The sequence below is a fragment of the Limosilactobacillus reuteri genome (assembly GCF_020785355.1).
GTDB lineage: Bacteria > Bacillota > Bacilli > Lactobacillales > Lactobacillaceae > Limosilactobacillus > Limosilactobacillus reuteri_I.
Window position 1 is genome coordinate 57,672 of the sequence record NZ_JAJGVH010000073.1, and the last position, 54,314, is coordinate 111,985.

The window sequence follows — 54,314 nt, forward strand, 5'->3', positions numbered from 1 at the left end:
CAAATCAACTAACTATAAGGCGTTTGCTTTTCTATATGTGTTATCACATACAGGACTAAGAAAAGGCGAGTTATTGGCTTTAACGTGGCAAAACATTAACTTTAATGATGGTATGCTGCATATTAAGCAAGCTGTTACCCGTAACAAAGATAATCAGCTTGTAATAGGCAAAACTAAAAATATCTATTCTAATCGTCATGTACCGATTGGTAATGAAACTATCAAGATATTAAAAAAGTGGCGTTTAATACAACGCCACGAACTCCAGTATTTTAATGTTGTTTCACTGAAACCTAATCAATTAGTATTTACTAGTCAAAACGGTGGTATTCTTTCACCATCAAAGCCGGGTAAATGGCTAAGAAAAATTGAAGAAAACTATGGTCTGCCATTATACGTAACCCCACACGGTCTAAGACACACTTACACCAGTTTATTAATTGAGAATGGGAGACCCGTTAATGAAGTTGCTACGGTATTAGGTCATAAAGACGCTACAATAACAATTCAAGTCTACAATGATCTTCACCCAATAACAGACAACGAAATTGGCAATGTTATCGAAAATTTATAGGATGTTGCCAAAATGTTGCCAAACGCTGTCGAAGGACGGCCCAAACAGTAATAAATCGTTGATATATCAATGATTTATAGATAAGGGGTTCAAATCCCCTTGTCTCCTTTATCTAAAGTTTTGCTGATAATCAATAGTTGTTAAAACATTGATATATCAGCTTTTTTATTACACAAAAAAGGACACCTATTAAGTGCCCCAATCTTTCTTGAACTAATCTTAGGTTATTTAGTTTTATTGATTAGCAATATCGTATGTGGTTTTGCCGTCTTTGGCAGTATACAACGCCTTACTAGAATCACTTGGATTCATAATGCTAATTGAATATCCTTCACCTAATGCTTTTTCTACTTGCCCTGAATTACTTTTAATCGACTTAGTTAAGTTAGGCCAGCCCATTTGTTCAGCCTGACTTGGATCTTGTGCTAAAGCTTTCAATGCTTCAACCGTATTATCATCAGTTGGCGTGATCTGGAATGTCTTACTATCTTCGTTATAGTCAACTGAACCTAATTTTGAATACCCCTTTTGCATTTGACGCAAAACAGCCATTGTCTTACTTTCTTGTTGCGCTTCATTTGCACTTGAATTACCAATTGCTAATCCATTCGAAAATGATGAAAAGCTACTGGACCGCGCAACCTGTGAAGATGATGTACTTTGGCTTGAGCTAGCGGAATTATTATGATGGAAATAAGGCAAATTAATCACACCATAAACAATTGCGATAATACTCAATACAACAATGATTGTCCCACTTTTCCATTCACGGTACTGTTGCCATGAATTAGCAAGATAAAAACCACCCAAAATTAAAAATAGGGCTCCCATTATTACTAAGAAAATCATAAATTAACTGGCTCCTTTTTATCAACGTAATGTTATTGTCCCGCATTCGTTTTATATATACAACTGCAATTTAAAAAGAAAAAAGGCTAGTATCCCCAGCCTCCTCCTAATTAAAATTCCATTAATGCCTTCATATCGTAATCTTTAAGCTTATCACGACCATGAAGATCTTTTAATTCGATTAAGAATGCACAGCCAACAACAATACCACCCATTTGTTCAACCATATCAATTGTTGCAGAGATTGTTCCTCCTGTAGCTAAGAGATCATCCACAACAAGAACCCGTTGTCCTGGTTTAATTGCATCGGCTTCCATTTGCAAGGTAGCTGTTCCGTATTCTAAGTCATAAGATGCACTAATTGCTTTTCTTGGCAACTTACCCTTTTTACGTGCTGGAGCAAATCCAACACCTAATTCGCGAGCAATAGGACACCCAACAATAAAGCCCCGCGCTTCTGGGCCTACTACCATATCTACCTTTTTATCCTTAGCATAATCAACTAATTCGTCAGTAGCTTGCTTAAAGGCAGCTCCATCCGCCATTAATGGCAAAATATCTCGAAAGATAATACCCTTTTCTGGATAATCAGGAACACTAGCTACGTATTTATAAAGGTCTAAAGCCATGAGATAAATAGTCTCCTTATTCTAAATTTAAATATTTCAATAACCAGTTAGCAACCGTTGCCGCATCATTAAAAAGCAACTGTTGCTCAACTCTGTATTGTGCTAATTGTTTTTGATAACGTTTAGTTTGTGTTAAATCAGTCTTATTAGTTGGCTCATTAAACTTTAACACGTCATCTTTTATTGTAACAAATCCTGCTTCAGAAAACACTTGAATCATTAGATTTAATCGATCCATATTAATTTTTAACTGATTGCTAACTGCTTTAGCTTGGATTGGCCATTTTAATTCTTTTTGCTTATAAATAAATCGATAAAGCTGTGCAAAATCATTTCGTGTTGGCAGTCCAGCTAAATAGGCACTTTTTCGCTGATATAGCAATAAGCGAATAGTTGCCGGCTCCCCTTCATCCTCTGCAAAAATCTGTTTTAGCATCTCTTCACTAGATGGACAGTCAACCAACGTAACTCGTTGACCAGAAAAATCAGTCTTAATTGCTTCTTCGATCGATAAAGTATAGCCGGGGGCCACATGAGGAGCAATATTATCTCGTAATCTTGGTTCTCTTACAATGTAATAATCTGAAGAACTAAAAAGCTGAGGAGTTAACTTATTCGTTCGCTCATCAATAATTACTGTTCCATTGATTTGCAGGTCTTCTAGCATCAGTTGGACGCTTTTTTTACCACGCCACTCATTGAGGCTAACTTTAACAGCTAAATTAACTTGTCCGGTCGGCGCGGATAATAGTGTTGCCAAGTTTCCTTGACTAAAAGCAACGACCGTTAGATTTTCTTTACCACTTACAATCGAAAATTTTAAATGCTGGTGTTCTTGCCCCATTGTTTTGACATCGACAACTTTAACGTTATTTAATTCAAAAACTGGTTCCATATTTCCTGGGCCAAATGGAGCAACTCGTTGAATATCGTTATATAACTGTTGGGTAACATCAGCTGGTTCAAGTTGCATTGCAATCGGAAGAGTTTGCTTTACCGTTGGATCAAATTTTTGTTGACTTGCTTCTTCTTCCAAGGCTATTTGCAGGGGTGCAATATTTCCCTGGTCAAAAGAAAGACCACAAGCAGCAGGGTGCCCACCAAATGTTGTAAATAGTTCACGATGAGCCTCCAAGGCATTGAACAAATTAAAACTGTCAACGCTTCTACCAGATCCTTTTATTAAGGTTGGATTATTTTGATCAGTTGATGCGACAATTGTTGGCTTTCCGGTCTCGCTCATAATCCGACTAGCAACAATTCCTAATACGCCTTGATGCCAACCTTTTCCAACAATTAATAAGGTCTTTTTCTGCTGGTTAGCTGAACTATTAGCTTGTTTTTCTGCCTCTTTCATAATCTCAGCAACTAAGTTTTGACGTTCTTTATTCGCCTGATCTACCTCTTTAGCTAATTTTTGTGATTCATTCTCATCTAAACTCGTCAGCAGCTTAACTCCATCATTAGCATCAGCAATTCGCCCCAGTGCATTTAGCCGTGGTGCAATTCCAAATCCAATATCCTGATCAGTTAGATTGTTAGCCTTAATATCAGCTAACTTCATTAAAGCCGCTAATCCCGGACGCATCCCCTGCCGTAATTGCTGAATGCCATAGGAAATTAACGCATGATTTTCGTCCGTAACGTTTACTACATCAGCTATTTCACCAATTGCAACTAAGTCCAGTTCTTCAACAGGAAACTCACCAGTTAAAGCCCAGGCTACCTTAAATGCAACCCCAACGCCTGACAAATCAGGAAAAGGATAATTACTACCAGGATAGCGAGGGTGAACAATCGCAACCGCATTTGGCAGATCAGCTGGCAACTCATGGTGGTCAGTAATTACAACATCTACTCCTGCTGCCATTACCTTATCGATAACATTTTTTCCGCTAACGCCATTATCCACCGTAATAAAAAGCTGGGTACCATTATCAATAAGCCGTTGGTAAGCATCCATGTTAGGCCCATATCCATCTGTAAAACGATTTGGCACATAATAATTAACATTAGCGCCAACGGATAATAACGTTTCATACATTAAGGATGTGCTAGTAATTCCATCTGCATCATAATCACCATAAATAGTAATTTGTTCTTGTTTTTCAACTGCCTGCTCAATCCGCTCAACTGCTTTATCCATATCATGCAATAAGGTTGGATCATGGATCTCTTCCATCGATGGTTCAAAGAATTTTTTTGCTTGTTCGGTTGAATCGATTCCTTGCTGAGCTAATAAGGTTGCTAATATTCTAGAAATGCCTAACTCTTTTTCAAGATTATCAACAGTTGCTGAGGAAGCATTATCGGCAAGTTTCCACTTAAATTTTGCATCAATCATTTAAAATTAACCACCATTTCAACGCCAAAATTAAACAAGAGGCTGGGATAAACTCAGTCTCTTTTATTTTGCCCCTTTCATTTTTTGAAAGAAACTGCTAAATTCTGCAATTTCTCAAAAATAAGGGAGCATATTATAAGTTCTTCTTATCCTGTTGGAAATCAAAAAATTTCTTAATTGCCCAGTCACCTAAACCGGGAATAACTTGGTAAGCCCAGCCAAGATAAGCCACATATCCTGGAACATTAATTTCTCTCGTCTTATACCCAACATTATTCCAAATTCGTCGAGCTAAGTCTTCAGGAGAGATAAACATCCATTTTGGTAAATGGGCCCGATACGTATAATCATTATCTGCTTTATCAAAGAAAGGTGTATCAATTGGGCCAGGATTGACTGTCAAGACTTGGACACCATAATCAGCTACTTCCATTCGTAAAACATTATCAAACTGGATTACTCCGGCTTTCGTTGCTGAATATACAGCGCTATTTGGTGTAGGCAATTTACCAGCTAATGAACCCATATTAATAATGGCACCATACCCTTGATCCATCATTTGTTTAGCTACACACCGACTAATATACATTAAAGCTAAGAGGTTTGTATGTACCATTTTTTCCATTGAGCGGTAAGATTCCTTAACTACGGGAATAAAGTCACCAAGCCCAGCAGAATTAATTAATACATCGATTCCTCCTACTTCATGTTGAACCTTCGAAAGCACATCATCAATCTGATCAGGGTCGGTGACATCTAATTGATAAGCAAATGCTGGCCGACCTGATAAAATCAGACATTTTTTAGCTACCTCTTGCAACTTCTCAAGATTACGAGAAGCAACAACAACAATTGCGCCGCGACGAGCTGCCTCAAAAGCCAACTCCTTGCCGATTCCACTTGAACCACCAGTAATTAATACAACTTCATTTCGCAGAAAACGTAACGTCTTTACTCTTCTCAGCATCTTTTGCCATCTCTTTTCATTTTTTGAACGGAATATCAATTACATCAAAATCATTAACAACTCGAGTATCAGGAATAATATTACGAACTTGATATGCCAATTGATAAGCTGCTTTACCAGTGTATCGTGCTGAAATATGATTTAACAATAATTTTTTAACACCAGCTTTTTTCGCAATTTCAGCTGCTTGTTTACTGGTTGAATGGTAATAATTGTGTGCCATCTTTGTCTCATCTTTAGCAAAAGTACTTTCATGCACTAATACATCTGCATTTTGCGCCAACAGAATTGCATTCTTCGTTTGTCTAGTATCACCTAGAATTGCAACAATACGTCCAGGTTGGGGGGTACCAATAAAGTCATGACCATCTAATACGCGACCATCTGGAAGGGTAACCTTTTTTCCAGCTTTTAATTGGCCGTAAATTGGTCCTGATGGTACTTTTTGTTCTCGTAATTTCTCAACTTGTAATTCTCCTGGATGATCCGCTTCTTCAATCCGGTATCCAAAACAAGCGATTTTATGATCCAACTTTCGTGCAACCACTCTAAAACCATGATCATTAAATAGTTCCCCGTCATCTGTTATTTCAACAAAGTGCAAAGGATAACTGAGGCGTGACTCACTTACTTGCAAAGACGTCTGAACATACCGCTTTATTCCTACTGGTCCATAGATCGTCAATGGTTCGGTTCCTCCTTGAAAAGAGCGGGAACTTAGTAAACCAGGTAAACCAAAGATATGATCACCATGCAAGTGAGTAATAAAGATTTTTTCTATCTTTCGTGGCCTAATTGTCGTATTGAGAATTTGATGTTGAGTAGCTTCTCCCACATCAAATAGCCAAATTGCGTTTCGTTCTTCTAACAACCGCAATGCAACACTTGCTACATTACGTTGCTTACTTGGGGAACCAGCGCCTGTTCCTAAAAATTCAAGTTGCATTTATATTTTTCCTACCTTTGCTACGTATAATTTTATTGAATAAATTCAAAAACAAATTTTTCAATTCTTACAAGATCGCCATCTTGCACACCTTTAGCTCTTAACGCATCATCAATCCCCATATGGCGAAGTTGACGAGCAAAGCGTAATTGACTTTCTTCATGAGTTAAATCAGTCATCTTAAATAACCGAATAAGTTTTTCACCGCCCAATACCCAGGTGCCGTCTTCATCCTTGGTAATGGTAAAGTCCGCTTCATCTTTCTTGTCAGGAGCAGCAGCACGATATTCAGCGACCAATTCTTTATCATGACTCTCACTATCAAATGCGGGCGTCTTATCTAAGAGATCAGCAGTTAATTGCATTAATTGTTGAACACCTTGATGAGTAACCGCTGAAATAGGGAAAATCTCTGGCTGTTTTTCTAAAGTCTTATCTGCCGCCAAATCAGCTTTAAAAGCAGCTAAGTTATCAGCAGAATTTGGCAAATCCATCTTCGTCGCAACTACAATTTGTGGTCGCTTTAATAACTCAGGATCGTAATTAGCAAGCTCCTTATTAATTTGCCGGTAACGTTCAATTGCTTGATGAGGATCTTCACTGCTCATATCAACTAAGTGAAGAAGAACGCGCGTACGTTCAATATGTCGTAAGAACTTCAAACCAAGGCCGACACCCTTAGATGCCCCTTCAATTAAACCAGGCATGTCGGCCATTGCAAAGTCACGACCATCCGGTAACATTACCATTCCAAGATTAGGGGTTAACGTCGTAAATTCATATGCAGCAATTTTAGGCTTAGCACCGGTTACTACTGATAATAAAGTTGACTTTCCAACAGAAGGGAACCCAATTAATCCGACATCAGCAAGCATCTTTAATTCTAATTCTAAGTAATGGTCTTCTCCTGGTTCACCATTTTCAGCAATTTCAGGAGCAGGGTTTTTAGCACTAGCAAAGTGAATGTTGCCGCGACCACCACGGCCACCCTTGGCAACTACTAATTCTTGATTCTTTTCAACGAGATCACCAATAATCTCACCAGTATCAAGATCCCTTACAGTAGTACCTTGGGGAACAGCAATAATTGTATCTTCTGCACTTGGACCAGTCATCTGTTTACTCATCCCATTGCCACCGTTTTTAGCTTTAAAAATTCGGTGATAACGGAAATCCATTAATGTCCGTAATCCTTCATCAACTTTTAAAATGATACTGCCGCCACGGCCACCATCGCCACCAGCTGGGCCACCGTTAGGAACATATTTTTCACGACGAAATGCTACCATTCCATCGCCACCCTTACCTGCATGTACTTCAATTTTTATTTGATCAACAAACATATTCATAATGATTGTCTCCGTTCTTTAGTCTATTGTTTAGTATATTTAAAATTTATAAGCCTGTCAAAACTCAATCATGACTACTACCCTTCGCCACCTCAGCATTTTTCTGCAATGAAACCTTGATTAACTGGGCGGTAGGTCGATTAATCCCTAGTGAATGGATTTCATCAACTGATGCTTGAGCAATTTTGGTAATTGATCCATATTTTTTTAGTAATTTCGTCCGAGTCCGCGGTCCCACTCCCTTAATTTCATCCAAACGCGAACTCAACGAATGCTTGGTATGAACGCGCCGGTGGAAAGTAATCGCAAACCGGTGAACCTCATCTTGAATGCGTTGAACTAAGTAAAAGCCTTGGCTCCGTGGATTTAAATTAATATGATGATCATCATCCCCGAACAATAAGTCAGCGGTTTGGTGTTTGTCATTCTTTACCATCCCTATTACAGGAATATCAAGACCAAGTTCATTCTCTAAAACATCTTTAGCCGCATCCATCTGAATTTCGCCACCATCCATAAAAATCATATCCGGCATTGGCTTGTTTTCTTTTAAGAGACGCGAATACCTCCGCCGAATAACTTCACGGGTACTGGCAGCTTCATCAGCATGATTAATCACCGTTTTCAATTTATACTTCCGGTAAAAATTTTTAGCTGGTTCTCCATTAACAAATACAACCATTGCACTAACGGGGTCAGCCCCCTGAATATGAGAATGATCAAACGCTTCAATCCGGTGACCTTCTGGAAGTCCAAGGGAATCTGTAATCTCTTTCATCGCACCAGTAGTCTTACTTTGGTCCATCTCAAGCAGTCGAAATTTTTCATCTAAAGACAACTGAGCATTTTCGTGTGCCATTGCTAAAAGATCCCGTTTTTCACCACGAACAGGGGTCCGAACCGGTACTCCTAGTATTTCACTTATTTCCTTATTAGGGAGGCCCTTGGGGAGGAGAATTTCACGAGGCAAAATATTATTACGACGATTATAAAACTGGAGAATAAAGCTGGTCATTTCTTCGACTGCCGTATCCACGATTGGAAATAGGCGTTTTTCTCGTTTCATTAATCGTGCTTGTCGGATAAAGAAAATTTGAATAGAAAGCCACCCTTTATCCATATAGAAATTAAATAAATCACGAGGGGTCTTATCATTTGAAATAATCTTTTGTTTTTCAACCGTCACTTCAATATAGTGAAGCTGGTCTCGAATTTCAGCCGCTCGTTCAAACTCCATATTTTCTGCTGCTAGTTGCATCTTTTTGGTTAACTGTCGCTTAACTGTCGCTGTGTTTCCACTCAAAAATGACTTAATTTTCTTAATTTGCTCTTCGTAGTCACTTTTAGGAACTTCTTTAAAACAAGCTCCTAAACATTGTCCCATATGGTAATACAAACATGGACGGCCTTGATACCCATTACAACGGCGCAATGGGTAGACCTTTTGAATGAAATGCATTGTCTCTTCTGCAGCATAGACATTAGGATAGGGACCAAAATAATATCCCCCATCTTTTTTTATTTTACTAACGATCTTAATTTGAGGATCCCGCTCATTTGTTATTTTTATGTAGGGATAACCAGTTCCCTTTTTTAATTTAATATTGAAATAAGGTTGATGTTTTTGAATCAGCGTTATTTCAAGTAAGAACGACTCCTTATTATTCGAAGTCACAATGGTTTCAAAGTCAGCAACTTCCGAAACCATTTTAGCTACTTTACCGGTATGACTACTCTTAAAGTAAGAACGCACCCGATTCTTTAAATTTTTAGCTTTACCAACATAAATTATCTGATCATTAATGTTTTTCATCAGGTAGCAACCTGGCTTGTCAGGTAACAATGCTAGTTTATGTTCTAAATGTTCACTGGCCATCGCAAAATCCCTCCGAAAAATTATCTAACAATATATTATATCTGAAAAATCATCATTAAGGCAAAGAAAGTGTTTAGAAATAATTGTACATTTAGTAAAATTTATGCTAGCATTTTGTCAAATATAAAAAAGGAGCTAAAAAAATGGGATTAGTTACTAGAAGAAGCGAACAGCTTGATAAATTATTTGATCAATTTGCGGTTGACCCTAAAAAACCAAAAGCAACTAAAAAAAACGACGACAAAAAAGAAAAAGATAACAAGGATAAAGAAAAGAAATAATGCAAAAGCGGAGATGTGATCACTCATATCCCCGCTTATTTTTTTAATCTTGTTTTTTAAAACCAGTCGGATAGCGCTGATTTAATTCCTCAATATTTGCTTTGGCGACCTCTTCAAATGGAATATCGGCCCATTCTGCAATTTGAGATAAATACCATAAGACATCACCCATTTCGTGAATTAGTTCCTTACGATCTAATTTTCGACTACGAAAAGTATAGTTTTTTACTAAATCAACGACTTGTCCTGACTCGCCAGCTAATCCTAATGCACAATTTGTTAAAACTTGTTCATTCCCATATAAGGTTCGTTTTGCTGCATTTTGGTATTCATTAAAATCCAACTTAGTTCTTCCCCATTCGCTCTTCAATCCACTGCCAAACATCATCTTTACCCTTTTTCTCTGTAGCTGAAAATAGAATAATCGGTGTTGAACTCTCAACATCAAGGGTCTTTTTGATAAGGCTTAGTTGGCGATTCCATGCACTACGTTTTACCTTATCAATCTTTGTCCCTACGATTAATGTTGGAATATTATAATATTGTAACCAATTATACATATTTACATCATCCGGGGTTGGTTCATGCCGTGCATCAACTAGTTGAATAACTCCGCGCAATTGTTCACGTTGGGTTAAGTATTGTTCGATCATTTTTCCAAATCGTTCTCGCTCTTTTTTCGAGACTTTGGCATACCCATAGCCTGGAACGTCAACGAAATATACCTTATCCTCAACGTCATAGAAATTTAACGTCTGGGTTTTACCTGGCTGACTAGACGTATGAGCAAAATTGCGCCGGTTGATTAAGACATTTGTCAACGATGACTTCCCAACATTTGAACGACCAACTAAAGCAATTTCTGGAATATTTGTTTTAGGATATTGTTCATCACTTACGGCACTGATTGTTAAATCTACATTGTGAACTTCCATTTGCTTACCTCATTTCATTAAGAAGCTTTTTCATCCTTTAAAACGTAACGAGGTTCTGTATGTTGCGTTACACATCGTTTATCAATAATTACCTTTTCTACATCTTTACGACTTGGCAAGTCAAACATTACATCCCGCATTACATCTTCAATAATCGAACGGAGACCACGAGCACCTGTATTCCGTTTGATTGCTAGTTGTGCCATTGCTCGTAATGCACCATCAGTAAAGGTCAACTGACTTCCATCAAGGCGAATTAACTCTTGATATTGCTTAACTAATGCATTCTTTGGCTCAGTAAGGATTCGAACAAGATCATCTTCGTCAAGTTTTTCAAGAGCAGTCATCACAGGCAATCGTCCGATAAATTCTGGAATCAAACCAAACTTAAGAAGGTCTTCTGGGATAACATGTTGCAAAATATTTTTATCCGTAACCTCTTCAGCTTCTCGTGAGTCTGTTCCAAATCCAATTGTCTTATCACCGAGTCGTTCCTTAACAATTGTTTCGATCCCATCAAAGGCTCCCCCCACAATAAAGAGGATATTCTTTGTATCGACTTGGATAAATTCTTGCTGTGGATGCTTACGTCCTCCCTGAGGCGGTACATTAGCAATTGTTCCTTCAAGAATCTTTAAAAGAGCTTGTTGAACCCCTTCTCCAGAAACATCACGTGTAATTGATACATTTTCACTCTTCTTTGCGATTTTATCAATTTCGTCAATGTAAATGATTCCTTTTTCAGCACGTTCTACATCAAAGTCAGCAGCCTGAAGTAGTTTAAGGATAATATTCTCAACATCTTCACCAACGTATCCAGCTTCAGTTAAAGTTGTAGCATCTGCAATCGCAAACGGAACATTTAGAATGCGGGCAAGTGACTGGGCAAGATAGGTTTTCCCAGAACCAGTTGGACCAATTACGGCAATGTTGCTCTTTTGAAGTTCTGTATCATTATTATCACCACTCATCATTGCATTAACCCGCTTATAGTGGTTATAAACAGCAACTGCTAATGTTTTTTTAGCATCACCTTGACCAATTACATAGTCATCCAGTTCGTTAACAATCTCTCCTGGAGTTGGCACACGGAAAGCTTTTTTAGCTTCATCTTCTGCTAATTCCTGATCAATAATTTGTTTGCAAAGGTCAACACATTCGTTACAAATATAGACGCCAGGACCAGCAACAATTTTTTTCACTTCATCTTGGGACTTTCCACAAAATGAACAGTGAACTGAATCCATACCAGTGGTATCTTCAAACATAAATGAACCTCCTCTAAGACTTATTAAAACATAATAACAAAATTACTGTTTAATTTCGACTAAATTACTCAGTAAATTATTTTCTACTTTATCTTACTAATATTTGATTAAAATAGCGAGGCTGGAAGAAAACTACTGTTTTCTTCCAGCCTCATTGATTAGTAATTATTTAACAAATTACTTGTCAGACTTTTCGTCATCCTTAACTTGCTTTGCTGAATCAGCAACTAAGTCAACAGCCTTACGGATCTTAATATCATGCATTAACATGTCCTTAGATAATGCCTTCTTAACAGCATCTTCTTCCATACCGTATTGCTTTGCAAGGTCAGAAATTTCTTTAGCAATTTCTTCATCAGTAGCATCTAAGTTAGCATCGTCAACAATTGCTTCTAAGACAAGGTTAGTCTTTACACGTTGAGCAGCATCATTAGCAAATTGCTTCTTCAAATCTTCTTCCTTTGTACCAGTAATTTGGAAGTACATTTGAGGACTGATACCTTGTTGTTGCATTCCTGCTAAGTATTGTTGCATTTGACGGTTAGTGTCATCATCCAACATTGCTTGTGGAATATCTTGGATTTCTGCATTAGCAACAGCCTTATTGATAGCAGCATCTTCAATAGCAGCCTTAGCTTGGTTATCCTTTTCTTCTTGAAGTTGCTTCTTAGTCTTTTCCTTTAATTCAGCTAAAGTATCAACATCTTCGTCAACATCCTTAGCGAAATCATCATCAAGTTCTGGTAATTGCTTTTCCTTGATTTCGTGAATCTTAACCTTGAAAAGTGCATCCTTGCCAGCAAGATTCTTAGCGTGGTAATCTTCTGGGAAGGTAACATTTACATCAACATCTTCGTCAGCGTTGTGACCGATTAATTGATCTTCAAAACCTGGAATAAATGAGCCTGAGCCTAATTCTAGTGAGTAGTTTTCAGCTGAACCGCCATCAAATTCTTCACCGTCAACGCTACCCTTGTAATCAATAACGACAGTGTCACCCTTTTCGGCTGGCTTATCTTCTTTTAATACAAGTTCAGCTTGTTGTTGACGCTTAGTTTCAAGTGCATCATCAACATCAGCATCAGTAACAGTGGTGTCTTGAGCAGGAACTTCCATACCCTTGTATTCACCTAATTTAACTTCTGGCATAACGTCAACTTCAGCAGTTAATACCCATGGTTGACCCTTTTCCATGCTCTTAATATCAATCTTAGGTTGATCTACAGGTTGAATGTTAGTTTCCTTTACTGCTTCGTTATATGCATCAGGCAATACCTTGTTTAAGGCATCTTGATACAATGATTCTTCACCGTACATTTGGTTAAAGATTTGACGAGGGACACGACCCTTCCGGAAGCCCGGAACAGTGATCTTTTTACGAGTCTCAACGAAAGCTTCGTCAATTCCCTTGTTAATAGTGTCGACATCAATTTCAAATGTCAATGTACCTTTGCTGGCATCGCTATCGCGTTCCCATTTTGCTGACATTTTATTTCCTCCAATAACAAATCAATTTGACTAATTAATATTTATAATTAGTCTTTACATACTATATTAGTTTACCGTAGGAGACCAGTAATTGCAACTTATTGACGGCTGATCCCTAAGTTATTTTCAAATATTTTTGTTAAAGAAAAAGACTTGGGTTTCCCCAAGCCTTTTAGCACATCTGTACTCAAAAATTAGTCTAAGATGTCGGATACAACACCGGCACCAACAGTGTGTCCACCTTCACGAATAGTGAACTTAAGACCCTTTTCAAGAGCAACTGGCTTTTGTAAGTTAACAGTGAATGTAACGTTATCACCAGGCATAACCATTTCTACACCATCTGGTAATTCGATAGTACCAGTAACATCAGTTGTGTGGAAGTAGAATTGTGGACGGTAGTTTGAGAAGAATGGAGTGTGACGTCCCCCTTCTTCCTTAGTCATAACGTAAACTTCACCCTTGAAGTTCTTGTGAGTTTGGATTGAACCTGGTTCAGCCAAAACTTGACCACGTTGGATTTGGTCGTGTGAAATACCACGAAGAAGTACACCAACGTTATCCCCAGCTTCACCAAGATCAAGAGTCTTGTGGAACATTTCCAAACCAGTAACAGTTGACTTAAGAACGTCTTCAGTTAAACCAACGATTTCAACTTCGTCACCGACTTTAACAGTACCACGGTCAATACGACCAGAAGCAACAGTACCACGACCAGTGATAGTAAATACGTCTTCGACAGGCATCATGAATGGCTTGTCAGTAGGACGCTTTGGAGTTGGGATGTAGTCATCAATAACATCCATTAAGTGAAGGATAACTTTTTCTTGTTCTGGGTCACCTTCAAGTGCCTTAAGAGCAGATCCACGAACAACTGGAACATCGTCACCAGGGAAATCGTATTCGCTAAGTAAGTCACGAACTTCCATTTCAACTAAGTCAACTAATTCATCATCGTCAACTAAGTCAGTCTTGTTCAAGAATACAACGATGTATTGAACACCAACTTGACGAGCAAGAAGAATGTGTTCACGAGTTTGTGGCATAGGACCATCAGTAGCAGCAACAACAAGGATAGCACCATCCATTTGTGCAGCACCAGTGATCATGTTCTTAACGTAGTCAGCGTGTCCAGGGGCATCGATGTGTGCGTAGTGACGCTTTTCAGTTTCGTATTCAACGTGGGCAGTGTTGATAGTGATACCACGTTCCTTTTCTTCTGGAGCAGCATCGATATCAGCGTAATCTTCTGCCTTTGCTAAACCTTTGGCTGCCAATACCTTTGTAATAGCAGCAGTTAAAGTAGTCTTCCCGTGGTCAACGTGGCCAATAGTACCAATGTTAACGTGGGGTTTTGTACGTTCATAATGTTCTTTTTCAGCCATTAATGAAAACCTCCTGATAATTTACAAGTATAATGCCAGATCATCTAATTCGATGACTGACATACCCTTATACATATTGTACAACTTCTTTTCGCCAATTGAAAGCTTTAATCTTAGGCTCTGAAGAAGAATTCTTAAATATAATATCAACTATCTGTTCATTTGTAAATGTATTTGACTAATGTTTTTCTATTAATTCGTCAATCTGCTTACCTAGTCGTTCCTGCCACGTACTAGAAACTGTATTTGTTGCGACTTTCTTTCCTTCTATTCTAGCGATTAAAACATCTGTCCATTCATCAATGTCTTTAATAATTTGATTAATTCGCGGATACAGGAACATTACCTGTAATTGAAATTCTTGAATTGCCATCTTTTCTGTCTGCGGGTTTTGATTTCCACATTTTTCTGTAATTAATCTCTTACCTTCACTAACAACTGGCAATAAATTTAAAGGCTGGATATCAGCTGGCACAACTGTATATTCTTTCTTATCTAGCCAATAAACAGTAACCGGATCTGCAACTTGCAATTTACTAAGCAATTCAACCAAGCTAGACTTTACCAGTGGATGCGTATAGGGGTCACGAAGCAGGAATTTAGCACCTGTAATAAATTCATTTAAAGGAAGCTTAAAAGCAGCCTGCAATCTACTTTGCTGCTCTTCAAGGGAGTAATCTCCTAAATGGTAAAAGTCTCGCAAACGTGTTTGTAACGTCTCCTGGTACTCTTGACGAGATTTTTCCTCACCCATTGTAACAATTGTTAGCAAATCTTCCTGCCATTGCGAAAGACTACTAATCACCTGTCTTGCTAGAACAAATAATTCGTTTTGACACAAAATTTTAATGGCAATCTGAGCATCCGACAAGCTGTCAAACATTACTTCTAAATATTCAAACAAGTAAGTACAAGCCCTGGTATATTGTTGAGAATGATATAGAGCAATGATCGTCAATCGACCGATTTCTGAATCATCAACCTCGTTTATAAGATCTTCCAAAATACCACTAGCTTCTTGCCATTTTTCTTCAGCAATTAATTTCTGGGCCTGAAGATATTGATCTTGTTGGGTTTCATTCATTTTTATCACCCTTTTTTATTCATTACTTTATACAATTATTCATAAAAACAAGTTGAGGCTGGGAGAAAAACGAAAGTTTTCTCCCAGCCTCCCTTCACATCACTTATATTAAACAGCTACTTTTTTTCTTTTGCCATTCGTTTTTTACCACGACCACGGTGATGTTCTTTAGTTGAACGTGGTTTTGCAGATTTTTCTTCTTTTTTCTCAACATTGTTTTTAATCTTCTTTTGATGTTGATTAATCTCCATAATAACTGGCAAAATAACTGGATGCCGTTTAGTTTGGTCAAACAAGAACCGGTTTAATTTATCACGAACATCTTGTTTTAAATGACTCCAATCAAATTCTTTTTGATCTAGGTTTTCTTGAACAATCTTTTCAACTAAGTCAGCACTCTGTTGCATTAGTTGACGGTTAGTCTTTACAAACACGAATCCTCGTGACGTAATTTGTGGTCGAGCAACAATCTTTTTCTTTTTCCGATCAATAGTTGCTACCACAACAAAAATCCCATCCTCTGATAGGACACGTCGATCTCGTAAAACAATATTACCGATATCACCGACGCCTGTACCATCAATCATAGTATTGCTTACATCGATATGTTCACCAACATGGAATTTACCATTTTTGTAAGTTAGAACATCTCCCTTATTAACGAGGAAGATATTTTCTTTTGGAACTCCTACTTCTTCTGCTAATTCTGCATGACGATCTAACAGTCGATATTCACCTTGAATTGGAATGAAGAACTTGGGCTTCATGAAATTCAACATTAACTGTTCATCATTTTGGTTAGCATGCCCAGAAGGATTTAAATCATCAGAAATAAACTTAACTTCTGCTCCTGTACGATAAATCATGTCCTTTGTCTTTTGTACTTCAGTTTCCTGAGCATAAGAAGGAGTAGTAGTAACAAAGACAAGATCGGTATCTGTTAATTGTAAATTAGGATTATCACCGTTTGCAATTTGCTGTAATGACTTAATCGGTTCACCCATTTTACCAGTTTCCAAAATAACAACTTGATTTGGTTCGAGTTTTTCTGCTTCCTTGCGACTAATGAATAAGTCATCTGGTAAGTGCAACTTTCCCAAAGACATTGCTGTATCGATGATTTGTTCAATATCTTTACCAGATAAAACAATCTTCCGCCCAACGGCAACAGCAGCATTGATAATCTGCTGTACGCGCATAATATTTGAAGCTACACTAGCAACAATAATCCGACCGTTTTGATATTTAAATGTTTCTTTAATGTAGTCTCCAATATCTTGCTCACGAGCAGACGCACCCGTAATTCCAGCACCAGCAGAATCACTTAAAAGTGCTAATACACCTTGTGATCCAATTTCTGCTAACCGAGCAAGGTCTGTTTGATAACCTTTTTTAGCTGTCTGATCGAATTTAAAATCACCAGTGTAAACAATATTTCCTGCTTTTGTTTCTAAAACAACCCCTAAAGTTTCAGGAATAGTATGGGTCGTTTGGAAGAACGAAACTGTAACATCATTAAAATCAATTGCTGTTGAAGCATCAACAACATGAAAATCATTAAATTTCTTAACTTCCTTATGGTTTTTAACTGCCAGTTTTGCTAAGGCAATCGTCATCTCGCTTCCAAATACCGGAACATTAAAGTCCATCAAGAAATATGGAAGTGCCCCAATTGAATCTGCATGTCCATGTGTTAAGAATACTCCGACTATCTTGTCCTTATGTTCACGAAGATATTCCCAGTCAGGAATGACAACATCGATTCCCATTAATTCATTTTCCGGATACTTTAACCCCGTATCCAAAATGAAAATTTGGTCTTCAATCTCAACGGCGTACATATTTTTACCATTTTCGCGTACACCACCAAAAGGAATAATTTTAATATTATTATCCATTGATTTGGCTCCTTTAATATTTAGTTTTGAACCCCTTATCGATTACAATGTGTAGCGATAAGAATTTTATATCGTTCATTATAGTTATAAATATCTTACCACAATCAGTGAAAATAATGGAGTAAAAACAAAAAACACCTTGCCTCCAAGTAAAAGGCAAAGTGCTTTGATAATAAAATATTACCGACGTAAACCTAACTTTTGGATAAGTTCACGGTAAGCAGGTAAATCAGTCCGACGTAAGTAAGCTAATAAGTTACGACGGTGACCAATCTTCTTCATTAAACCACGTTGTGAATGGTAATCGTGCTTGTGAGTACGAAGGTGATCGTTCAATTCGTTGATGTCAGCAGTTAAAACAGCAACTTGAACTTGAGTAGAACCAGTGTCTCCTTCGTGAGTTGCGAATTCCTTAATAATTTGATCTTTACGTTCTTTTGAAATAGCCATGCTATTTTCCCACCTTTCAATATTAATGCGCCTAAGATCTAAGTATAACGTCGGTGAGGATCGTTAAACTGAGAAGAGGCAATTAATTACTTGTTTGAAGTAACCTATACAAATATACATAAAATTTACTAATGTTGCAACTATTTCTATGAAATTTTGACTTGATCGTCGTTAGCTATTGCATTGCTCGCTAGTCTTTTGTATAATGACAAATGTTGAAAATTCTGGTCAACTGAAAATCGGGTAACGGAGGTGAAACTCATGCCAATTATCAAATCAGCAATTGAACGTGTTCGTACTAGTGAAAAAGCTGAAGCACGTAACGCTTCACAATTAAGCCAAATGCGGACTGCTATTAAGAAGTTCGATAAGGCAAAGCTTGCTGGCGCAGATAACCTTGACGACTTATACAAGGCTGCTATCTCAGCAATTGACCGTGCCCACTCTAAGGGCCTTATCAAGGCTAACAAGGCTGCACGTGACAAGTCACGTCTCTCAGCACGTTACGCTAAGTAATAAAAAAGCAACTATTAAGTTAGTTGCTTTTTTATTTTTAACTTTTCACAAAAAGAGGATAAGAAAACAGATTTTCTTATCCCCTTTTTGTATCTCATGCCCCTTTGCTCTGCTGAGAATACTGTAACATAAATAACTGAAATAAAAGCGATGGATCGCGCTGTGTCGTTTTTAACGATTGTTCAATACGAATTAATCCCAAATAGGCATTTTCTAACGCCTGCATTGAGAAATCACGCGCAGTTTTTAATCCCAATTTAATCCGATAAGGATGGACATTAAGCTGACTCGCTAGACTCCCTTGCGTAAGGCCACGTTTACTTAATACTTTTATTTGAATCAACAGCCGAAACTGTCCTACTAGCACCGCATTAATCCTTAACGGCGGTTGCTGGCCCGCTAATAGCTGTTGATAGAGATCTAAGGCCTTTATTTGATTATGCTTAAGAACCGCAGTGACTAAATCAAATACATTTTCATCTAATGATTGCGGAACTAGAGCGGCTACCATGTTTTGATCAATCTTTTTTTCATGATAAGCCAAAATCTTTAATTTAGTTAAGCTTGCATCCATCATCCCATAATCCGCATTAGTCCGTTGAACCAACTCATCCAAAGCAGCTTCTGATATTTCAAAGCCAGCAGTTGATAATTGAGTTCTCACTCTTTGACGAGCTGCTCGTTCATCAAGTGGACTAGCATCAACTAAAACCGCTGTCTTCTTTAATTGCTTTACAATCCCCTTTCGCCCATCAAGCTTTTCATAAGGGGCCGTAAAAACTAAAATTGTAGACGGTTCAGGGTGTTCAAAATACTTTTTTAAGCTATCCAAATCATGTTCAACTTTCGAATGCCTTTTCTCACCAGTTAAGAAGAACGGTTTATTGATAATAACTAATCGTCGTTCACCAAAAAATGGAGTCGCCATCGCATCATCCAAAGCAACTGCCAATGGTGTGGCTTCCATATCATATCGACCAACATTCATAACCTGTTCATTCTCTGGAATAAGGCTTATAAAGGCATCAATTGCCTGCTGTTGAAGGACCTGTTGTTTCCCTAAAATTAAATATACCATTGCTGGGGTTTTAGTTTTTAATTGTGTAGATAATTGGGCAATGTCCAACTTGTCTCATCTCCCCTCAATGTTGTTTTTATTTTTCCATTTCGACCATGGTATACATATTGTATCATTCCAAATTGCTGCGTTGATAAGTAATTAATATTTAATCTTTGAAAATTTTTTATTGTTATTCCATCAGGATGATGATATCTATTAAATCGTCCAGCTGAAATTATCGCATACTTAGGAGCAACTGTCTGCAAAAATGAATAACTACTAGCAGTTTTACTGCCATGATGACCAGCTTTTAAGATATCTGACTTTAGTTGCGGATACTTTTGAATAACTTTTTCTTCATTTTCCTGATCCAAATCCCCCGTAAAAAGAAATCTTTTCCCGCCAAATGTCCCAGCTAGCACTAAAGAATCTTCATTTCTCCCTTCTCCCGGAACAAAAGGATGTAAAATTTGCAATGGAAATGATGGCAACTTAACATTATCAGTCACCGGAACTATCACTGGCGATGTCTTTTCAGCAGTCCTTACTTTACTAAGAAGTGCTGGTTGTTTTTCCATCCCCGCTGGTACAATCAGCCTTTTCACTGCTATATTATCCAAAATCGTTGTTAGATAGCCGATATGATCTGCATCATGATGAGTTAAACAAATATTATCAATCTGCCTGATACCTTTACTTTTCAAATAATTAATGGTTATTCGTTGGGCATCATCTTGGGAGTGCTTTGAAGTCGCCCAATTCGGCTTTTTAAAATTTAATTTGCCTCCTGTATCAATCATTGTTACCCGTCGATTAAAAGGTTCTCTAATAATTATTGAGTCCCCCTGTCCAATATCAACAAAAGTAACCTCACCATTAAATGGAAAATGAATTATCCCCCCAGTAATTACATACAATAAAGCTAATATTTTCCATGATTTTAAAGATGTCTCTTGAGAAATAACAAATAAAGATGCCACAAATAATAGAAGGGCCAAAATTAACGGTGGCTTCCCAAAATGAATCATTCCTGGAAAATCAGATAACCAATTTAAAATATATTGAAAGCATTTTAAACCAGCATTAATTAGGTACGTGAGTGGTTCAAAAAGCTTAAAACTAAGTGCCCCCACCAAGACCGCTGGAAAAACAACTGTCGAAAATAGCGGAATTATTAAATAACTAACCCCAAAACTTAGAAGATGAACCTCATATACATAACTCAATAACGAAGGCAAACTAATTAAATTCAATAATAAAGACTGCTTAAAACCACGTACTGATTCTGGAAGAACTTGAAGAATAAAAGAAAGCAAATAGCTTAATTGACCGCCTAATGTAAGCAATAGCAACGGATCAATAACCAATCCAATTAATAAGCTCAGCGCCCACCCATCAAGACGGTCCAAATTTAAATATCGATGAAGAAGCCCAAGTTCAGCCATAATGGTTGCTCTTATCAAGCTTGTTGCTCCACCACCAATGAGAAGATAAAACGGCAAAATAATAATTAAAAATAAATCAATCGATTCTTTACGCCACCATAAATGAACCAATAGTCGCCGTAATAAATCCGTGAAAAGTACGATATGCATTCCGGAAATGCAAAAAAGATGGAGCAGGCCAAGCCTTTTGATACTTACCATTAATTCAGCCGAACCCTCATTACTGTTGCCAATTATTAATTGTTGACAATACGCACTAAGAGGAGGCGGTAAAGTTTCAAAGTAGAGGCTGAGTCGCTTTCTTAATATATGACACCAGCCAACTATTCCTCTTTTTTGCCTAACCATTTGCTCTACCCGGTTAATTTGAACTTGATTACAGATACGGCGATGGTGGTTATAAGTTAAGTTATCAAATTGATTTTCATTTGTACGGGGAATAATCGGTTTTAACTGCCCATTAATAAGCCATATCGAGGGTGTTGTAAGCTTATCAATATTTTTTAACATCTGGGGTGACTTAAACGACATCATTATTGCTTCACGTTGTCCAGTTTGAATGTCGATCGCAGTTCCTGTCATAAAATTTCCATTGAATTTTAATTCATCAGGGTAAACTAATATTCTTTGAGTAACTTCCATTTGCTTATCTGCCGTAATAGTTGCCCAATTTTTTTGTAGACTGTAACACAAAATCGCCATCAATAAACATGTCAGCACTCCAATTCCAAGTACTATTGACCTTTTTAATACGGCAATTCGGTAAAATATAGCAATTAAAAGAAAAATTAACCAATATGAACTAAAGAAACTAACTGCTACTAAACTTGCAATTAGCGCGGGAAAAAACCAAAAGTGTTGGATAATCTATTTTTGATCTGGGTTGATATACTGATCCAGATCGACCTCTTCTAAAATATCACTATCTAATTTAATCTGATGAAGCGTAACGTTTTTGAGTTTAAGTAATTTCATTGCGTAATCATCATTGTGATAATTACGAATATAATTTATCTCCTTAATCCCAGTCTGCAGTAAACTTTTGGTACATTGTAAGCAAGGGAAATCCGTTACATAAATGCTTGCTCCATCAGCAGAAATACCAAACTTAGCACACTGCAACAGAGCATTCATTTCTGCATGAATAGTTCGCACACAATGTCCATCACGTAAATAGCAGCCTTCATCAATGCAATGTGCATCGCCAGCGACTGAGCCATTGTACCCACCAGCAATTATCCGCTTATCACGAACTAAAACTGCACCTACTGAAAGGCGGTTGCAGGTACTGCGCGACGCCAATAAAGCTGCTTGAATCATAAAATACTGGTCCCAATCAATTCTCGGTTTCATATTATTTCACTCCTCTATATTTGAAATATAGTATAGCAAATATCTTCATCAAAAAAATAAAAACTAGATAGATAGGTGATCTTTTAGTTTAGCAACAGTTTTTTCGCCAAAGCCATTTATTTCTTTAAGTTCGTCAATACTCTTAAACTGACCGTGTTCTTGTCGGTATTGTAATATCAACTCTGCTTTTTTATCGCCAATTCCCGTAATTTGACATAGTTGTTCTTTGGTTGCCGTATTTAGATTTATCTTTGCAGAATTATCGCTGCCATTTTCATTATTAGCTGCTGATGGTTCTGTACTGCTGGAAGCTACCGGCGTTTCTCCTTGAAGCGGAATATAGATCATTTGCTGGTCTGTTAATTGTTTAGCAAGATTTACTTGGCATAAGTCTGCATTGGGTAGTGGTCCACCTGCCGCTTTCAAGGCTTCGTTCACACGATCATCTGCTTTCAATTCATAAACGCCGGGCATTTTTACGGCACCCTTTATGTCAATGGCAACGGTCCCCTTCATCGCAGTGGTAGAAGTTAAACTGCTTCCTGTTTCGCTACTTGTTAAAACAGCATTAGTATTTGAAATTAAAGCATCGTTATTGTTTTTATTAAGTATCCAATATCCCCCAACCACTGCAGCAATCACTATCATCAGCACTTGTATTCGATATTTTATCCATAATTCTGATAATTGCTGCATGTTTCTCACCTCCCTATAAATATAAATACGTAAAAAAATCAATTTTGCATTAAAAAAAGCAAGAGACCTTCATTTTTTGCCTCTTGCCTTTTAATTTACTTATGCGTTTGTAAATATTTCACCGCTTCGTCAAAGGAAGTGACTGGGACAACCTTCATTCCCGGTGCATATTTTTTAGCTGCTTTTTTAGCCATTTGATAATTAGTCAGGTGACCTTCTTCATACTTAAGAATCTCTTTCGTTGGTTTTATATAAGGGGCAAAGAAAATAGTAGCTCCTGCACGGTGCGCGGCGATTACTTTCTTGTCAATTCCACCAATTTCTCCAACGGTCCCGTCTGAATTTATCGTTCCAGTTCCGGCAATTTTACGTCCCTTCTGCAAATCTTTTCCACTAATTTGTTGATATATTTGTAAACTGAACATTAAGCCACCAGATGGCCCACCGTATTGACCAGCATCAACCTTTACTGGGATCTTAGTCTTAACTTGCATATTGTTAGTAAGGATGATCCCAATTCCTGGCTTATTAGTATTAGCAATTTTAACAAGCGGATGAGTTACTGTTTTAGTTTTCCCATCTCGAGTATAAGTAACCGCTAACGGAGTGCCAACTTTTTTAGCACCAATATATTTTTGAAAGCCTTGAGCGGTATTAAAGTGATGACCATCTACTTTTGTAATTGTATCCCCAACATGAATATCATGTTTAAATTTAGAATTAGGCTGAACTTGCAATACATAAATTCCTAGATAGCGTCGCGTCACTTTTTGGTGAGCAGCATTATAAGCAACTGCAATTGCCTCGTTAATCGAGCTATCCATATAAAATTTTTGGACACGGTCATACGTTGCACTATTTTGACCACCAGTTACATCCTCTGCACTCTCAATTGACATATAGGGCATCATTTTGGCATATAAATATGTTGCAGGATGGGCGCGTTGAATCGCCACCGACGTCAACATAAAACTCCCCTTATATCGATCAGGGTGTCCCTTTATTTTAACAAAAGACTGTAAATCAGCAGCCGTTCCCGGACTTTCGATATAGGAATTTAGGGGCCAGAACAAAAAGCAGCCTAGTAAAAGGACAAGCCCTAAAATAATTCCTATTCGTCGTAATATTACATTATCTTGCTTTTTCATTGTCTTTCTTAACCCGTAACATTTCTCGTTCCATTAAACGCTTTTTTAGTGCTTCATTAATATTAGCGGGAAGATAAGCTGAGATATCTCCCCCAGCCGATGTTACTTCTTTCAGCAAACTACTAGATAAGTGCTGATATTCAGGCTTAGCAAGGAAAAAGACAGTCTCACACTGATCATCTAAAAAGTTATTCATCGCCGCAATATCACGTTCATATTGAAAATCAGTAGTATTACGCAAACCACGCATTAAGTAATCTGCCCCAATGCGGTTCATTAGATCAACAGTTAAGCCCTCTGTTGTAATAACTGAAACATTATCTAGCCCGCTCACCGCCTCTTTAATTTGCGCTACTCGTTCTTCAACAGTAAATAGCGGATTTTTACTTTCATTAGTCATTACCGCTACTGCCAATTGATCAAATAATGCACTTCCTCGTTTAATTAAATCTAAATGTCCAAGTGTTAATGGGTCAAATGATCCAGGAAAAACTGCAACTTTCATTATTTTGATTCTCCTTCATATTGATAAATTGTTAAAACCGTAATTCCATATTCTTGACGGCGAATAAAGTTAAAATCAGCTAAATCTGTTGGCAATTTCGCATTCTGATCTGTTTCTGCCACAATTATTGCATCTTTAGCTAGTAAATTATTTTTAACCATCTGCTCAATATCATTAACAATTTGCTGTTTAGCATAGGGCGGATCTAAAAAGACCAAGTTAAATTTCAGCTTGTCTTTTGCAAACAAATTTAATGCTTTATGAGCGTCCATTTTATAAACTTTAAATTGTTCAACATGTTTTGTAACGTCAATATTCTTCTTAATTGTTTTGATTGCTTGATATTGACGATCAACTAAGACTGCCTGGCTTATTCCGCGTGATACAGCTTCAATACTTAATCCACCGCTTCCGGCAAACAAATCTAGACTAGTTCCGCCATTAAAGTAAGGACCGATTATGTTAAACAACGCTTCTTTAACTTTATCAGTTGTTGGACGAGTTGCCATTCCCGGAACAGCGCTTAGTTTTCGTCCCCCAAAGTCTCCTGCAACAATTCTCATTTTTTATCATCCTCATCATGTAATTGATAGACCCCCGTTAATTCAAGATCAGCTAACGTCGGGTCTAAATCTGGCCGAACTGATAATTCAACCTTTTTCACTGCGCGTAATCGACTTATCTTCTCTTTTATTTTTTCGATATCACTTTGGTCTACATACATTACCACATAATGCATTCGTCGGGAAATATAATCAATCTGACCATAATGACGAAGAGCTCGAATCACACGATTATTGTTAATGTAAATTATCAGGGAACGCCGTGGAATTAATTTAAACATTCTTTACGCCTCCTGTTTCAGGAATAAACGGTTTTCCTATAACTAAGCGATCCCGATTTTGCTGCATGCTAATATTCATTATAATGCCTACCGTTGCAGAAAGAATCAACATACTTGATCCCCCATAACTAATAAATGGGAAGGTAACCCCCGTAATCGGCAAGAGTCCTAGAACTCCACCAATATTAAAGAGTGTTTCAATCGTAAAGAATGTTGCTGAACCATAACAGATGAGCGTTTGATACAAACTATCTGCCCGCACCCCAACTTGAATAATACGACAGATCAAAAAGAGTAACGTAACTAAAATTGCCGTTACCCCAACTAGGCCCAACTCTTCACTAGTAATTGACATAATAAAGTCGGTATTGGGTTCTGGTAAATATCCCATTTTCTGGATACTGTTTCCAAGTCCTACCCCAAATACACCACCATTGCTGATTGCGTAATAGGAATTAACTAATTGGCTTCCTGAACCACTAGCATTTCCAAAAGGATTTAGAAAGGCAACAAAACGCGCAACTTGGTATCCACCGCCTTGGAGCAAGCCACTTTCAACTAGTCGTTCCAATCCAAGATAGCCAAGCGCTGGTAAGACAAGAATTATCCCCAAGCCAACGCCCCATTTATAATCTGCCGCTAAAAGCATGATTGCAATAATCGCTCCGTTAATCGCCATTCCTCCAATATCTGGTTGAATCATAATCAACCCGAGAAAAATTGCAATTATGAGCCAGGGACCTTTAGCATCAGTGGTAAAATGTTGTCCACGTTGCCTAATTTTAGCCATTCGATCAGCTAAATATAAGATAAAATATAGCTTACAAATTTCCACCGGTTGAATATTAAAGAAGCCCAAGGATATCCAACCTTTAGCTCCGTTAACAGCCCGACTAAAGACCAAAACAATGACAAGTAAAGCACCAACTACCAATGTTGAATCTCGTAAAAATCTTGGCGTTCGATAATGCCGCAAAGGATAATTTGCCATAAATGCCATTACTACGACGCCCATTACAACATAGATTGTTTGTTTTACTAAATATCCTAATGGGGTTCCACCATTTTGCATTTCAATGGAAGCACTAGCTGAATAGACCATTACAATTCCTACTAAACATAAAGCAAGATAAGGAACTAAAATATAATAATCAAGGTAGCGGACGTTATTCCATACAGAACGAATCTTACGGAATCTTAATTTCTTTTTCTTCACAAAGTGCACCTACCTAAAAACAAAATACAATCATTATTATACAACAAAAAAAAGCTCGGAAAGCTAGTTAGCCTCCCAAGCTTTTTTAAATATTTACTTCCGTGAAGCAGCACGACGACGCTTAGCTTCCTTTTCACGGGCATTTGTGTTAAGGGTCTTCTTCCGTAAACGGATATTTTCTGGAGTTACTTCACAGTATTCATCTTCATTTAAGAATTCGAGTGATTCTTCAAGGGAGAAGTGAGTAGGGGTCTTAATGTGAGCCATTTCATCAGAACCAGCAGCACGAACGTTCGTTAAGTTCTTACCCTTGGTGATGTTAACAGTAATATCATTTTCACGACTGTTTTCACCAACGATCATACCTTCGTAAACTTCCGTACCTGGATCAATCAATAATTGACCACGACTTTCGATACCCATCATTGCGTAAGTAGTAGCCTTACCAGCATTCATGGACACAAGAGTACCCTTTTGACGACCAGGGTTCCAGTTCTTGATAACTGGTGCGTATTTTTCAAAGGTATGGCTCATGATTCCGTAACCACGGGTCATAGTCATAAATTCAGTTGAGTATCCAATCAAACCACGTGATGGTGCTAAGAAGATAAGACGAGTTTGACCATTTTCGCCTGGTTCCATGTTCTTCATTTCACCCTTACGTTTAGAAAGGCTATCAATAACTGAACCAGTATATTCATCTGGAGTATCAATTTGAACTTCTTCAAATGGTTCACTCATTACACCATCAATTTCACGGTAAATAACTTGTGGACGTGATACAGATAATTCATATCCTTCACGACGTAATGTTTCGATCAAGATAGAAAGGTGCAATTCCCCACGACCTGAAACAGTCCAGGCACCTGGATCATCAGTATCTTCAACCTTTAAGGACACATCAGTTTGCATTTCACGCTTCAAACGATCTTCAAGCTGACGGGCAGTAACAAATTTACCTTCACGACCAGCAAATGGAGAATCGTTGGTCCGGAAAGTCATTTGTAATGTAGGTGGATCAATCCGTAATGGAGTGATTGCTTCAGGGTGTTCTGCATCAGCCACAGTTTCACCAACGTTGATGTCTTCCATCCCAGAAACCGCAATCAAATCACCGGCTTCAGCTTCATTAATTTCCAAACGCTTCAAACCGAAGAAACCAAAGAGCTTAGTAACCCGGAAATTCTTCTTTGAGCCATCAAGCTTCATTAAGGTAACATTATCGCCGACCTTAATCTTACCACGGAAGACACGACCGATACCGATTCGACCAACGAAGTCATTGTAATCTAAGATAGCAACTTGGAATTGAAGTGGTTCATCAGAATTGTCTACTGGAGCAGGAATTGTCTTGATAATAGTATCAAACAATGGCTTCATGGTATGTTCTTGAGTAGAAACATCTGAATCATAACTTGAAGTACCGTTCATTGCAGAAGTGTAAACAACTGGGAAGTCGAGTTGATCTTCATCTGCACCTAATTCGATAAAGAGGTCAAGAACTTCATCCACAACTTCTTCAGGACGAGCACCTTTACGGTCAACCTTATTAATCACAACAATTGGTGTTAAGTGTTGTTCAAGGGCCTTCTTAAGAACGAACCGTGTCTGAGGCATTGTCCCTTCAAAAGCATCCACAACAAGTAATACACCATCAACCATCTTCATAACACGTTCAACTTCACCACCGAAGTCCGCGTGTCCTGGTGTATCCAAGATGTTAATTTGGTGATTGTCATATTTAACAGCAGTATTTTTTGAAAGAATAGTAATACCACGTTCACGCTCAATAGCGTTAGTATCCATCGCACGATCTTCAATTGAGAAGTGTTCTGGTAAAGTATCTGATTGCTTCAACATTTCGTTAACTAAGGTAGTCTTACCGTGGTCAACGTGGGCAATAATCGCAATGTTACGAATGTCGTCACGAGTTTTCAAAACTTGATTCTCCCTTTCGTCATATCATTTTTAAGTCGAACAGCAGCGGCCTATCAATCGCCAATTTCATAAAAAAACTGTGACATCGCGGTCACAGCCTCGACAACTAATTGATGATCTGTCGAATATCTCGACTAACCTGCCTCGTTGCTACTAATACAAGATTAGATGATAACACATTAATAGAACTACCGTCAATCGATTTCACAACTAAGCCTAATTCTTCTGCTAACATTCGCCCTGCAGCAAGGTCCCATGGCTTCAAATTCGAGATATATCCACCTAATTGACCAGTGATCACACCAATCATCTCAATACCGGCACTTCCATACATCCGTAAGCCAATTGCGTCTTGAGCGATTTTCTTTAATGCTGAATCGCCACTTAAAGTTAATGTCCGATTCATCGCTAACAAACTTTCGCGTAAGCCTAAGTCAGCTGGCTGGCTAATTTTTTGGTTGTTAATATAAACACCAGCACCCTTGCGACCGTGGTATAGACGATTATTAATTACGTCTAAAATATAGCCAAGCGTTGGTTGTCCATCAACATATAATGCCAACATAACAGCAAAATTATTATGCTGCTTAACAAAATTCATCGTTCCATCAATTGGATCAACAATCCAAACATGTTCTTGCATATTGCTTATTTGCTGGTCGCCAAATCCTTCTTCACTTAAAATTTGACTATCAGGATCAATTTTTCGCAGTTGATCATTTATTAATTGTTCATTTTCTCGGTCAATTGTCGTTACAAGGTCCGTATAATTCGTCTTCGTATCAATCTGGTAATCGTTTTCCATTTTCTGGTATGCATTTTGACCTGCTTGACGGATTATTTGTTGTGCTTTTTGATCTAACTCTTCAATACTAATCATTTTTTTGCCCAACCATCTTAATTCGCTTATCTGTTGACTCTTGTGCTGCTTTGACAACACGGTAGAGAACATAACCCGAATTCTTTTCAAATTCGCGACCCAATTGTTTCTCTTCAGCCTTTGAGGGAACGACTTGCTTAAAAGCACGATAACAATCTAAAATTTTATCTCTGTCAATCCCAACTTCATAAGCATCTTCAACCGCCCTAAACATGGCAATTACCGTTTCCATCTCTTTAGTTGTCCATGATGGATCAAGCGGATAATTATAGTTTTGTGAATTCATTTTTTGTCCCTCCATTCATTTCCTACTTGTATTATACAATCCAAACGGAAATTTAGGAATAAATGACCTAAAAGAATCCAAACAGAAAAAGTTCTTAGTGATCTCAAAATCGAGTTATTCATCACTAAGAACTTTTCTAATTTAATTTATTAAAATTTAGATGTGTGTTGGGAAGCCAAGCGCAATATCTGCAGCTTCTTGAACAGGTTCATTCAATGTTGGGTGTGGGTGAATTGTTAAAGCAACATCTTCAACATTCATACCACAGTTGACAATCAATGAAAGTTCACCAGCAAGGTCACTAACACCAGGACCGACACCTTGAGCACCAATAACATTCTTCTTATCTTTAGTATAGATTAAGCGGATAAATCCTTCGGCAGCATCAAGAGAAACAGCACGGGCATTACCGGCAAATGGGAACTGTGCAGTAGATACATCAATTCCTTTATCTTTAGCTTCTTCAACCGTCATACCAACTTGAGCTAATTCTGGATCAGCAAAACAAACCATTGGTACCCCAACCCAATCGTTAGCAGTATTCTTACCAGCAATTGCACCAGCAGCAGTCTTAGCTTCAAAGAATGCCTTGTGAGCAAGTGCAGGACCAGGAACAATATCTCCAATAGCCCAAATACCAGGTACATTCGTCCGGCCTTGTTCATCAACAATTACCTGATGGCGGTCATTTAACTTAACATTTGTCATATCAAGGCCAAAATCATCAGTATTTGGTTTACGACCAACAGATACCATGCAGTAGTCAGCTTTAATGCTCTTTTCGCTACCATCAACTTCATAAGTGACAGTAACACTATTTTCATCTTGCTGAGAATCTTTAGCCATTGCCTTAGTTACAATGTCTACACCCTTCTTTTCAAGATTCTTGACAACAATATCAACCATATCGTGGTCAAATCCACCAAGAATTGAATCGGTACCTTCAATAATCGTTACATGAGCACCAAGATCAGCATAGGCACCAGCTAATTCTGTACCAATGTAGCCACCACCAATTACAACTAATTCTTCTGGTACTTCCTTGAGGTTTAAGCCCCCGGTTGAATCAATAACGCGGCCTTCAAACTTAAAATGAGGAATTTCTACTGGACGGCTTCCTGTTGCAAGAATCAAATTCTTCCATGTGATAGTCCGACCATTATCATTATCCATGAATTGCTTTGGACCAGGCTTAATTACACGAAGTTGGTGGTCATTATCAAGAATTGCCTCTCCATCAATGATTTCAACCTTATGCTTCTTCAAAAGCATCTTAACTCCACGAATCATACGGTCGACAACTTTATGGTCTTTCCATTCTTGAGTCTTAGTAAAGTCTAGCTTTGCATCGGTCTTAGAAATACCGTAAATAGATGAATCTAAAGTTTCTTGGTAACGGTGGCCAGCAGCAATTAATGCTTTAGATGGTACACATCCAACGTTTAAACAAACACCACCTAAACCTGGTTCTCCCTTATCAATTAAGGTAACCTTTTGACCTAATTCTGAAGCTCGAATAGCGGCTACATAACCACCAGGACCTCCACCAACAATTACTGTATCCTTTTGTTCAACATCAGCCATTATCTAGCCCTCCATCATCAATAATTCTGGATCATGTAATAACTTGTTCATGTAGTTCAATGCATGTTGTGCAAGTCCACCATCAATTAAACGGTGATCGTAAGTCAATGATAACTTCATCATTCGACCAACAACAATTTCACCATCTTCGTTAACGTATGGTTCCTTGTCAATTCGACCAACACCAAGAATAGCAACATCTGGTTGGTTGATAACAGGGGTGAACCAGCCACCGCCAATTGAACCAATATTACTGATACTGATAGTCCGACCAGCCATTGATTCTGGACTTAGCTTGTTGTCAAAGGCTGCCTGAGTATTTTCAGTAATTTCTTTTGCAATCTCAAACATGCTCTTAGAATCTGCATTCTTAATATTTGGATTATAGAGACCATGGTCAGTGTTAGTAAGGATTCCAACGTTGTAGTAGTGCTTGTAAACAATTTCTTGAGTAGAATCATCAATTGAAGCATTTAATTCTGGGAACTTCTTACATGTGGCAACTAAGGCCTTAACAATGTATGGCAAGAAAGTCAAGTGAATATCTTGTTCTGCAGCAACTGCCTTGTACTTCTTGCGACTAGCCATTAGAGCAGATACTTCAACTTCATCAAATGATGTAACATGTGGTGAGATATCCTTTGATTCACGAGTAGTCTTAGCGATAATCTTCCGCATATTAGACATTGGTTCACGTTCTTCAAGGTCGGCATTCCATGGCTTGATTGTATTACCAGCGGTCTTAGCTGCAACTGGAGCAGTCTTAGCTGACGCAGCCGTACTCTTTTCTTCCTTAGCTGGAGCAGCTGCCCCATTAAAGTTATCAATATCCTCTTTAAGGACTTGACCGTGGTTACCGCTTGGTTGAACAAGTGAGATGTCAACACCCTTATCACGGGCATATTGACGAACAGAAGGCATTGCCATTACAAGCTTATTTGGTTCTGCAAGTGGGGCTACTCCACCCTTTGAAGAATTATCTTCTGAAGGAGAATCTGCAGCTGGAGCCGTGGATTCTTCACTTTCAGTAGCTTCTTCACTGCCTGTATCAGTTTCATCATCATCGTCTTCACTTTCGACGTTTGTACTAATGCCAGGCTTACCATCATCAATTTCAGCGAGCTTGTCGCCTTTTTCAACATGGTCGTCTTCTTTTACAAATAATTTTTTGACAGTTCCATCAACTGGAGATACCAATTGAGTAGTTGATTTATCAGTTTGAATTTCAATTAAAGGATCATCAGCTTTAATTGCTTCTCCTTCTTTAACGAGCCAAGAAGCAACATCACCTTCAGTTAATCCTTCTCCCATTTCTGGTAGTCTAAAAATGTATGCCATATTGTATTAACACCCTTTCTATTCCGTACTTTTAGTAATTAATTACTTCCCGTACGGCATCCTCAATATCACGTGCACCTGGAAGCCAAACATTTTCAGCTTGTGGGAATGGATATACTGAGTTAGGAGCAGCAACCCGAGTAACAGGAGCATCAAGGTACATAATTGCACCTTCTGAAATAGCTGATGCAACTTGGGCACCAACACCAGCCATCTTTTGTGCTTCTTGAACAATAACTACTCGGTGCGTCTTCTTAATTGATTCAAAGATCGTGTCAGTATCAAGTGGGTAAAGAGAACGCAAGTCGATAATCTCAGCAGAAATATTGTCCTTAGCTAATTTCTTAGCAGCTTTTTGTGCTTCTGATACTTCACCGCCATAAGCGATAATTGTAACATCAGTACCTTCTTGAACAACATTTGCTTTGTCCAACGGAACAGTATACTTGTCATCAGGAACTTCACCTTTGACTGAACGATAGAGACGAAGGTTTTCAAGGAAAAGAACTGGATCGTTATTTTCAATTGCAGAAATAATCAAGCCCTTAGCATCATAGGCAGAACTTGGTGCAACAACCCGTAATCCTGGAATACCAACGAAGAAGTTTTCAAGATCATCCCCGTGCAATTCAGCAGTATGAGTACCACCACCATAAGGAGTCCGAATAGTAATTGGTGCATGCTTAGTTCCATTATATTGGAAACGGATCCGTGACATTTGAGCAGCGATAGAATCCATTGCTTCAAAAGTAAAGCCCATGAATTGAATTTCTGGTACTGGACGCCAGCCAGTTGCTGCTAAACCAATTGACATTCCTAAAATACCTGATTCGGCAAGAGGGGTACTAAATACTCGATCAACACCGTATTTTTCTTGAAGACCATTAGTAGCACGGAAAACACCACCGTTTTTACCAACATCTTCACCGAATACTAAAGTCTTAGGATCTTCGGCTAAAGCGATGTCAATACCTTCAGTAATAGCTTTGATATAAGTCTTTTTAGCCATGATTACTTCGACTCCTTTTCTTCGTACTTCTTAATTTGTTCTTTAATGTCTGGAGTTGGTACTTCAAACGTCCGCTTCAACATATCGCTAACTTTTTCAGGTTCTACTGAGTCAGCTTCTTTCATTGCTTCTTTAAAGCTTTGTTTGCATTCATCAGCATACTTTTGTTCTTCTTCTTCAGACCAAAGTCCCTTTTTCGTTAGGTACTTGCGAAGACGAATCAATGGATCTTTATCAAACCATGGCTTTGTTTCATCCTCAGTCCGGTAACGAGTAGGATCATCACCTGCTGAACTGTGAGCACCGAACCGGTATGTTAATGTCTCAATTAGCACTGGTCCATTACCAGCAGCAGCAAATTCACGAGCTTCCTTTGCAACTTCATAACATGCAAGGACGTCCATTCCATCAACTTGAACACCTGGAATCCCAGCAGCAACAGCCTTTTGAGCAATTGTTTGTGCTTCAGTTTGCAACTTTCGTGGGAACGAAATAGCCCATCCATTATTTTGAATAATAAATACACCAGGTACTTGGAATACACCAGCAAAGTTCATTCCTTCATAAGTATCCCCTTGTGAACTTCCACCTTCACCAGTGTAAGCATAGGCAACAGTGTCTTTCTCACCATTCTTCTTAATTCCAAGAGCACCACCAGCCATTTCGACCATCTGTGCTCCGATAATGATTTGTGGCCGGAGAGCACGTGCATCAAAAAGGTTACCTTTGATGTGTCCCTTTGACCATAAGTACATTTGAGCAACAGTTGCTCCATGTTGAATTAATTGTGGCAAATCACGATAAGCTGGGAAAAGGAAGTCTTGCTTCTTAAATGCAGCAGCTGTTCCCATTTCAGAAGCTTCTTCACCCCAAGTTGGAGCATAGAAGCCTAATCGACCTTGCTTTGAGAAACTCATTGTTTGTTCATGCAAGGCACGTTCCCAAACCATTTTTTTCATTAAGTCAACTAATAATTCATCACTGAAATTAGCCATTAATTCTTCGTTAACAACATTTCCGTCGTTATCAAGAATTTGTACGGGTTTTGCATAAGGTACCCCTTCATTGGCTTTAATCTCAGCAAAATTGACAGCTTTGGTATTGGCCATATTCAACATTCCTTTCCAAATTCAATTAACATCATGTAAGCGATTGCTTACCTACATTTATAGTATAACTTATTACCTGAATAATACAAGCGCTTTCATTAACTTAATAGACAAAAACGTTATTCTTTTCCATTAAAATTAAACGTTTTCGCTTAAAAATACTATTTTTTAACTAAAATATATCTTAATTAGCAATTTCTGCTAGATATGATAGACTATAATATGACTGAATTTTTATATGGAGGCATAGTGAGTAATGTATTTAATGAAAGATATTACCCGTGATGGCAATCCCGTTTTACGTAAACGAGCTGCTAAGGTCTCATTCCCCCTATCTGATGAAGACCAAAAATTAGCTAAAGATATGATGAAATACTTAGAAGTAAGTCAAGATCCTGAATTATGTGAAAAATACAAGTTACGAGCTGGCGTTGGCCTTGCTGCTCCTCAAGTTGGTGTTTCAAAGCAAATGGCTGCTGTCCTTGTTCCTGCACCTGATGAAGATGAAAAGCCCTTATTTAAGGACGTTATTATTAATCCAGTAATCGTCAGTGAATCGGTTCAATATGGTGCTCTTACTGAAGGTGAAGGTTGTCTTTCAGTTGACAAAGATGTACCTGGCTACGTGCCACGACATGACCGCATCACATTACGTTATCAAGACGTTAATGGTGAAACGCATAAGGTACGATTAAAGCATTACCCAGCAATTGTTTGTCAGCATGAAATTGACCATTTGCATGGGGTGCTATTTTACGATCATATTAATAAAGATCAACCATTTGAGGCGCCTGCAGATACAGTGATGATTAGTTAATTTTTATAAAAAATGGTCGAGAGAAAACCACACTTTCTCCCGGCCATTTTAACTAATTACTATTTTGATTTAATTTTTCTAAATCTTCAATGTACTCAACAGTTGCTTCATTTATCAAATAGGCAATATCGATATGCAAAATCCCCTCATATTTCCACCAATCGGTTATAATAAACGGTTGAGAAGCGTTGGGAGCCATCTTTAACTGATGTTGTTTTGCGTATTCATCAAGTTTTGCTGCTAGTTTTTGACGTGTGAAATCATCAAGATTAATATTTTCTTTTTTATAATCAAAATGGTATTCAAAAGCAAGCACACCTTTTCCCCAAACATCGGCAACAATTTGAGAATTCAGATTTTTATTCCAATGTAACATTTCTTTCAAACTAGTATTTAACGCTGCATCAGTAACGTCTTGAGCATTTTTCTGTACCATCATCGTTGCTCGCTTAAGAAATACGCGATGGATCGTTAAATAAAGGGCAATAACAATTATTGCTGCTAAAATACAGATTAAGAATATAACCATGACTATCACCTCGTTGGCCTTTACCTTTATTTAATAATACCATGTTAGGAAAATTTAAGACACTTTTGGTCATCTGTGATAGAATAATAAAGTAAATTACTGCATAATATCTTTAATTAAGGAGTTTTTAACAGTATGACTTTTAAAGTATACTACCAAGCTGATAAGACAAAACGCCCAGTTCGTGAAAATACTCAATCATTGTATATTGAAGCTGATTCAGAAGCTGAAGCACTTTTAATGGTTGAACACAACACTGACTACAATATTGAATTTGTAGAACAACTTGATGAAAAGGCCCTTGCTTACGAAAAGCAAAACCCTAACTTTAAGTTGACGACGTTCTAAGCTTTTAATCATTAACAGAGGCTGAGAAAAACGCTTGTTTTTCTCAGCCTCCAACTTTCTTATGAACATTAGAAAAATACTAAATTAATTATATTATTTTTGCTTTTTGGCACCATTCAAAGGAGGAATATTGATGAATTATTCAATCATCCTCAACCGTCATGCTGGTAATGGCAATGCAGAAAAGGCATGGTCGTCAATCAAACCAGTCTTAGATCAACAACAAATTGATTATCACATGGAAACAACTAAGTATCCTAATCATGGAGAATACCTTGCTAGCCAAATCGCCCAATCCCATAATGCGGGATCAACAATTGTCATTGCGATTGGTGGTGATGGTACGCTACATCAAGTTGTTAATGGACTTATGAAGACAGCCAAGCGATTGAATAAAGAACCACTTGCGGTTGGATATATTCCTGCTGGGACAGGAAATGATTTTGCCCGCGGTTACGGAATTTCTATGCATCCACAAAGGGCATTAAATCAAATTTTAACTGCAGACGCACCACAAAAAATTAACATTGGTCATTATCATGAGGCGATTCGGGGTGAAGAAGGCTATTTTCTTAATAATTTAGGAATTGGTTTTGACGCGGCAATTGTTAGTCGTGCTAATACATTCAAGGCTCATCACAAGAAAAATCATATCGGACGTTTCACCTACCTCCAAAAGGCAATTGGAGTAATCTATGATCAAGAGCCCTTTACCTTGATGATTCAATCTGGGCGTGAACGCTTTATTTTTCCTAAAGCTTATATCGCAATTACCAGCAATCATCCATTTATCGGTGGCGGATTTAAGGTCGCACCAAATGCTTCATTAAAGAAACCATCATTGGAATTAGTCGTTGCTGAACGAAAAGGTTGGCCTATGACAATCTGGCAATTGCTACAGTTAGCCCGGGGTAAGTTAGACCAATCAAAATTTGCCCACCACTTCCAAAGCGATAATCTCCACATCACAACTACTTCACTAGAATTTAGTCAAACTGATGGAGAAGAGATTGGTAATCGTTTTATCGACCTCACCTTAGACATTAGTCAATATCCAATTTGGCAAACAATAGAAAAATAAGTTAAAAGCAGTAAGCACAGAAGAAAAATTTTTTCTTCTAGCACTTACTGCTTTTTTGTTAATATTTTTATTTTATTAATCTTCAGAAGCTTCCATGGCTTCTAAAATAATCCGTAACTGACTGCATTCTTCCCGTAAAGATTGCATCTCTTCACCGTACTTTGGTTGAATAGTAACAGTCTGAGTACCCGTATTTTCCTGTCCCTCTTGTTTACATAAATCATCCAAACGGGACTGTGCACGATATAAATCTTCTTCAATTTCATGTTTGTTACTCATATTTAACACTCCCCAATAAATGTGAAATATTTTTAGAGCAATACTGGAATTGCAATATAAGATAAGATAACACGAGCATAGAAGAATGTTAACCCTTTTTAGGTTACATCTTTGTTACTATCTAATGAAAAAGCTCTAATAATCTATCAGAACTATTTAACTGTTCCGGCAAAACTTGGATTAAAGTATGGACTAATTGTATAAGTCGATACATTAGTTCCAGGGTGAGCAGCTGCTACATATTGATTATTTCCTGTATAAATAGCTGTATGGTAAGTTGAACCATGGTTACCCCAGAATAAAAGATCACCTGGCTTAGCTTCACTAACTGGATGTTGGTCCACACAGTTTTCAAGTGCTCCTGTATAGTGTGGTAATTGCTTACCTTCCGCATTAGCATAAACATACTTAACTAATCCAGAACAATCCATTCCACTAAGACTTTCACCACCCCATACGTATGGAACACTATTAGAGTTAGCAATCTTAGTGGCAAGGCTAACTACAGAACCATGTTGTAAATCTTGATTAGTAGTTGCTGCTTGCTGTGCAGGTTGACTAGCAGCCGCTTGTGATTGTTGCGGTTGAGTTTGTGATGTTACAGCAGTTGTTTGTTGTGAAGCAGCAGCATTACTGTTCTGAACGTTAACCGTTGCTTGTGATGCTGGGGCAGTCTGTGATTGTGGTGCTTGACTTGCTACTGGTGCTGCTTGAACAAATGATTGTCCATATAAAGCAGTCGTATTTACAGCTGTTGAAGCAGCCTGACTAACTGCAACGTTTTGCGTTTGTGGTGCAACACTATTTTCAGCTGAGGCAGAAGCAGTATTAGCTGTAGTAGTTTGAGCAGCATCTGTTGCAGTTGCTACGCTATTAGCAGCTGAGGAGCCAGTCGCAACCGTAGCTGTGTTATTTGTAAGAGTTGCGTTGCTATTGGCAGCACTTTGACTAGGAACAGTTCCTGCTGGTTGGCTACTAGCCACAGCTTGTTGAGGCACAGAAGCAGAGGCAACTGCTGAAGTTTGAACCTGAACCGATGAAGTTGCATCTGTCGATTGAGCAACTGGTTGCTGAGGTGATACACTCGCATCAGCAACAGGAGCACTTACAACAGGTGCGTTTACAGCAGTTAAGATCGCAGGACCTGTTACACTGAGTTGTTGTCCAATGTATAATGAGTCATTAGTGCTTAGGTTATTCCATGCCATTAATTGACTAACCGTTACATTATAACGATCAGCAATAGAGCTAAGCGTGTCGCCAGGCTTAACAGTATAACTACCATCAGCATTCAAATCAGCGCTAGCATCATGTTGAGCAGTAGGCAACGTTAATTGTTGACCAACCGTAATTAAGTCGATGCTATCGTTTATCTTCTTAACTGAAGGATTTGCTTGTTCTAATGCACTAACAGAAAGTCCATGTTGTTTTGCAAGCCCCCAAATAGTGTCACCAGACTTAACAGTAAGCTGTTCAGCATTAACTGCTTGTGTTGTTACTGCTAATAAACTTAAGGCACTAACTGCTCCTGCAAAAACGCCACGAGATCGATGGTTATTTGAATGATGTGTTCTTTTTTTACTCATATAAATAAAACACCCTCCCAATAAGTTCCTAAAAACTAAACAAATAATAATAAATTAGTGAAATACACAATTCTAACTTTACCATTAATTTTTAAATGCGTATAGCAATTATTAGATAGTTCTTAAAAAAAGTTACTCTTTCTTAAAATATTAACTATTATAATAATATTTAATCTATCATTTCGTTTTTTACACGATCCATACGAGTTACTAACAACAATTCAATAATTGTAATAATACTCATTAATAGAACTGAGTAACGACTAGTCGTCATGAAAACAATAATTGCTAAGATACACAAGATCCAATTCAACCGTTTCTCTTGACGAATTACTCGGATAAAATCCTTCGTAACTTTATCTGGTCGTTGACTTGCCAAAAATCCAAGTTGACTATGCAAACGATTTTCCCAAATCACTAATCCTAAAAAGGCAATTGAAATAATAAACGTTATTAAGCTATTCATCATTATCCTCGCTATCATCGGCATGCACCGTCTTATTATTTGCTTGTGATTCATTGTATCGCGCGGATAAAATCTGCTGATACTTTTCCATGATTACTTTATTGATCGGTGTATCATTTAGGGTTGGATATTTTTCTTTTATTTTTTCCAAAACATCATCTGAAAAGTCATAAACGGTCTTAACTTCCTTTTCACCATTAAGAAATGCCAACGTCTCATCATAGTCCAGAGTTATTAAATCGCGCTGTGTACGGTCAGCATCTGGCTGGTGAAGAACATCCGGATCATCTTTTAGATCTTCCCGAAAGCCGTTTTCATCATATTGATATTTATTATCTTCCATTTTTAAATTCTCCTTGATTATCTTCCAATTCATTATACGGTCTTTATAAGACTAAGCCAAGCCAGTAATTTGCTATAAAAAGTGCATAGAAAACAGTCTTCTCGACAAGGCGGTTGGCTAAACTAAGGAGGAGTCACGGGCTGATTATCGTTCAGACGTGAGCCTTGTGACGACGCGAAGCTAGAGTTCTACGTTATCTTGCAATTGTTCGTGAAAATAGCAGAGGGTGAGAAAAAAGCAAAGTTTTTCCACCCTCTTTTAATTCTTAATTATTAACATGACTCACTTTAATTAAACGTGCAACGTTTTCCGCTGTTTGAGCAATATCAATAGGTGCATCCGCTAATGCTGCTTTTAATGGTTTAGCCCCTTCAGGAGTTGCAAAAATTGCATCAATGGCCGTGGATGAATATAGATCATTTACACCTTTACCAATATTTCCAGCCAACACAATTACTGGAGCATTAGACGCCACCTCTTTAGTTGCCTTAGCGACTCCATATGGCGTTTTACCAAATTTAGTCTGGAAATCAATTCCCCCTTCACCAGTAAAAACATAATCAGCGCCAACTGCCTTTTTTTGTAGTTGAGTTGCTTCAATCACTAATTCTACTCCTCGCTTCATTGTCGCACCGGTAAATGCTATTAATCCGGCTCCTAAACCACCGGCTGCCCCTGCACCTGCCGTTTGTTCAACGTCAGGCCCACCAGCTGCAACTATTTTTCGTGCATAATGATGAAGATTTTTGTCTAAGATATTCACCATTTCGTCATCAGCTCCTTTTTGCGGGCCAAATACTGGGGCTGCCCCATTTTTTCCTGTTAATGGGTTGGTAACGTCTGATGCAATCTGAATATCTACATTTTTTAATCGAGGATCTAAGTCTCCAAAATCTATTTGCTCTAAACTTGCTAACGCACCACCGCCTAAACCAATTTCATGATTATGAGCATCCAATAAACGTGCTCCAAGCGCTTGGGCCATCCCCGCTCCGCCATCAACGGTTGCACTTCCACCAATTCCAATAATTATTTTTTTAATGTTATGGTCAAGAGCATCCTTAATTAGCTCGCCGGTACCATATGTAGTTGTAATAAGTGGGTTTGCAGTCTCCGTATTAACAAATTGAAGGCCACTTGCCGCCGCCATCTCAATCACTGCTGTTTCCCCATCACCTAATATTCCATACTCAGCATTAACTAATTTATTTAATGGATTGTGGACTTTAGCAATCATTTTTTGACCGTTAGTCGCATCAACTAAGGATTGAACAGTTCCCTCTCCTCCATCAGCCATTGGAACTAAAGCATACTCGGCATTCGGAAACACTCTTTTGATTCCTTCTGCCATCACATTTGCTGCTTCTTTTGCTGTTAATCCGCCTTTAAATGAATCTGGAGCAATTACAAATTTCATCACTGATCATCCTTTCATTTATAATCATACAAAAAATACTCCCTATATTCAGAGAGTATTTTTTATTATGATTATTAAATTTTAAACTAACCCATTTGCGACTAACCGTTCTGCATTTTCAACGGTATTCCAAGCAGCCCCTTTAAGGAGATTATCAGCAACAACCCACATATTAAAAGAACCAGGATTTTCTTCATCTGCACGGAGGCGACCAACAAAAGTGTCACGCTTACCGACAGCATTAATTGGTTGAGGATAAACCTGGTGCGCAGGATCATCCTGCAGAACTACCCCAGGAGCGTCCTTTAATACTGCCTGCAATTGGTCAACAGTTACTGTTGGATCGTCAACAGTAAAGTAAATTGATTCTCCATGAGCAATTGGGACAGGTACACGAACACAAGTGGCAGTAACCTTAATATCCTTAGCGTCCATATCGTTTAACATGATCTTCTTTGTTTCATGGATCATCTTCCATTCTTCATGAGAGTAACCATCATCTTCAAAGACATCGATCTGCGGCAATAAATTAAAGGCTAATGGATAATGCTTCTTGTCACCCTTTGTTGGCAAAATCTTGGCATCTGCTTGCATGTCTTTACCATCAAGGTAGTCTTGAGTTTCTTGTCGCAATTCATTTAAAGCTGATTGACCTGCTCCTGAAGCTGCTTGGTAAGTCGAAACAATAATTTGATTCAATCCAAATGCTTGGCGGATTGGTTCCAATGCTACCACCATTTGAATTGTCGAACAGTTAGGATTAGCAATAATTCCGTGATGATTTTTTAATGCCTCTTCATTTACTTCTGGAACTACTAGCGGTACATCGGGTTCCATCCGAAAAGCACTCGTATTATCAACACAAACTGCTCCCCGCTTTACCGCTTCTGGAAGGAACTTTTTTGACACTGATCCACCAGCAGATGAAAGCACAATATCAACCCCATCAAAAGAATCAGATGTAGTCTCTTCAACAGTGATCGGTTGGCCCTTAAATGATAATTGCTTACCAGCTGACTTAGCGGATGCCAGTAATTTCACACTCTTTACTGGAATTGTTGACTGTTCCAATTGCTGAATCATCCGTGTACCAACTGCACCAGTAGCACCCAAAATTGCGACATTATATTCTTTACTCATCTTAGTTCCTTCTTTCAACCTATCCTAAATTATTCATAAAATTTTGTAGCCGTTCAATCGCCGTATCAATAACAGAATCTGCCGCTGCATATGATAAGCGAATGTATCCTTCTCCACCAGGACCAAATGCATTCCCGGGAATTACGCCAACTTTAGCTTCGTGGGCCAGTTTACGAGCAAAGGCGAGATCATCTTTCCCAAATTGCGCAGGGATTTTAGCAAAAATATAAAATGCGCCATCTGGCAATGCAATTTCAAAGCCCATCTTTCGCATTGCACTCGCAAGTTTATCTCTCCGTTGACGATAGGCCCGCTTAAATTTTTGCGGATCATCATCCCCGTTTTCTAATGCTTCAATCGCGGCCGCTTGCGCAGTATCATTTGGGCACGTTACCATAAATGAATGCATCTTTGACATCGTTGAAATAAATTCTCCTGGGCCAGCCACATATCCTAAACGATAACCCGTCATTGCATGTGATTTTGATAAGCCACTAATCAGAATTGTCTGCTCAGGCAAAAGCGTCGCAAGTGAATGGAATGGTTGATCGTACATCAATGAACTATAAATCTCATCAACAATCGCATAAATGTGATGATCTTCAATTACTTTAGCCAGTGCTTTTAGCTCTTCTTCGGTATATGAACGGCCAGTTGGATTGTTAGGATAATTTAAGAGAACGGCCTTTACCGCAGGACCCTCTTTTGCTAATACCTCTTCTAGTCTTTCAGCGGATAGCAAAAAGCCATCATCAGCAGTATTAACTTTGATCGGTTCAGCACCAGTTAGGGAAACACTCGGGAAATATAGCGAAAATGCTGGAGTGGGAATAATTACTTTATCTCCCGGATTTAACATTGCAAAAGTTGTCGCGGTTACCGCTTCTGTTGCCCCAATCGTTACTACAATTTCGGTTTCAGGGTCATAGTAAACATGACGACTCTGCTCAAGATATTTACTAATCGCTTTGCGTAATTCAATCTTACCCTTGCTTGGTGAATAGTGAGAATCATCATTTTGAATACTTTCAATTGCCGCTTTTTTGACGTGATCTGGCACAGCAAAGTCTGGTTCACCAAGTGTTAATTTTACTAATCCAGGAACGGCAGAAATTTCTTCATCAAATGCGCGAATCTGTGCTGGCGGAACAGCTGCCAAATGACTATTTACGGTGGTTGCTAATTCAGCATGGAGTCTTGGCATTTTTTCACCCTCTTATAAAATATTTTCTAAACCAATTACCAATTTTGATAATCCATCAACTTTTTCCAGAGCAACCTTAACCCCATTCATAAAGGATTGACGGTCAAACGAGTCTTGGCGAATTGTCAGAGCCTCACCATCCCCACCAAAGAGAACTTGTTCGTGAGCAATGTACCCCGGAAGCCGAACAGCATGAATCTTAATTCCATGGTAGTCGCCACCCCGCGCACCGGTTAAACTCTCTGTTTCATCAGGATTTGTCTCATATTCAGGACGGACTTGATCGATCAACTTTGCGGTACTCAAAGCCGTTCCCGATGGGGCATCCTTTTTATCACCGTGATGCATTTCAATAATTTCAACGTCCGGGAAATACTTAGCCGCTTCCTGAGCAAATTTCATAAGAAGAACTGCCGACATCCCAAAATTAGCAGCAATCAATCCCCCCACTTGTTTTTCTTCACTGAGGCGCACCAAATCTGCTTGTTGTTCATCGGTTAAGCCGGTCGTTCCAACAATCGGCCTCATTCCGTGTTCAAGCGCAAACTTAACATTCTGATAAACAGCACTTGGCAAGGTGAAATCAATCCAAATATCAGCAACGCCATCTTCAATTTCATCCAAAGTTTGATAAGGATGAACAGATGATGCAAGGTGAAAATCAGCCATATTCTCTTTTGTTAAGGTTGGTGCAAGCGCAGCGGTAATTTCAAACCCAGCGAGTGAGTTCACTAGATCAACTGCCTTTTGTCCCATTGCTCCAGTCGCACCAGCAATTAAAACTTTTTTCATGCTTTATTCCCCCAAATTTAAAGGTAAGTTCTTAGTAGTCAGTGAATTAGTAGGTAATGATAAGGCAGCCTCTAATTCGCGTTTTTCTTCTTCATTTAATGGAAGAATTGGTAAGCGACAACTACCAACGTTAAAACCTTGCGCATTCAAAACTGCTTTAACTGGTGATGGTGATGGGAACATAAACAAAGCAGCCATCCGGGGAGTTAACCACCGTTGCAACTTACCAGCAGTTTGATAATCGCCTCGGTATAGTGAGTCATACATTTGGCGCATTTGATCGACATAGGTATGGGAAGCAACCGAGATAACCCCATTTGCTCCTAAAACCCGGGCAGTTAGAGCTTGTGCATCTTCACCCGTGAAAACTGCAAAATCAGGGTCGCGGTGTTCAACAATGTATTCAAGTTCTTCCAAAGATGTGCATTGTTTTACAGCGGCGATATTTTGATGGTGAGACAATTCTACTACGGTTTCCTGAGCCATCTTTACCCCTGTACGACCAGGAATGTTGTAAATGATGATTGGGAGGTCAACATTATCCGCAACTGCTGTGAAATGAGCAACCATTCCCCGTTGGTTAGGTTTGTTATAAGGAGGAACAACAACAAGAGCATAATCGATACCGTTAATTTGCGCAACCTCATTAGTAAAGGCAATCGTTTCCTTAGTATTATTGCTTCCAGTTCCAGCAATAACCGGAACCCGTCCGTTTACAATTTCACCGAAATGTTTGTATAGCTCAATTTTTTCATCATGAGTGAGTTCTGGAGTTTCCCCAGTAGTCCCCCCGATAACAAAACCATTACTCCCATGTTCAATTAAGTAATTTGTCAAATATTCTAAACGACCATAGTCAATATTTCCCTCATCATCAAAAGGGGTTACAATTGCCGTCATTAAGTCTGCATTTTGTAATAATGTCATATTATTTCCTCCATTATTTGTTCCCTATTAATTTTGCATCCGATATTCAAGAAAACCAGTAATCGCATCTACTCCACGTTTAATTGCTTTTTCATTGGGGGTAAGGGTGGCCGAATGTAATTGTGAATCATCTTCAACCCCAAGCCAAAACATGGTTCCCGGAAATTTAGCCAGTAAGTAGCCAAAGTCTTCCCCAGTCATTGCTGGTTCTGTTTCGATAAAGTTTACAGTTGGTGTTTCTTCCATATAATGGATAAACCGTTTTGTTAATTCTGGATTATTCTCTACTGGCCAATAGCCACCCTGATTTAATTCAAGGGAAACATCCATGTTAAAACTACGTCCGATTCCTTCACATACGTCCTTCAAGCGGTCATCAATAGTTTCAATCATCGTTTGCGTTAATCCCCGAATCGTTCCTTCAATCCGCGTATGTCCAGCAATAACATTTCGAATCGTCCCGCCGTCAATCTTTCCTAAGGTAATTACACCACTTTGAATAGGATCGATACTCCGTGAAATCACAGTCTGCACTTGAAGAATCAATGAGGCTGCCGCAACGACCGTATCATTAGCATCTTGGGGATATGCCGCATGACCGCCCTTACCATTGAGGTCAATATTAACTTCCGTGGTTCCCGCAAACAAGGTCCCCATCCGACAGCCAATTGCTCCTGCTGGCAAATCAGGATTATCATGCAAACCGTAAAACTCATCTGGTTTCCACTTTCCACTAAACAAACCCAGTTCATATGCCCGTTTTCCACCATTTTCGCTTTCTTCGGCCGGTTGGAAGAAAAACAGGATATTATCTTGCGGCTGGTGTTCACTAAAATAATTCAATACGCCTAATGCAACCGTCATATGAATATCATGACCACAGGCGTGCATTACTCCCGGATGGGTTGATGAGTATGGTAAACCTGTTTGTTCCTCAACTGGTAAAGCATCGATGTCTGTTCGATACCCAATTGTTCGTTGTGGATTCTGACCATGAACTAACACCATGAGAGCAGTTGGTAATTCCTTAAAGGTCCGAACTTCTAAAAAGGCTTGGTAAAAACTAGCAACCGTCTCAACTAAGTATTGGTGAGTGTCAAATTCCTGGAGAGCCAGTTCCGGAATTTGGTGGAGATGACGACGAATTTGAATTAATTCTTCTTCTGTTAACATCTTCATCCTCCTAAAGCTTCCGTAAATCATCCTCTAATTCAGTCTTGCCAGCGGTTTGGTCATCAACATTCTTAATAAACTTAGCAGGAACTCCCGCAACCATCGTATGAGGAGCAACGTCATGAGTAACAATTGCCCCAGCAGCAATGACGGCTCCTTCTCCTACATGAACCCCTTCAATTACCACCGCATTGGCGCCAATCATTACATTGTCATCAATGCGGACTGGTTCAGCTGAAGCCGGTTCAACCACTCCAGCTAGTACAGTACCAGCACCAATATGACAGTGGCGACCAACAATTGCACGGCCACCAAGAACTGCCCCCATATCAATCATCGAATCAGCACCAATTTCAGCACCAATATTAATTGTTGCGCCCATCATAATGACAGCATTGTCACCGATAAGAACTTTATCGCGAATAATTGCACCTGGCTCAATGCGGGCATTAATATTCTTCAAATCAAGCAAAGGCACTGCTGAATTACGCGCATCGTTTTCCACATGGTAAGATTCAATTGCTGAGCTGTATTTCTTTAATAACGGTTCGATAACTGTCCAATCACCGAAAATAACCCCCGTATGCTGTTCAAGAAAGGTTTCTACTTCTGCGGGAAATTCTAAATCATCCAAATTTCCTTTAAGGTAGACCTTTACCGGTGTCTTCTTGGGTGCGTTACTAATGTAGTTAATGATTGTTTGTGCATCTAATTCAGCCATAATTATTTACCTCTTTATTCCTTTATATATGTCAAATTATTGTTGGTATGGTTCATCCAAATGAATTAAATCATCATAGGTTTCTCGTTTAATTACAACCTGGGCTATGCCTTTTTCTGCAAAGACAACTGCTGGACGAGGATTCCGATTATAATTTGAAGCCATTGAATAGCCATAAGCACCAGTATCAAGCATTGCCAAAACATCCCCTGGTTTCGTAGCCGGTAATGCCTGATTCTGACTAAGGATATCACCAGACTCGCAATACTTTCCTGCCACCCGAACATGTTCAACCACTTCTGCTCGAGGATTATTTGCTAAGACCGTTTCATATTGTGCTTCATAAAGTGCTGGACGAATGTTATCGCCCATCCCTCCATCAACTGTTACATATGGCTTCAATCCTGGTACATCTTTACGTGATCCAACAGTATAAAGATTATAGCCAGCAGGTCCCGCGATTGAACGTCCTGGTTCTATCCAGATTGCCGGCATGGCAAGGTTTGTTTCTTTAATTTCAGTTTTGATGGCCTTAATAATTGCTGCCACAAATTCTTCTGGAGCAAGTGGTGTATCATCTTTTACATAACGAATTCCAAAGCCACCTCCAACGTTAATCACAGCAGCTTGGTAGTTGAATTTTTCTTGCCAGTGGGCGGCAACTTCAACTAACTTCTTAGCTACTCCTTCAAATCCCGCAAGTTCAAAAATCTGTGAACCAATATGGGCATGCAATCCTTTCATTTGCATCCGGGGATTTTCAAGAACTTTTGCTAACGCCTCATCTGCCTGTCCTGATTGAAGATCAAATCCAAATTTACTGTCAACTTGACCAGTTTGAATGTACTTATTTGTATGAGCAGAAATTCCAGGAGTAATTCGCAACATCACATCAACATGCGCATCATGCTCTTCCAAAACGTCTGCCAGCAATTCAATCTCATGGAAGTTATCAATCATAATTGTTCCCACGTGATGGTCAATTGCCATTTCTAATTCTTCCCGTGATTTATTGTTTCCGTGAAAACTAACATCAGCCATTGGAAAGCCAGCTTTGATTGCCGTATACAATTCACCACCAGAAACAACATCAACATGCGCACCTTCTGCAGCAACCACTTGATACATTGCGATTGCTGAAAAAGCTTTACTAGCATAGCTAACTGCATAATCAACACTGTTTTCTTCAAAAACCTGCTTAAATGCTCGGATCTGGTGACGAATTTGTTGAACATCATAAACAATTAACGGGGTACCAAACCGGTGAGCTAAATCAATCGCATCACATCCCCCAATTGTTAGGTGACCAGCGGCATTTAATTGTTGATCAGTAATCTGTTCGTTCATTTGTAATTCCTCCATGAGATTTGTAGTAAAGAGGCTATAAAAAAATCCACTGTCTGCGCAAACAAACAGCGGAATTCACTTATCCATTCTGATTTGTCGATAGCGCAACGCAGGCTCGTATTGTCCTGCGACAGTCCGTAGCTTGTTCAACTACGACCCAGCTGCTTAATATGCCAAACTAAGCGCTTCGGCAACTTCCCTGTTCAACTAACCTCAATGTCTTGGCGAACTAAATTAGTTTACTAGTGTCGGTTGCGCCTCTTCGATTTATACATAGCTTATAAGTCTTTTATGAGAATGTCAATACAAATAATTAAATTTAAAAAAGTTTTTTTAATCCATTAGATGTAAGAAAGTTTATTTTACTAAACTTTCGTAACTTAAAAGCTTGCATGTCACCCCTAATGTGTTAGAATTCGATTAAATTATTTTAGAGATAAATTAGCAACCCTAATTATCTCAAAGGAGTATTTTAAGTATGAAAGTCGTAAAGTTTGGTGGAAGTTCTCTGGCTAATGGAGAAGCCTTTCAAAATGCAATTAATATTATTACCTCTGACCCACAACGACGGGTAATTGTCACTTCTGCGCCGGGTAAACGTTTTGCCGATGATATTAAGGTTACTGACTTATTGATTAAATATGCCCAAGCAGTAATTGCAGGCCAAAATCCCCAAGCAATCGTTGAACAAATTTTAAATCGATATCAAGAGATTGCTGCTTATTTTGGCTTACCAGCAGACAAATTAGTTCCGCTAGCTGAACGATTGGAAGGCCTTCCTAACCATACGTATCCAAATGATAACTATCTCTTGGCCGCTTTCAAAGCTCATGGTGAACGTTTAAATGCCCAACTAATGGCCATCCTTTTGCAGCATTTAGGTTATGAAGCACGTTTTGTGACACCAAGTGAAGCTGGTATTATCGTTACTGGAACGCCCAATAATGCTAATGTTATCCCAGAAACATATGCAAACTTGAGTCATTTTACGTTTAATGAGCACGAATTATTAGTATTCCCTGGTTTCTATGGGCTTACCCTTGCCGGACACATTGCTACTTTTTCCCGTGGCGGTTCTGATATCACCGGTGCAATTCTCGCGCGCGGTCTTCACGCCTCCACTTATGAAAATTTCACCGATGTTGATGCTATTTACTCAGCCAATCCACAAATTGTTGATCATCCGCAACCAATTACTACCATGACTTACCGGGAAATGCGGGAACTATCTTATGCTGGTTTCTCCGTCTTTCACGATGAAGCATTGATTCCTGCCATTCAAGGAAATATTCCAATCAATGTTCGTAATACTAATGATCCTGAAAAGCCAGGAACAATGATTGTCCCTGATAAAGATTTTCAACCAAGCGACATTGTAACGGGGGTCGTGAGCGGAAAACACTTTGCAGCCCTCTACCTTCACAAATATCTTCTTAACAAGCAGGCAGGTTTCACTCTTCGTATTCTTGAAATTCTCGCAAAGCATAACGTCTCATACGAACATATGCCTTCCGGAATCGATGATATAACAATTATCCTTGATCGAAACGCAATTAATGACCAGTTAATCGATACCATCTGCAATGAAATTCAAGAAGTGATTAATCCCGACCGTTTAGAATGGATTGATAATTATGCAATTACCATGGTTGTTGGTGAAGGTATGCGTAATCGCACGGGGGTAATCGATGATATTTTAATGCCCCTAGCCGAAAAACACATTGCGGTTCCCATGATTAATCAAGGAGCTTCACGAATTGCAATTATGATTGGGACATATAACGAAGATGCAGATGAAGCTGTTCGAGCTATCTATCATCGCTTTTTTGCAAATTAGGAGGAACTATTTATGGTGCAATTATTAAAAGTACACGGATCACAAAATGCCTTTTTTATCCTTGACCAAACGCAACTGACCAATCCCCTTACCGATGAAGAATTAGTTTCATTTACCCAGCAAATAACCGATGCACAAAATGGCGTTCTCGGTGGTGCTGATGGTGTGTTAGTTGTTAACCATCCAACTAGACCAGGATCAGCAGCACAAATGCGGGTAATCAACGCAGATGGCAGCGAGGCCTCAATGTGCGGTAATGGTTTAAGAACGGTTGCTCGCTATGTAGCAGAACGTGATAATTTAACCGATTTTAAAGTCGATACAATGAATGCTAGTCTTCGTGTTCGGCAGCATGAAGACCTTGCACCCGGAGTTCCCGCTTTTGCCGTTGAAATTTCACCAGTAAAGTTTGACCGCACTGCTTTGCCATTTGATAATCTTGGTCATGAGCGCCTGTTAGACACCCTTGTCCCTGAATTATATCCTAGTCTCCGTTTTTCAGCCCTTGCTGTTCCTAATCCCCACTTAATTAGTTTTGTTAGTATGGAAGAACTAAATGGTCCAGCGCTTAAAGAATTAGGTACACGGTTAAATAGTGATAATCCTTACTTCAGCGATGGAGTAAATGTTAACTTTGGCCATATTCTCGGTCATAACAAACTCTTTGTAAAAACGTTTGAACGAGGAGTCGGCTTTACAAATGCTTGTGGGACAGGTATGTCTGCCACTAGCCTCGCTTTAACCCTCACTCATCCAGACGCAGCATCATTTAATGAACCAATTAGTGTTTACAATCCTGGTGGCATGGTCAAAACAATTCTTCACCGTGATGACTACAACTACTGGATCGAATTAATCGGTAATGCTACGTTTACTCACACTCTTACCGTAGATGAATCATCTTTACACGCAGTCGATCTAGCTGACCTTCGTAAAAACGTTGTCGAAAGCAATGAAAATCAAGCTTACCAGACATTCGTTGACTCATTATCATTTTAATTTAATCGCAAAAAGCCGAGGTTAAGAAATTTCTTAGCCTCGGCTTTTTCACTTATTCGATGTGACAAACAATAAATTAATTATTCTTTACGACGCTTTTTACCAAATGCCAATAAGCCTGCAACTCCTAAGGCAAGTAAACCTAAGATTCCTTCGTGCTTTAATTGTTCATTGCCAGTTTGCGGTAATTGAGCAGCTTGTTTTTGTGCTACCGGTGTGGTGGCATTAGCGTTGTTTACATTGCTTGTTGCTGGAAAAGCATTTTGTCCATTAGTAGGAATATTACCATTTCCAGCTGGTGTTGTAGTTGGCGTCATTGGTCTTGCTGGTGTCTCTGACTGTGGTGTAGTTGGATTGCCAGTATTACCATTTGGAGTGCCATTTTCATTAGGGGTGGTTGGCCCAATTGTTTTTTCGTTTGGCGTGTAAACTACTGGAGTATTTTCACCCGAATTCTCAGGAGTTACCGTTGAAACATTTGGTGTATATCCTGGAATTTCCGGTACTGGTTCATTTGGCGTCACTTCAGTTGGATTATTCGGGTTCGTTGGGTATTGCGGTTGTGGAATATTTGGCAATGGCTTCCCATCTGGACCTACTGGAATAATGTGACCGTTTGGCGTGTACGTTACCGTAACCACCTTATTTAAGTCATCAGGAGTGATCGTTGCACCACCAGCAATGGCCTTGTCTGCGTGATAACCCGCTACTACTGGTGTATTAACATTTAAAACGATTATATAATTTTTTTGTTAAAACATGAATAAAAAAAGGTCTCGAGTTAACGAGGCCTTTTTGTTGTAGTCAAGCTATTTAGTTACATTTTATTTTTCCTTGCGACGCTTTTTACCGAGAGTTAATAGTCCCGCAAATCCTAACGCTAATACTCCTAGAAGTCCTTCATATTTAAGTTGTTCATTACCTGTTTGTGGCAATGCCTTCGCTGATTGTTTTGAAGGTTGAGTATTAGTATTCTGATTTGAAGTCTTGTTACCATTCTGAGAAGGCACATCAACTTTAGATTCTGGAGTCGTTGATGTTCCCGGAACTTTTGGTGTCACATTATTCTCATCAGTTGGAGTTGATGGAGTATGGTTACCGTTGTCTCCGCCATTATCACCTGGTGTAGTTGGAACTACTGGCGTTTCTGGAGTATAGGTCACAGGTGTATCTTCTCCAGGATTAGTTGGAGTAACTGTAGGTACATCTGGGGTATATCCAGGCACAGTTGGAACAGGTTCATTTGGCACTACCTTTGTTGGATCCGTTGGATCTGTTGGGTATTGTGGAGTTGGCACATTTGGAATTGGATTACCGTTAGGATCAACTGGAATAATCTTACCATTTGGTGCATAAGTAACCGTTACTTCTTGATCTTCCATCGTTACTGTTGTCCCATCAACTTGTGCCCGATCTGCATGATAACCTTCTACAACTGGTGTCCGCACATCGTTATAACTAGCCTTGTTACTTACCCATTCTGTTGAGCTGATGATCTTACCAGTTACATTGTCAACTGTAATGGAACGAGTCCATTGTGCATTTTGAACATTGTCAGCTGGATTCTTAGCTCCTGCTCCAACATAGTGAACGGTAAACTTAACATCCTTAAGATAATCAACATCTTCATTGGTTACCTTAGGTCCATCTGGATAGTTAGGATTAATTGGTTCACCTGGAGTACCTGGCTTGTCAGGCTTGAAAGTCGTAGTTCCGTGCTTCAAGACTACCGTGTAAGTTTGTGTAGTATTATCATCATTATCAAATACCGCACCAGTTGGGAATCCATCGCTTACTAAGACATATCCTTGATCTTCAAGTTGCTTAATCGTTGCAGCAGTACTGTAATCGATTGCGCTACCAGCCTTACCAGTTAAGTTACCAGATGTTGCGATTTGCGCATTATTGTTATCTTGATCAACATAATTAACAACGGCATTTTGGTCGTTAACTACTGGTACTACTGGGTTGTATGGTACCGGCGTATCCTTACCTGGGTCCGTTGGCGTAACCGTTGGAACACTTGGAGTGTAACCAGGAATTGTTGGTACTGGTTCA

General features: G+C 38.8%; 54 protein-coding genes, 1 pseudogene and 1 riboswitch (1 of these 56 only partly in view). Of the genes and pseudogenes, 8 read left to right on the forward strand and 47 right to left on the reverse strand.

Annotation, left to right across the window (positions count from 1 at the left end; all coding sequences use genetic code 11):
- Positions 1-574, forward strand: the 3' portion of a protein-coding gene (locus LMB56_RS05405) for a tyrosine-type recombinase/integrase (RefSeq protein WP_229283842.1). 542 nt of this gene lie to the left of the window's left edge; 574 of the gene's 1,116 nt are visible here — the last part of the coding sequence; its start codon lies off the left edge, out of view; it ends in the stop codon at positions 572-574.
- Between the two features lie 234 nt (positions 575-808).
- Here LMB56_RS05405 and LMB56_RS05410 read toward each other — a convergent pair whose 3' ends face one another.
- The 7 genes from LMB56_RS05410 to uvrC form a co-directional block, all read right to left on the reverse strand.
- Complete coding sequence (locus LMB56_RS05410) at positions 809-1,423, reverse strand: DUF308 domain-containing protein (protein ID WP_065867619.1); 615 nt, start codon at positions 1,421-1,423, stop codon at positions 809-811.
- A gap of 110 nt (positions 1,424-1,533) precedes the next feature.
- Positions 1,534-2,052 (reverse strand): adenine phosphoribosyltransferase, encoded by a 519-nt coding sequence (locus LMB56_RS05415; RefSeq protein ID WP_003671181.1) that lies wholly within the window; start codon positions 2,050-2,052, stop codon positions 1,534-1,536.
- Positions 2,053-2,068: 16 nt separating this feature from the next.
- Entirely contained in the window at positions 2,069-4,396 is a 2,328-nt protein-coding gene (gene recJ, locus LMB56_RS05420; protein WP_122481120.1) for a single-stranded-DNA-specific exonuclease RecJ, read from the reverse strand.
- 133 nt (positions 4,397-4,529) lie between these two features.
- Positions 4,530-5,363, reverse strand: coding sequence for an SDR family NAD(P)-dependent oxidoreductase (locus LMB56_RS05425; RefSeq protein WP_029507544.1), 834 nt, complete (start codon positions 5,361-5,363; stop codon positions 4,530-4,532).
- Positions 5,364-5,379: 16 nt separating this feature from the next.
- The gene (gene rnz, locus LMB56_RS05430) at positions 5,380-6,309 is read right to left on the reverse strand and encodes a ribonuclease Z (RefSeq protein WP_229283841.1); all 930 of its coding nucleotides are present in this window, start codon (positions 6,307-6,309) and stop codon (positions 5,380-5,382) included.
- 32 nt (positions 6,310-6,341) lie between these two features.
- A complete protein-coding gene (gene obgE / locus LMB56_RS05435; protein ID WP_229283840.1) occupies positions 6,342-7,658 on the reverse strand; it encodes a GTPase ObgE in 1,317 nt (438 codons plus the stop codon).
- Positions 7,659-7,722: 64 nt separating this feature from the next.
- Positions 7,723-9,534, reverse strand: coding sequence for an excinuclease ABC subunit UvrC (gene uvrC, locus LMB56_RS05440; protein ID WP_229283839.1), 1,812 nt, complete (start codon positions 9,532-9,534; stop codon positions 7,723-7,725).
- A 143-nt stretch (positions 9,535-9,677) separates the two neighbouring features.
- On the opposite strand from uvrC, the gene LMB56_RS05445 reads away from it, so the two are divergent.
- Positions 9,678-9,815: an SPJ_0845 family protein gene (locus LMB56_RS05445; RefSeq protein WP_003666842.1), complete on the forward strand. Its 138-nt coding sequence runs from the start codon at positions 9,678-9,680 to the stop codon at positions 9,813-9,815.
- 43 nt (positions 9,816-9,858) lie between these two features.
- On the opposite strand, the gene LMB56_RS05450 is transcribed toward LMB56_RS05445, so the two are convergent.
- The 8 genes from LMB56_RS05450 to rpsO form a co-directional block, all read right to left on the reverse strand.
- Entirely contained in the window at positions 9,859-10,158 is a 300-nt protein-coding gene (locus LMB56_RS05450; RefSeq protein WP_003674350.1) for a nucleoside triphosphate pyrophosphohydrolase family protein, read from the reverse strand.
- Position 10,159: 1 nt separating this feature from the next.
- On the reverse strand, positions 10,160-10,750 hold the full coding sequence (gene yihA, locus LMB56_RS05455) for a ribosome biogenesis GTP-binding protein YihA/YsxC (RefSeq protein ID WP_003668240.1): 591 nt from the start codon (positions 10,748-10,750) through the stop codon (positions 10,160-10,162).
- 17 nt (positions 10,751-10,767) lie between these two features.
- A complete protein-coding gene (clpX, locus tag LMB56_RS05460; protein ID WP_003666838.1) occupies positions 10,768-12,018 on the reverse strand; it encodes an ATP-dependent Clp protease ATP-binding subunit ClpX in 1,251 nt (416 codons plus the stop codon).
- Between the two features lie 177 nt (positions 12,019-12,195).
- A complete protein-coding gene (gene tig / locus LMB56_RS05465; RefSeq protein WP_003666837.1) occupies positions 12,196-13,506 on the reverse strand; it encodes a trigger factor in 1,311 nt (436 codons plus the stop codon).
- Positions 13,507-13,700: 194 nt separating this feature from the next.
- Positions 13,701-14,891, reverse strand: coding sequence for an elongation factor Tu (tuf, locus tag LMB56_RS05470; RefSeq protein ID WP_003666836.1), 1,191 nt, complete (start codon positions 14,889-14,891; stop codon positions 13,701-13,703).
- A 178-nt stretch (positions 14,892-15,069) separates the two neighbouring features.
- Complete coding sequence (locus LMB56_RS05475; RefSeq protein WP_229283838.1) at positions 15,070-15,975, reverse strand: hypothetical protein; 906 nt, start codon at positions 15,973-15,975, stop codon at positions 15,070-15,072.
- Positions 15,976-16,091: 116 nt separating this feature from the next.
- Positions 16,092-17,873: a ribonuclease J gene (locus LMB56_RS05480; RefSeq protein WP_035168140.1), complete on the reverse strand. Its 1,782-nt coding sequence runs from the start codon at positions 17,871-17,873 to the stop codon at positions 16,092-16,094.
- 180 nt (positions 17,874-18,053) lie between these two features.
- Complete coding sequence (rpsO, locus tag LMB56_RS05485) at positions 18,054-18,323, reverse strand: 30S ribosomal protein S15 (RefSeq protein ID WP_003666833.1); 270 nt, start codon at positions 18,321-18,323, stop codon at positions 18,054-18,056.
- 261 nt (positions 18,324-18,584) lie between these two features.
- On the opposite strand from rpsO, the gene rpsT reads away from it, so the two are divergent.
- Positions 18,585-18,839 (forward strand): 30S ribosomal protein S20, encoded by a 255-nt coding sequence (gene rpsT / locus LMB56_RS05490; RefSeq protein ID WP_003666832.1) that lies wholly within the window; start codon positions 18,585-18,587, stop codon positions 18,837-18,839.
- 94 nt (positions 18,840-18,933) lie between these two features.
- On the opposite strand, the gene holA is transcribed toward rpsT, so the two are convergent.
- The 16 genes from holA to pdhA all read right to left on the reverse strand — a co-directional run bounded on the left by holA (position 18,934) and on the right by pdhA (position 35,250).
- Positions 18,934-19,965 (reverse strand): DNA polymerase III subunit delta, encoded by a 1,032-nt coding sequence (gene holA / locus LMB56_RS05495; RefSeq protein WP_229283837.1) that lies wholly within the window; start codon positions 19,963-19,965, stop codon positions 18,934-18,936.
- Positions 19,935-22,046 (reverse strand): DNA internalization-related competence protein ComEC/Rec2, encoded by a 2,112-nt coding sequence (locus tag LMB56_RS05500; protein WP_229289140.1) that lies wholly within the window; start codon positions 22,044-22,046, stop codon positions 19,935-19,937. Before LMB56_RS05500 ends, holA begins: the two co-directional genes overlap by 31 nt.
- Positions 22,047-22,211: 165 nt before the next feature.
- The gene (locus LMB56_RS05505; RefSeq protein WP_229274053.1) at positions 22,212-22,697 is read right to left on the reverse strand and encodes a ComE operon protein 2; all 486 of its coding nucleotides are present in this window, start codon (positions 22,695-22,697) and stop codon (positions 22,212-22,214) included.
- 63 nt (positions 22,698-22,760) lie between these two features.
- Positions 22,761-23,393, reverse strand: coding sequence for a helix-hairpin-helix domain-containing protein (locus tag LMB56_RS05510; RefSeq protein WP_229283835.1), 633 nt, complete (start codon positions 23,391-23,393; stop codon positions 22,761-22,763).
- Positions 23,394-23,488: 95 nt separating this feature from the next.
- The gene (locus LMB56_RS05515) at positions 23,489-24,541 is read right to left on the reverse strand and encodes a SepM family pheromone-processing serine protease (RefSeq protein WP_229279968.1); all 1,053 of its coding nucleotides are present in this window, start codon (positions 24,539-24,541) and stop codon (positions 23,489-23,491) included.
- The gene (coaD, locus tag LMB56_RS05520) at positions 24,525-25,046 is read right to left on the reverse strand and encodes a pantetheine-phosphate adenylyltransferase (RefSeq protein WP_003668252.1); all 522 of its coding nucleotides are present in this window, start codon (positions 25,044-25,046) and stop codon (positions 24,525-24,527) included. Before coaD ends, LMB56_RS05515 begins: the two co-directional genes overlap by 17 nt.
- A complete protein-coding gene (rsmD, locus tag LMB56_RS05525) occupies positions 25,046-25,609 on the reverse strand; it encodes a 16S rRNA (guanine(966)-N(2))-methyltransferase RsmD (RefSeq protein ID WP_163621810.1) in 564 nt (187 codons plus the stop codon). The genes coaD and rsmD overlap by 1 nt, the downstream gene beginning before the upstream one ends.
- A complete protein-coding gene (locus tag LMB56_RS05530) occupies positions 25,606-25,890 on the reverse strand; it encodes a YlbG family protein (protein ID WP_229283834.1) in 285 nt (94 codons plus the stop codon). Before LMB56_RS05530 ends, rsmD begins: the two co-directional genes overlap by 4 nt.
- Positions 25,883-27,106, reverse strand: a complete 1,224-nt coding sequence (locus tag LMB56_RS05535) for an FtsW/RodA/SpoVE family cell cycle protein (protein ID WP_229283833.1) — start codon at positions 27,104-27,106, stop codon at positions 25,883-25,885. Before LMB56_RS05535 ends, LMB56_RS05530 begins: the two co-directional genes overlap by 8 nt.
- A 93-nt stretch (positions 27,107-27,199) precedes the next feature.
- Positions 27,200-29,044 carry a translational GTPase TypA gene (gene typA / locus LMB56_RS05540; RefSeq protein WP_003666816.1) on the reverse strand — a complete coding sequence of 615 codons (1,845 nt, stop codon included), beginning with the start codon at positions 29,042-29,044 and terminating at the stop codon, positions 27,200-27,202.
- A gap of 106 nt (positions 29,045-29,150) precedes the next feature.
- Positions 29,151-29,924, reverse strand: a complete 774-nt coding sequence (locus tag LMB56_RS05545) for an inositol monophosphatase family protein (protein ID WP_229279970.1) — start codon at positions 29,922-29,924, stop codon at positions 29,151-29,153.
- The gene (locus LMB56_RS05550; protein ID WP_229279971.1) at positions 29,917-30,210 is read right to left on the reverse strand and encodes a UPF0223 family protein; all 294 of its coding nucleotides are present in this window, start codon (positions 30,208-30,210) and stop codon (positions 29,917-29,919) included. The genes LMB56_RS05545 and LMB56_RS05550 overlap by 8 nt, the downstream gene beginning before the upstream one ends.
- A 156-nt stretch (positions 30,211-30,366) precedes the next feature.
- Positions 30,367-31,794 (reverse strand): dihydrolipoyl dehydrogenase, encoded by a 1,428-nt coding sequence (lpdA, locus tag LMB56_RS05555; protein WP_003668265.1) that lies wholly within the window; start codon positions 31,792-31,794, stop codon positions 30,367-30,369.
- A gap of 3 nt (positions 31,795-31,797) precedes the next feature.
- Complete coding sequence (locus LMB56_RS05560) at positions 31,798-33,132, reverse strand: 2-oxo acid dehydrogenase subunit E2 (RefSeq protein ID WP_094512509.1); 1,335 nt, start codon at positions 33,130-33,132, stop codon at positions 31,798-31,800.
- A gap of 31 nt (positions 33,133-33,163) precedes the next feature.
- The gene (locus LMB56_RS05565) at positions 33,164-34,141 is read right to left on the reverse strand and encodes an alpha-ketoacid dehydrogenase subunit beta (RefSeq protein WP_003666809.1); all 978 of its coding nucleotides are present in this window, start codon (positions 34,139-34,141) and stop codon (positions 33,164-33,166) included.
- Positions 34,142-34,143: 2 nt separating this feature from the next.
- Positions 34,144-35,250: a pyruvate dehydrogenase (acetyl-transferring) E1 component subunit alpha gene (pdhA, locus tag LMB56_RS05570; RefSeq protein ID WP_019252621.1), complete on the reverse strand. Its 1,107-nt coding sequence runs from the start codon at positions 35,248-35,250 to the stop codon at positions 34,144-34,146.
- A gap of 256 nt (positions 35,251-35,506) precedes the next feature.
- On the opposite strand from pdhA, the gene def reads away from it, so the two are divergent.
- Complete coding sequence (gene def / locus LMB56_RS05575; protein WP_065532792.1) at positions 35,507-36,067, forward strand: peptide deformylase; 561 nt, start codon at positions 35,507-35,509, stop codon at positions 36,065-36,067.
- A 52-nt stretch (positions 36,068-36,119) separates the two neighbouring features.
- On the opposite strand, the gene LMB56_RS05580 is transcribed toward def, so the two are convergent.
- Complete coding sequence (locus LMB56_RS05580; protein ID WP_003666804.1) at positions 36,120-36,596, reverse strand: hypothetical protein; 477 nt, start codon at positions 36,594-36,596, stop codon at positions 36,120-36,122.
- Positions 36,597-36,731: 135 nt separating this feature from the next.
- Between LMB56_RS05580 and LMB56_RS05585 the strand changes: the two genes are divergently transcribed.
- Positions 36,732-36,944, forward strand: coding sequence for a DNA-directed RNA polymerase subunit epsilon (locus LMB56_RS05585; protein WP_003666803.1), 213 nt, complete (start codon positions 36,732-36,734; stop codon positions 36,942-36,944).
- A 133-nt stretch (positions 36,945-37,077) separates the two neighbouring features.
- Positions 37,078-38,025, forward strand: coding sequence for a diacylglycerol/lipid kinase family protein (locus tag LMB56_RS05590; RefSeq protein WP_003668272.1), 948 nt, complete (start codon positions 37,078-37,080; stop codon positions 38,023-38,025).
- Positions 38,026-38,100: 75 nt separating this feature from the next.
- Here the strand turns inward: LMB56_RS05590 and LMB56_RS05595 are convergent, their stop codons facing one another.
- The 12 genes from LMB56_RS05595 to lysA all read right to left on the reverse strand — a co-directional run bounded on the left by LMB56_RS05595 (position 38,101) and on the right by lysA (position 49,420).
- Entirely contained in the window at positions 38,101-38,304 is a 204-nt protein-coding gene (locus tag LMB56_RS05595; RefSeq protein WP_003668273.1) for a hypothetical protein, read from the reverse strand.
- Between the two features lie 152 nt (positions 38,305-38,456).
- Positions 38,457-39,890: a C40 family peptidase gene (locus LMB56_RS05600; protein ID WP_229283832.1), complete on the reverse strand. Its 1,434-nt coding sequence runs from the start codon at positions 39,888-39,890 to the stop codon at positions 38,457-38,459.
- Between the two features lie 169 nt (positions 39,891-40,059).
- The gene (locus LMB56_RS05605; RefSeq protein ID WP_003674385.1) at positions 40,060-40,356 is read right to left on the reverse strand and encodes a hypothetical protein; all 297 of its coding nucleotides are present in this window, start codon (positions 40,354-40,356) and stop codon (positions 40,060-40,062) included.
- Positions 40,349-40,732, reverse strand: coding sequence for a hypothetical protein (locus tag LMB56_RS05610; protein WP_019254055.1), 384 nt, complete (start codon positions 40,730-40,732; stop codon positions 40,349-40,351). The genes LMB56_RS05605 and LMB56_RS05610 overlap by 8 nt, the downstream gene beginning before the upstream one ends.
- A gap of 232 nt (positions 40,733-40,964) precedes the next feature.
- Entirely contained in the window at positions 40,965-42,116 is a 1,152-nt protein-coding gene (locus LMB56_RS05615; RefSeq protein ID WP_229283831.1) for a glycerate kinase family protein, read from the reverse strand.
- Between the two features lie 81 nt (positions 42,117-42,197).
- A complete protein-coding gene (locus LMB56_RS05620; RefSeq protein ID WP_229283830.1) occupies positions 42,198-43,256 on the reverse strand; it encodes an aspartate-semialdehyde dehydrogenase in 1,059 nt (352 codons plus the stop codon).
- A 19-nt stretch (positions 43,257-43,275) separates the two neighbouring features.
- Complete coding sequence (locus LMB56_RS05625; protein ID WP_229283829.1) at positions 43,276-44,460, reverse strand: aminotransferase class I/II-fold pyridoxal phosphate-dependent enzyme; 1,185 nt, start codon at positions 44,458-44,460, stop codon at positions 43,276-43,278.
- Positions 44,461-44,472: 12 nt separating this feature from the next.
- Positions 44,473-45,252: a 4-hydroxy-tetrahydrodipicolinate reductase gene (gene dapB, locus LMB56_RS05630; RefSeq protein WP_229283828.1), complete on the reverse strand. Its 780-nt coding sequence runs from the start codon at positions 45,250-45,252 to the stop codon at positions 44,473-44,475.
- Positions 45,253-45,255: 3 nt separating this feature from the next.
- On the reverse strand, positions 45,256-46,179 hold the full coding sequence (dapA, locus tag LMB56_RS05635) for a 4-hydroxy-tetrahydrodipicolinate synthase (RefSeq protein ID WP_229267810.1): 924 nt from the start codon (positions 46,177-46,179) through the stop codon (positions 45,256-45,258).
- Positions 46,180-46,206: 27 nt separating this feature from the next.
- Positions 46,207-47,358: an N-acetyldiaminopimelate deacetylase gene (locus LMB56_RS05640; protein WP_229283827.1), complete on the reverse strand. Its 1,152-nt coding sequence runs from the start codon at positions 47,356-47,358 to the stop codon at positions 46,207-46,209.
- Between the two features lie 4 nt (positions 47,359-47,362).
- Positions 47,363-48,073 carry a 2,3,4,5-tetrahydropyridine-2,6-dicarboxylate N-acetyltransferase gene (gene dapD / locus LMB56_RS05645; protein WP_229267807.1) on the reverse strand — a complete coding sequence of 237 codons (711 nt, stop codon included), beginning with the start codon at positions 48,071-48,073 and terminating at the stop codon, positions 47,363-47,365.
- Between the two features lie 36 nt (positions 48,074-48,109).
- On the reverse strand, positions 48,110-49,420 hold the full coding sequence (lysA, locus tag LMB56_RS05650) for a diaminopimelate decarboxylase (RefSeq protein WP_229283826.1): 1,311 nt from the start codon (positions 49,418-49,420) through the stop codon (positions 48,110-48,112).
- Between the two features lie 91 nt (positions 49,421-49,511).
- Positions 49,512-49,691, reverse strand: a riboswitch (Lysine riboswitch).
- A 207-nt stretch (positions 49,692-49,898) separates the two neighbouring features.
- Between lysA and LMB56_RS05655 the strand changes: the two genes are divergently transcribed.
- Positions 49,899-51,257, forward strand: a complete 1,359-nt coding sequence (locus LMB56_RS05655; RefSeq protein WP_229283825.1) for an aspartate kinase — start codon at positions 49,899-49,901, stop codon at positions 51,255-51,257.
- 12 nt (positions 51,258-51,269) lie between these two features.
- Positions 51,270-52,256, forward strand: a complete 987-nt coding sequence (gene dapF / locus LMB56_RS05660) for a diaminopimelate epimerase (protein WP_229283824.1) — start codon at positions 51,270-51,272, stop codon at positions 52,254-52,256.
- Between the two features lie 80 nt (positions 52,257-52,336).
- Here dapF and LMB56_RS10485 read toward each other — a convergent pair whose 3' ends face one another.
- The 3 genes and pseudogenes from LMB56_RS10485 to LMB56_RS10490 form a co-directional block, all read right to left on the reverse strand.
- A complete protein-coding gene (locus tag LMB56_RS10485) occupies positions 52,337-52,897 on the reverse strand; it encodes an LPXTG cell wall anchor domain-containing protein (protein ID WP_324294728.1) in 561 nt (186 codons plus the stop codon).
- A gap of 27 nt (positions 52,898-52,924) precedes the next feature.
- Positions 52,925-52,996 (reverse strand): annotated as a pseudogene (locus tag LMB56_RS10600) (hypothetical protein); the annotation flags it as partial.
- Positions 52,997-53,080: 84 nt separating this feature from the next.
- Positions 53,081-54,314 (reverse strand): mucin-binding protein (locus LMB56_RS10490; protein WP_324294729.1); only part of this gene is annotated, 1,234 nt, incomplete at its 5' end.

Bases quoted from the DNA above. Each gene is read 5' to 3' on its own strand.
- LMB56_RS05595 (WP_003668273.1), bottom strand. From the start codon at position 38,304: ATGAGTAACAAACATGAAATTGAAGAAGATTTATATCGTGCACAGTCC.
- yihA (WP_003668240.1), bottom strand. From the start codon at position 10,750: ATGGAAGTTCACAATGTAGATTTAACAATCAGTGCCGTAAGTGATGAA.
- coaD (WP_003668252.1), bottom strand. From the start codon at position 25,046: ATGAAAGTTGCAGTTTTTCCTGGATCATTTGACCCATTAACACTTGGA.
- dapA (WP_229267810.1), bottom strand. From the start codon at position 46,179: ATGACATTATTACAAAATGCAGACTTAATGACGGCAATTGTAACCCCT.
- LMB56_RS05410 (WP_065867619.1), bottom strand. From the start codon at position 1,423: ATGATTTTCTTAGTAATAATGGGAGCCCTATTTTTAATTTTGGGTGGT.
- LMB56_RS05415 (WP_003671181.1), bottom strand. From the start codon at position 2,052: ATGGCTTTAGACCTTTATAAATACGTAGCTAGTGTTCCTGATTATCCA.
- rnz (WP_229283841.1), bottom strand. From the start codon at position 6,309: ATGCAACTTGAATTTTTAGGAACAGGCGCTGGTTCCCCAAGTAAGCAA.
- LMB56_RS05565 (WP_003666809.1), bottom strand. From the start codon at position 34,141: ATGGCTAAAAAGACTTATATCAAAGCTATTACTGAAGGTATTGACATC.
- LMB56_RS05580 (WP_003666804.1), bottom strand. From the start codon at position 36,596: ATGGTTATATTCTTAATCTGTATTTTAGCAGCAATAATTGTTATTGCC.
- LMB56_RS05510 (WP_229283835.1), bottom strand. From the start codon at position 23,393: ATGCAGCAATTATCAGAATTATGGATAAAATATCGAATACAAGTGCTG.
- lysA (WP_229283826.1), bottom strand. From the start codon at position 49,420: ATGAACGAACAGATTACTGATCAACAATTAAATGCCGCTGGTCACCTA.
- LMB56_RS05615 (WP_229283831.1), bottom strand. From the start codon at position 42,116: ATGAAATTTGTAATTGCTCCAGATTCATTTAAAGGCGGATTAACAGCA.
- LMB56_RS05500 (WP_229289140.1), bottom strand. From the start codon at position 22,046: ATGGCGATTTTGTGTTACAGTCTACAAAAAAATTGGGCAACTATTACG.
- LMB56_RS05480 (WP_035168140.1), bottom strand. From the start codon at position 17,873: ATGGATAATAATATTAAAATTATTCCTTTTGGTGGTGTACGCGAAAAT.
- LMB56_RS05620 (WP_229283830.1), bottom strand. From the start codon at position 43,256: ATGAGTAAAGAATATAATGTCGCAATTTTGGGTGCTACTGGTGCAGTT.
- LMB56_RS05505 (WP_229274053.1), bottom strand. From the start codon at position 22,697: ATGAAACCGAGAATTGATTGGGACCAGTATTTTATGATTCAAGCAGCT.
- pdhA (WP_019252621.1), bottom strand. From the start codon at position 35,250: ATGGCCAATACCAAAGCTGTCAATTTTGCTGAGATTAAAGCCAATGAA.
- LMB56_RS05515 (WP_229279968.1), bottom strand. From the start codon at position 24,541: ATGAAAAAGCAAGATAATGTAATATTACGACGAATAGGAATTATTTTA.
- LMB56_RS05655 (WP_229283825.1), top strand. From the start codon at position 49,899: ATGAAAGTCGTAAAGTTTGGTGGAAGTTCTCTGGCTAATGGAGAAGCC.
- recJ (WP_122481120.1), bottom strand. From the start codon at position 4,396: ATGATTGATGCAAAATTTAAGTGGAAACTTGCCGATAATGCTTCCTCA.
- obgE (WP_229283840.1), bottom strand. From the start codon at position 7,658: ATGAATATGTTTGTTGATCAAATAAAAATTGAAGTACATGCAGGTAAG.
- LMB56_RS05445 (WP_003666842.1), top strand. From the start codon at position 9,678: ATGGGATTAGTTACTAGAAGAAGCGAACAGCTTGATAAATTATTTGAT.
- LMB56_RS05475 (WP_229283838.1), bottom strand. From the start codon at position 15,975: ATGAATGAAACCCAACAAGATCAATATCTTCAGGCCCAGAAATTAATT.
- uvrC (WP_229283839.1), bottom strand. From the start codon at position 9,534: ATGGCCAGTGAACATTTAGAACATAAACTAGCATTGTTACCTGACAAG.
- LMB56_RS05600 (WP_229283832.1), bottom strand. From the start codon at position 39,890: ATGAGTAAAAAAAGAACACATCATTCAAATAACCATCGATCTCGTGGC.
- LMB56_RS05585 (WP_003666803.1), top strand. From the start codon at position 36,732: ATGACTTTTAAAGTATACTACCAAGCTGATAAGACAAAACGCCCAGTT.
- LMB56_RS05605 (WP_003674385.1), bottom strand. From the start codon at position 40,356: ATGAATAGCTTAATAACGTTTATTATTTCAATTGCCTTTTTAGGATTA.
- dapB (WP_229283828.1), bottom strand. From the start codon at position 45,252: ATGAAAAAAGTTTTAATTGCTGGTGCGACTGGAGCAATGGGACAAAAG.
- LMB56_RS05625 (WP_229283829.1), bottom strand. From the start codon at position 44,460: ATGCCAAGACTCCATGCTGAATTAGCAACCACCGTAAATAGTCATTTG.
- LMB56_RS05640 (WP_229283827.1), bottom strand. From the start codon at position 47,358: ATGAAGATGTTAACAGAAGAAGAATTAATTCAAATTCGTCGTCATCTC.
- LMB56_RS05545 (WP_229279970.1), bottom strand. From the start codon at position 29,924: ATGATTAGTATTGAAGAGTTAGATCAAAAAGCACAACAAATAATCCGT.
- def (WP_065532792.1), top strand. From the start codon at position 35,507: ATGTATTTAATGAAAGATATTACCCGTGATGGCAATCCCGTTTTACGT.
- LMB56_RS05425 (WP_029507544.1), bottom strand. From the start codon at position 5,363: ATGCTGAGAAGAGTAAAGACGTTACGTTTTCTGCGAAATGAAGTTGTA.
- LMB56_RS05530 (WP_229283834.1), bottom strand. From the start codon at position 25,890: ATGTTTAAATTAATTCCACGGCGTTCCCTGATAATTTACATTAACAAT.
- tuf (WP_003666836.1), bottom strand. From the start codon at position 14,891: ATGGCTGAAAAAGAACATTATGAACGTACAAAACCCCACGTTAACATT.
- LMB56_RS05550 (WP_229279971.1), bottom strand. From the start codon at position 30,210: ATGAATTCACAAAACTATAATTATCCGCTTGATCCATCATGGACAACT.
- rsmD (WP_163621810.1), bottom strand. From the start codon at position 25,609: ATGAGAATTGTTGCAGGAGACTTTGGGGGACGAAAACTAAGCGCTGTT.
- clpX (WP_003666838.1), bottom strand. From the start codon at position 12,018: ATGTTTGAAGATACCACTGGTATGGATTCAGTTCACTGTTCATTTTGT.
- dapD (WP_229267807.1), bottom strand. From the start codon at position 48,073: ATGGCTGAATTAGATGCACAAACAATCATTAACTACATTAGTAACGCA.
- LMB56_RS05590 (WP_003668272.1), top strand. From the start codon at position 37,078: ATGAATTATTCAATCATCCTCAACCGTCATGCTGGTAATGGCAATGCA.
- rpsO (WP_003666833.1), bottom strand. From the start codon at position 18,323: ATGGCTATTTCAAAAGAACGTAAAGATCAAATTATTAAGGAATTCGCA.
- lpdA (WP_003668265.1), bottom strand. From the start codon at position 31,794: ATGGCTGATGTTGAACAAAAGGATACAGTAATTGTTGGTGGAGGTCCT.
- LMB56_RS05560 (WP_094512509.1), bottom strand. From the start codon at position 33,132: ATGGCATACATTTTTAGACTACCAGAAATGGGAGAAGGATTAACTGAA.
- LMB56_RS05610 (WP_019254055.1), bottom strand. From the start codon at position 40,732: ATGAATTGGAAGATAATCAAGGAGAATTTAAAAATGGAAGATAATAAA.
- dapF (WP_229283824.1), top strand. From the start codon at position 51,270: ATGGTGCAATTATTAAAAGTACACGGATCACAAAATGCCTTTTTTATC.
- rpsT (WP_003666832.1), top strand. From the start codon at position 18,585: ATGCCAATTATCAAATCAGCAATTGAACGTGTTCGTACTAGTGAAAAA.
- tig (WP_003666837.1), bottom strand. From the start codon at position 13,506: ATGTCAGCAAAATGGGAACGCGATAGCGATGCCAGCAAAGGTACATTG.